The organism is Aurantimonas marianensis, from assembly GCF_024195285.1.
Lineage (GTDB): Bacteria > Pseudomonadota > Alphaproteobacteria > Rhizobiales > Rhizobiaceae > Aurantimonas > Aurantimonas marianensis.
The window spans coordinates 56,597-101,339 of the sequence record NZ_JALHBS010000009.1 but is presented as its reverse complement, the minus strand read 5'-3'; the positions used below and the strand labels follow the sequence as shown (position 1 = coordinate 101,339).

Here is a 44,743-nt window from a genome sequence, read left to right as displayed (position 1 = left end):
CCATAGGCCGAGGTCTTGGCGTAGATCGGCTTGTTGAGATCGAGATGACGGCGAATTCCGGTCGGGGAAAGGTCCATGACGTCCCGGATCGCCGTCTCGATCCGTTCCTCGCTCACCTTGTGGCCTGTACCGTGCAGATCGACATAGATCGAAAGCGGCTGGGCGATGCCGATCGCATACGCGATCTGAATCGTGCAGCGATCGGCTAGCTTGGCGGCGACCACGTTCTTGGCGAGATAGCGCGCCGCATAGGCGGCCGAGCGATCCACCTTGGTGGTGTCCTTGCCGGAGAAGGCGCCGCCGCCGTGCGGCGCGGCGCCGCCATAGGTATCGACGATGATCTTGCGCCCGGTGAGACCGGCATCGCCGTCGGGCCCGCCGATGACGAACTTGCCGGTCGGATTGATGTACCACACGCAGTCATCGGCGATCGCCAAATCCCCGAGCGCTTGGCGGATATAGGGCTCGACCACGGCGCGAACCTTGGCCGAGTCCCAGCCTTCGTCGATATGCTGCGTGGACAGAACGATCGAGGTGACCTCGGTCGGCGTGCCCTCGACATAGCGCACGGTGATCTGGCTCTTGGCGTCGGGACCCAGCAGCGCGGCGTCGCCCTCGCCCTTCTTGCGCGCCGTCGCCAGAAGCTCCAGAATCTTATGGGCGTAGTAGATCGGCGCCGGCATCAACTCGGGCGTCTCGCGGCAGGCATAGCCGAACATGATGCCCTGATCGCCGGCACCCTCGTTTTGGGCATTCGCCCCCTCGATATGCTTGACGTCCGAGGCCTTGTCGACGCCTTGCGCGATGTCGGCCGACTGCGAATGGAGCAGAACGTCGATCTTCGCGGTCTTCCAGTGAAAGCCGTCCTGGGCATAGCCGATGTCGCGGATGGCCCGGCGAGCGGCGGACTTGAAGCGGGACGGATTGATGACGGCCTTGCCGTGCTTGTCGGTCTTCATCAGACTAGGCGGTAGCCGCACTTCACCGGCAATCACGACGCGATTGGTCGTGGCGAGCGTCTCGCAGGCGATGCGGACCGACCAGGGATCAACCCCGGTCTTCTTGGCTTCCCGATAGACGAGATCGACGATTTCGTCGGAAATCCGGTCGCAAACCTTGTCTGGATGGCCTTCCGAAACGCTCTCGCTGGTGAAGACAAATTCCGAACGCGCCATTTCTACCCCTCTTCAATGCCGGGAAACGCCCGCCTCAACCCCGCAGCCGTTCAATAGCGCGGCGGTTCGACGGGACGAAAAGCTGCGTGGCGCGAGATCGGGCGCCCGACGCATATATTGCGCGGTGCGGTGTGAGGCACCGAGGTTGGAAGGTCAAGTGCGACGGGCCCCTCGGCAGCGATTTACTCGCCGCGCGGCTTCTCGTCGGGTTCCGCGGCGTCGGCGAGGGTCCGCACGAGTTCGATGATGCGGCGCCGGACCTTGGGATCCGTGATCTTGACGAAGGCGCGGTTCAACTGCAGTCCCTCGGACGACGAAAGGAAGTCGACCACGTAGTCGGCGCCGGCCGGCTCCTGAAGCCCGTTCTTTCCGGGCGAACTGCCTGGAACATCCTCAAAGAAGAAGGCGACCGGGACGTTCAGGACCTCGGATATGCGTTGCAGCCGGCTCGCCCCGATACGATTGGAGCCTTTCTCGTACTTCTGAATCTGCTGAAAGGTGATGCCGAGGCTCTCGCCCAGTTTCTCCTGGCTCATTCCGAGCATGGTGCGGCGCAAACGCACGCGCGAGCCGACATGGGTATCGACCGGATTCGGCTTCTTCTTGTTCTCGATCATCGGATCGGCCTTTTCGTCTCTGCGCATTACCAGGCACTCATCCGTTCGGCCTGGCCCCCCTCCCAGTCACTCCCAAAAAAGATTTGGCCGACTAGGCAATTGTCACAATTAATTGCTTGCACAGGGGGTAGGCGGTGCATGTCGGCGGAGTCAATCAATCCTCGCGCGCATCCTTAATCGGGATACCACTGCGGCCATCCATGTTACTAAAAATGCAAGCCAAAATGGCAGGCTTCCAAAGCGAGCGAAAAGCGTCGCGGCGCCGGCGCGCGGCAATCCGACCTCGATCGTGCCGGTCGAGCCGAGCGCCAGGCCGCCGATTTGCCGGCCGTAGGCATCGTTGACGACGGAGATTCCCGTGTTCGCGCTCCGCACGAGCGGCAGCCCGACAGCCACCGACGTCAGTTCAGCGAGACGCAGATGCTGATAGGGTCCCGGCGTCGCGCCATACCAGGCGTCATTGGTATCGTTGACGAGGAAGCCAGGCCGCGTTTCTGCAGTCCCCACATCGATCTCACCCGGGAAGATGATCTCGTAGCAGATCAGCGGCAGAAACGACGGCGCGCCGTCGAGCGAAACCTTGGCTCGCGCGGCTCCGGCGGAAAAACCGCCGGGCATCTCGGCCAGTTGCGTCAGGCCGAAGCCTTCGAGAAATTCCTGGAACGGAAGATATTCGCCAAAAGGCACGAGATGGGTCTTGTCGCGCGCGGCGACGATCTCGCCCTCGTCGTCGATCACATAGACGGAATTGTAGACCCGCGATGTCTCAATGTCCGGCCCTTCGATTCGGGCGGCGCCGGCGATCAGCGTCTCGTTCGGCTGCAGCGTCTCGGCGATGCGGGCGATTGCATCGGGTCGCTCGGTCAGGAGAAACGGAAACGAGGATTCGGGCCAGACGACCAGGGTCTGGGGCGGCGGCGACATGGCCCCGGTTGTCGGCGCCGTCGTATCGGGCGATAGCGCGATGGTCGCGCCGGGGATCGCGGCGGTGTCGTTCCGCGCTTCGGTCAGACTGATATGCCGCTCGAAGATCGTCTCGGCCTGGTTCACCGCCCATTTCTGCGATTGTTCGATGTTCGGCTGAACCACCCGCAGCCGCACGTTCTCGACGAACTCGGTCGGATGCGTCTGAAGCCGCCAGAGACCGAATCCCAGATGGAAGGTCAGAAGCGCCGCGGCAACGACCAGCACCGGACCGCGTCCGCGTCGATCAATGAGGATGGCCGGGCTGGAAAACACGATGACGGCAAGCAGCGTGAGGCCGTGGACGCCGATAAGGCTGGACGTCTGCATCAGCAGCGGCGCCGGCGCGGCCATCACGCCGATCTCGTTCCAGGGAAAGCCGGTGAAGAGAATCGCCCGCAGATATTCAAACAGCGCGAAGGCGCCCGCCAGGGCGAAAATGCGCAGGGCGCTGTCGCTCCAGACAAGCCGGGCGAGCGCGGCCGCCAGACCATAATAGATCGCCAGTATGGCGGGCAGCCCTAGAACCGCGAGCGGGATGAAGACGGCAAAGGCCGCCGCATCGACCAACATGGCCGCCCCCAGCCACCACAAACCGGCAACGAAGTATCCGAAGCCGAATAGCCAGCCGGTGACAAAGGCCGGCGCCATGCGACGGATCAGCGAGCGGCCGGGATCGACGACCACGCCGTCGAGCAGCCACACGAGCAACGGAAAGCCGACAAAGCCGACCGCCGGAAAGTTGTATGGCGGAAGGGCGAATGTACACAGGGCGCCGGCCGCGATGGTCAGGACGACACGGCGCCAGCCTTCCAGGAGGAGGACCCAACCGGCCAACCGCTCCAGAAGGCTCGCATCGTGCTCGCGCCGGTCAGGTTGAGCCATAACGGTCAAATTTTCCCCCAGATGCAACCCGCGGATCCAGATCCCGCCTGCCTCAGTCAGGCCCGTCGGCGAAACTTCGCCTTCGCGCCTCCGCTTGTCGTCCCTCAGACGACGGAACCGTGGCCTCCTCAAGGCGCATCGACGAGCCCTTCAACGATGCGCCGACGCTTTTCCCCCTGCTGGAAGCGCACGATCCGCACCCGGCGCACGCGGCGCGGGTCGGCGTCCAAGACCTGGAACTCGAAGCCCGGAACCGCCTGGACGACCTCGCCCCTGGCCGGAATTCGCCCGAGTTCGGAGAACAACAAACCGCCGATCGTGTCGGCTTCGTCCTCATATTCGCTGATGTCGAAATCCTCGCCGACCAGCTTCTTGACCTCGTCGAGATCGGCCTTGGCATCGGCGTAATAGATGCCGTCGCCACTTTCGGTGATCATGGCGGCTTCGTCGTCGTGCTCGTCCTCGATATTGCCGACGACCATCTCGATGATGTCTTCCAGCGAGACAAGCCCGTCGGTGCCGCCATACTCGTCTATGACCAGCGCCATCTGCGTGCGCAGCGCCTGCATCCGGGCCATCAGGTCCGAGGCGAGCATGGAGGGCGGAACGAACAGCACCTTGCGGATGATGCCGAGATCGGCGACGCGCCGGGCCAGATTGATCTGCCGCAGATCGAGCCCCGACCGGGGCTTTCTGGCCGACTGGCCATCGCCGCCGTTGGATTTGGCGGGACGGGCAACGCGGGTGATGTGGCCGACGACGTCGCGGATGTGGATCATTCCGCGCGGATCGTCGAGGCTCTCGCCATAAACCGGCATGCGCGAGTGGCCGCTTGCCTCGAATTGCTTCATCAATTCGCCCAGCGTGGTGGTGATCTCGACCGCCTGGATGTCGGCCCGAGGGACCATGACGTCCTCGACCCGGACCTCCCGCAGCCGCAGAATGTTGTTCAGCATGGCGCGTTCTTCGGGAGAGAAGGCGCCTTCGCCGTGCCCTGGCTCGAGCAGCGCCTGGGTCAGATCCTCGCGCATCAGATTGGGCATGCGCGGTCGCAGCCGGTGGACAAGACCGCCGATGAATCCCCGGTCGTTTCTGGGTTTTCCGTTACGCCGACTTCGATCGTCGCCGGCGCCTCTCTCGCCGCCATCATCGGTGGCGCCTACCGCGTCGTGGTCGTTCGGACCCGTCGCGTGTGTCTGAATGTTCATCGTGTCACTCTTCGTTCAGTCGGATATCATAACCGGCTTTGGGGAATTTTCGAGGCATTCGCGGTAAGGGTCCGAAATGCCTCGGCTTCCGCTTCGTCGATGTGATCGAAGCCCATGAGATGCAGAAAGCCATGCACCAGAAGGTGGCGAAAATGGTCGGCGAGGCTCTTGCCTTCGGTGCGGGCCTCCCGCCGCACGGTCTGAAAGGCCAGCAGGAGATCGCCGCACAGCGGCCCCGGACGATCGCCGGGCGCAAGATCGGCCATCGGGAACGACAGGATGTTGGTCGCGCGGTCCTTGCCGCGCCATTCGGCGTTGACCCCGCGCACGGTGGCGTCGTCGGCCAGCGTCACGGCGATCTCGCTTCGCAGATCCTCCGGCAGGCCGACCCGCCTCGCCGCCGCGGCGAAAACGCCGCGCGCCATCGCCGAGACATCGCCAAGCCCCGCCGCCTCCCACTCCGTCGTCTCGATCGACAGGGCGACCGTGAGCCCCTGATACGGAACCGATCCCGGTTTTCCCGATCGCACTATCTGTCCAGCGGGCTAGCCGACGCACGATGGCGCACCGCATCCTCCTCGTAAGCCTCGACGATCGCCTGAACCAGCGGATGGCGCACCACGTCCTTCGCCTCGAAACGAACCGTGACCGCGCTCGGCACCTTTTCCAGCACCCGCAACGCCTCGATCAGCCCGGATTTCTGGCCAGGCGGCAGATCCACCTGGCTTGGATCGCCCGTCACCACCATGCGGGCATTCTCGCCCAGACGGGTCAGGAACATCTTCATCTGCATCGTGGTGGTGTTCTGCGCCTCGTCGAGAATGACCGCGGCATGGGAAAGGGTGCGGCCGCGCATGAAGGCCAGCGGCGCGATCTCGATCGCGCCGGCGGCCAGAGCGCGTTCCACCTTCTCGGCCGGGATCATGTCGTAGAGCGCGTCGTAAAGCGGGCGCAGATACGGATCGACCTTCTCCTTCATGTCGCCCGGCAGGAAGCCAAGCCGCTCGCCGGCCTCGACGGCCGGCCGCGACAGGATGATCCGCTCGACCTGGCCCCGTTCGAGAAGCTGCGCCGCGTGGGCAACGGCGAGATAGGTCTTGCCGGTGCCGGCCGGGCCGACGCCGAACACCAGTTCGGCCCGCTCCAGGGCGCGCATATAGGCATCCTGCGTCGGCGTCCTGGCGTGGATCGTGCGGCGGCGGGTCGAAATCTGCGCGAGCGACATGCGCCCCTTTTTCTCGAGCGTCGGCAAATAAAGCTGGTCATCCTGGGCGATCGCCATGCGAATCGCGCCCTCGACGTCGTTCCTGCCAATCTCGTGGCCGCCCTGAAGACGCTCGTAGAGATAATCCAGCGAACGGCGGGCCTGCTCGCTGGCAAGCTGATCGCCGCGAATCTCTATCTTGTTGCCGCGGGCCCGCGCGTCGATGCCCAGCTTCTGCTCGATCAGGGCAAGATTCTCGTCGAACTGGCCGAAGAGCGAGTTCGCCAACCGGTTGTCCTCATAGGTCAACACGATATGCGCCATATCCGATGCGCCGGAAGCGGGCGCGGTTCCGCGTTCGGCCCTCACGCGACGTTCCTCGTATCGCCTGCCCGAACGGCCCCGGAGCCCTCGGCAAGCAGGGAATTCGGCAGCGTCGCCGCAATGCGCACCGTCACCAGATCGCCGATCTCGCCGACATCGGCCGCGGCGACCACCGGTTGCAGGAAGGGCGAGCGCCCGACCCGCTGATGGGCGTAGCGGCCCGGCTTTTCGACCAGGATCTCGACGTCCCGGCCGACGAGGCTTTCGGCAAAGGCCGTCTGCTGCTCGCGCAACAGCGCCTGCAACCGCTGCAGCCGCTCCGATTTCACCGTCTCCTCGACGTGGCCATCCATGTCGGCGCCGGGTGTGCCGGGACGCGGAGAATATTTGAACGAGAAGGCCGAGGCGTAGCCGACCTTTTCAACGAGGCGCATCGTCGCCTCGAAATCGGCGTCGCTCTCGCCGGGAAAACCGACGATGAAGTCGCCGGACAGGGCGATGTCCGGCCGGGCGGCGCGAATCCGGTCGAGCAGCGCCAGGTAGTCCGCGGCCGTATGGCGGCGATTCATCGCCTTCAGGATGCGGTCCGAGCCGGATTGAACCGGCAAATGCAGGTAGGGCATCAGGGCGGACAGATCGCGATGGGCGGCGATCAGGTCGTCATCCATGTCGCGCGGATGCGACGTCGTGTAGCGAAGCCGCCCGATGCCTGGAATCTCGGCCAGCGCGCGCAAAAGACCACCGAGGCCGAGCGGCCGGCCGGCCACGTCCTGGCCGGACCAGGCGTTGACGTTCTGGCCGAGCAGCGTCACCGCGCGCACACCGGCATCGGCCAGCCGACGCGCCTCGTCCATGATCGGGCCGAAGGCGCGGGAGACTTCGGCGCCACGGGTGTAGGGCACCACGCAGAAAGTGCAGAACTTGTCGCAACCCTCCTGCACGGTCAAGAAGGCCGTTACACCCCGGGCGCGGATCTGCGGCGCCTCGGCGCCCGGCAGATGCGCGAATTTGTCCTCGACGGCGTAATCGGTGTCGACCACCTTGTCGCCCTTCGCCACGCGAGCGAGCGCATCGGGCAGGCGGTGATAGGTCTGCGGGCCGATCACCAGGTCGACCACCGGCGCCCGGTCGATGATCTCGCGGCCCTCGGCCTGCGCGACGCAGCCGGTCACGCCGACCCGCAGTTCCTCGCCCCGCGAGGCCTTGTCGGCCTTCAACAGGCGAATGCGGCCCAACTCGGAATAAATCTTCTCCGCCGCCTTTTCGCGGATGTGACAGGTGTTCAGGAGGACCAGATCGGCGTCCTCCATCGTCTCCGTCGGCCGATAGCCGTCCTTCGCCAGCGCGTCGCCCATGCGCTGGGAATCGTAGACGTTCATCTGACAGCCATAGGTCTTGATGAAGACTTTGCGGGTATTATCCCGCGCCGTCGCCGGCTCGCGTCTTTCGATCGTTTCAGTCATGCGCCCTTCTGGTCGGACCGAGCCTGCCGGCCTGGCGCCGACAAGGATGAATTAGACCCATATATCGACAGCATCATGACGCGGCGCAAGCGCGGGATCATCTTCGCGCAGCCAGGAGCGATCTTTTGCGCCGGTTCTGTGGCCACGAAGGCTCGCCGCGAGCATTTTCCGGACGCTGGCCTGGGCGGTGCGCGCCACCACCTTGCGATCGGACGACTCGCCGAAGGCGATCGGCGTGCCGAACGAAACCTCGACCCGAACGGCGCCTTCCTTGAGAAAGGCCAGAAGATGCGGCCCCAGCTCGACGGCGCCCGGCCAGGCGGCCAGGGGGCGGAAGTAGCGGCCGAGCGGCACGCCGTTGGCGTGGGTATAGGCGATCGCCACCGGCTGCACGGTGACCGCATGCGCCTTGTAGGCGTGGAGCGCCGACTGGGCGGCGCCGAACAGCGCGGTCTTGAACGGCAGCACCTCGTTGCCGTCCGATGTCGTGCCTTCGGCAAACAGCACCATGACATCGCCCGCCGTCAGCCGTTCGGCGATGGCTTTGGCCTGGACCCCGGTGCGCCGGCGCGCGTCCCGCTCCACGAAGATGGTCCGCTGGAGCCGGGCGAGCAGGCCGAAGGCCGGCCAGTCCCGGACCTCCGCCTTGGCGATGAAGGACAGCGGCGCGATCTTGCCGAGCACCATGATGTCGGCCCAGGATTGGTGATTGGCCACGAGAAGCAGAGGATGGGCCCGGCTCGGCTGTCCGACGAGTTTGACCTCAATGCCGGCGACAGTGCAGGCGATCCGATGCCAGACGACGGGAAGCCGACGCGCCAAGGTCCAACCGCGCGCGATCGCCAGGCTCTGGAGCGGCCATAACACGAGGGTGAGCGCGGTGAGGGTCGCGGCGACGAAGCCGACGCGCAGCCACCCGATCATCGCTCGCCGCCCGACGGCGCGGTCATCATCCTGTACGCCATGGCGCCGCCGTCGCTATCTCAGCGTCCGCTTGAGCATCAACGCGCTGGTCGTCCGGCCGTCCGGCTGGCGATAGTAGGCGGGCCGGCGACCAACCTCCTCGAAACGCAACCGGCGGTAGAGCTTCAATGCCGGAGCGTTCTCCTCGTCGACCGCGAGGAACAGAGACGCCGCGCCCTCGGCGTAAAGCTGCTGCAGCAGCTGGTCCATCAACAGACGGCCCACGCCATGGTTGCGCGCGTGCTTGGCCACGGCGATGGTCAGGATCTCGGCCTCGCCGTCGATGTTGCGGGCGAGCACGAAGCCCAGTGGCGGCGCGGACGGATGACCGACATGCCGCGCGACGATGCCGATGCCGCCCTTCTGGCTGACGAGGGAGGCGAGCTCGTCGCCGGACCAGGGATGATCGAAGGCTTCGCTGTGAAGATCGGCGGCCGCGTCGATGTCGGTATCGTCGAGCGGCGCGGCGGCGATTTCCTGTCCGCTCAGCCAATTGTCGAGAAACGAGACCGTCCAGGTCCAGGGCAAAAACCAGTACATCGGCCCGCTTTCCTCTCTGACCGCTATTTCCGCTCTGTCACCGTCGCTATCGACCGGATGAGATCGGCCGATCCGAAGCTTCACTCGACACAGCCTATCACAGCAAGAGTTGCGGAGTGCTTTCGCTCCCAAAGGCGACACCCGCCGTCGCGGACGCGGGTTTGGCGTCGGCGGCGCGCAGATAGAGCGGGCGCGGCGGCACGCCCGGCTCGCGCCCTGCCGCAAGCCGTGCCAGTGCAGCGATATCGACGCGTGCCTCATCCGTCAGGACTTCGCTGGCCCGCGGGTGGAGAACCGCCTTGGCGATGGCCGCGCCGGTGCCGACGAGCCCGATCGTCCGATCCCCCGCAAAACCGGCGACGAAGGCCCGGAGCGCCTGCGGCGGCAATGCCCGCGGCGCTTCGAGCAGTGCCCCATCGGCGCTGAAGAGCGCCGCATAGACCTCGCCGCGCTGGGCATCGAGGACGGACAGGATCGGCTTGCCGCAACCGACATGGGGCGCCGCCAGTGCTTCCAGCGTGGTCACGCCGATCGCTGGAACGCCGAGCGCCAGCGCGAGACCGCGCGCCGCCGATACGCCGACCCTCAGTCCGGTGAAGGAGCCGGGTCCGACCGTGACCGCGAGCTTGGCAATGTCCTCGTAGCCAGTCGACGCGCTTTCGAGAACCGCGTCGACGACCCCCATCAGCCGTTCCGCGTGGCCCTTGCCGATCTCCGGTTCGGCCCGCCCGACGATTACGCCGGAGCGCAGATCAAGGAGCCCCGCCGAACAGCGCTCGAAAGCGGTGTCGATGGCCAACAGCACAGATGTCATCGGCGCGCGCGGGCGCTTTCGGCGTCGGAAACGGGCCGGCGACGGGGAGGCGACTGTCGATTCCGCGGCATCAGGCGGCCTCGACCGCCTCCACCGCTTCGACCTCGGGCACGAAATGACGCAACAGGTTCTGGATGCCGTGCTTCAGCGTCGCGGTCGAGGACGGACAGCCGGCACAGGCGCCGCGCATGTTGAGATACACCGTGCCGTCACGATAGCCGCGAAAGGTGATGTCGCCGCCGTCCTGGGCCACCGCCGGGCGAACCCGCGTTTCCAGCAGTTCCTTGATGGTCGCGACGGTGTTCGAATCGCTTTCCTCGAAGAACTCTTCCCCGTCCGGCATCGCTTCGCCGGCGGCCATGTCCGCCATGACCGGCTCGTTCGACATGAAGTGCTCCATCAGCCCGGCGAGAATCGCCGGCTTCAGGTGCTGCCAGTCGGGCCCGTCCTTGGTGACGGTGACGAAATCATAGCCGAAGAAGACGCTGGTCACGCCGGAAATCGCCATCAATCGGGTCGCCAGCGGCGAACGCCCGGCATCCTCCTTCGAGCGGAACTCGACGGTGCCGTTCTCGATGACGACGCGGCCCGGCAGGAACTTCAGCGTCGCCGGATTCGGTGTCACTTCGGTCTGGATGAACATGTCATGCCCCTTTCGCGGCGTCGGCGCCGCGGCAATCTTTGGAATTGTTCTAAACTTACAGCAGCGCAGCGCTCGCCGCAACAAGACGCGACCTCAAGATAAGGCGCCGTGGCGGTCCTCAACAGAGGCTGGCGATATCTTCGTCGGTCAAGGTCGCCGGCACGATCGTGACCGGGATCGGGAACGCCGCACCCTTGCCGGCTACCGAGGAAACCAGCGGCCCCGGCCCCTCGGAAGCCTCGCCGGCCGCCAGGACGAGAATCGCGATCTCGCGATCGGCCTCGATCAGGGCATGGATCTCCTCGGTCATCGTGCCCTCCCGCACCACCGTCTCGGCCTCGATCCCGACCGTCTCGCGCAGTTCGTCGGCAACCTTGGCCAGCCGCGTCGCTGCCTCCTCGCTCGCCTCGGCGCGCATGATCTTCTCGACCCCGAGCCAGTGCTGGAAGTCGCCCGGCTCGATGACGTAGAGCAGCACCGCGCCGCCGCCGCTCGCCTTGGCGCGATACGCGGCATAGGCGGCCGCGCGCCCGCATTCGGGCGTTTCGTCGATGATGGCGAGGAACTTGCGTTTGCCGCCGGCGTCCCGACCGATGCGTTTCGATACCATGGCGGCAAGATGGCAGCGCCGGGACCGGACGGCAAGGCGGAGGCGGTGGACGGCGTGTCGAGCGTATCAGAGCGACGCCGGATCACCGGGAGAAAATGTCAGTTCGCGTCCGGTCTCGGCGGCCAGTGGCGGCTTTGATTGAGGACCCTTAGAACGGTCAGTGTCGTATCGGTCGCACGATAGACGATGAGATAGGGGGTTTTCAGAACCAGCTTCTGAGACGCGTTCGGCAGGCGACTCCGCCGGCCAATCGGCCGATCGCAAAGGAGCGTGACAGCCGCCAATAAGCGCTGCTCCATCAGCTCGGCATAAGCCGGATCGACATTCGCGGAATATTCAATGATAGCGTCGTAGTCGCTCCGGGCCTCCGGCGACCAGGAAACCCTCCTCAACTCGCCTTTTTCCGCTTCGAGGCTTCGATGATGGCCCGACCTCGGGCGACCACCTCCTCATGCGGCACAAGGTTGCCCGCGTCGGCGCTCTTCACGGCCGCTTTCAAGGCGCCGATCTCGGCCATCTCGCGTTCGAAGTAATCCTCGATCATCAAAGCCGCATAGACGGCCGGGCTATGCCCGGATTCCGCCGCGAGCGCGGCAAGCTTGCTGGCGGCCTTGCCCTCGAGCGTCACCGTCAGCTTTTCGTCGGCCATGACCGGCTCCCGCAATTCCCGTTCCCTTCACTATAGGCCGGCGGGATTGGAAGCGCGAGAGATCGTCAGCCCGCGGATCAATCGCGCAGAAAGCCGACGATGTCCTTGACGTCCTTCATCGTCGCGTCGGCGATGGCGCCGGCGCGCTCGGCGCCATCCTTCAGCACAGCGTCGATATGCGACGGATCGGCGAGATAACGGCGCATCTCGGCGCTGATCGGCGCGAGGATGCCGACGGCGAGATCGGCCAGCGCCGGCTTGAACTCGGAAAACTGCCGGCCGCCATATTCGGCCAGAACATCGGCCTTCGGCCGCTCGGCGAGCGCCGCGAAGATGCCGACCAGATTGTCCGCCTCGGGCCGCTCCTTCAGGCCATCCAACTCGGAGGGCAACGCGTCGGGATCGGTCTTGGCCTTGCGGATCTTCCTGGCGATGGCGTCGGCGTCGTCGGTCAGATTGATGCGCGACAGATCGGACGGGTCCGACTTCGACATCTTCTTGGCCCCGTCCTTGAGGCTCATGATCCGGGTCGCCGGTCCCTCGATCAGCGGCTCGGTGATCGGGAAATAGCCCTCTGTGCTTTCCTCGCCCGCGGTGATCGGCACAGCGAGGCCGGCGGCTTCGATGCGTTCGGCAAAGTCGAAGTTGAACTTCGCGGCGATGTCGCGGGTCAGTTCCAGATGCTGCTTCTGGTCGTCGCCGACCGGCACATGGGTCGCGCGATACAGCAGGATGTCGGCCGCCATCAGACTCGGATAGGCTAACAGGCCGAGCGAGGCGTTCTCGCGGTCCTTGCCGGCCTTTTCCTTGAACTGTGTCATCCGGTTCATCCAGCCGATGCGAGCGACGCAGTTGAAGATCCAGGCGAGCTCCGCATGGCCGGAAACACGGCTCTGGTTGAAGACGATGTGTTTTTTCGGGTCGATCCCGGCGGCGAGGAAGGCCGCGGTGATCGAGCGGATCTGGCCCGGCAAATCGTCCTGGACGAGCTGCGCGGTGATCGCGTGCAGATCGACGACGCAATAGAGGCAGGCGTGACTTTCCTGCAGGGCAACGAATTTCCTGATCGCGCCGAGATAATTGCCGAGATGCAGATTGCCGGTCGGCTGCACGCCGGAGAAGACGCGTGGGGTGATGTCGCTCATGGTCGGCGGCTCCAAGGGATCGCGGCGGTGTCGGAAATCGGAGGCGTTATGGCGGAGAGGCTCGCCGCGATCAAGCGCCGGGTGGTTCGAGCATCGCCATCGGGAAGGTCACCCCTGCGGCTTCTTGCGCTTCAGCACCGCCAGAAACAGCTTGCGGTCGGCCGCTCCGGTCGCCAGGGCCAGCGCGAAATAGACCGCCATCGCCGACGACACCAGAATCAGGATCGCGGTGATCTGGGTGGTGAGGGGCGATTGCGGCCGCAGCCAGTCGCCGAGTTCGAACATTTCCAGGACGAGGACGGCGCCCATCAACAGCGACGAGAGCACCACCAGCGCCGAACGCTTCACCAGTTCGCGGTCGATTTCCCACAGGCCCCTTCGATAAAGCCCCGCGAACAGCAGTCCGGCATTCAGCCAGCCGGCAAGGGTCGTGGCCAGCGCGATGCCGCGTTCAGCGATCAGCCAGAACAGGCCGAGCGACAGGACGATGTTGGCGCCGGCCGAGATCAGCGTCGCGTACATCGGCGTCCGCGTGTCCTCGCGGGCGAAATAGCCGGGCGTAAACACCTTGGCCATGACGAAGGCCGGCAGGCCGAGGGCATAAAGCCCGAGAACCGCTGCCACCGCCGGTGTGGCCGTCGGCTCGAAGGCGCCGCGCTCATAGAGCACCCGGATGATCGGTTCGGGAATGATGAACAGGGCAACGGCGGCCGGGAGCGTCAGGAACAGGGCGAATTCCAGGCTGCGGTTCTGGGTGTGCTGGGCTTCCCGCAGCCGGCCGCCCTTGAGCGCCCGCGCCAGCTCCGGCAGGAGGACGACGCCGATGGCGATGCCGACCATGCCGAGCGGCAATTGATAGGGCCGGTCGGCATATTGCAGGGTGGAAACAGCGCCCGGCTTGAACGAGGCAATCGCCTGGCCGACGAAAAGATTGATCTGGGTGATGCCGCCGATCAGCGCGGCGGGTCCGGCAAGCACCAGCAGCCGCTTCAGCCGCTTGGTCCAGCGCGGCCATTGCAGCGCGACGCTGAAGCCGGCCATGCGCATGGCGACGACCACCATGGCGAGCTGGGCGAAGCCGGCGATCAGGACTCCCCAGCTCATCAAGAAGCCGATCGTCGTCTTGTCGGCGCCGTCCCACAGCGCCCAGCCAAGGACGCCGATCAGGATGAAATTCAGAAGCGTCGGCGCCACCGCCGCCGCAAAGAAGCGGCGAAAGGCGTTGAGGATGCCGGACACCATCGCCATCAGCGACATGCAGGCGAGATAGGGAAACATGATGCGCGAGAAGGTGACGGTGATGTCGTAGCGCGCGGCACAGGAGATCACGTTGCCGCCGGCCGCCGGATCATCGACGCAGACCGCAAGGCCCGGCGCGATGATCGTCTTGACCAGGAAGGGCATGAAGATCATCGCCAGGACGGTCAGCGCCACGAGGATCGTGAACAGCGTCGAGAACACTTCGCTGGCGAAGCGTTTCGCGCCGTCCTCGCCCTCTTCCTCCAGCGAACGCGCGAACAGCGGGATGAAGGCGGCGTTGAAGGCGCCCTCGGCGAACAGCCGGCGAAACAGATTGGGGAAGCGGAAGGCGAGATTGAACGCATCCGCCACCGGCCCGACCCCGAGCGCGGAGGCCATCATCATCTCGCGGCCAAAGCCGAAAATGCGGGAGATGAGCGTCGCGCCGCCGACCGTAGCAAACTTGGAAAGGAGGCTCATCGATGCGGTATGCCGAAAGCGCGAGGGGATGACATGACGACGGATGAGGACATTTCGCCCTCGGCGCTTTCCAGAACCCGCGTCAGGCGCGCCTCGATGCGCTCGATCCGCGTCTCGCTGGTGATTTTGGTGCCGATCAGATCGGTCACATAGAAGACATCGACGACCTTTTCGCCATAGGTCGAGATATGGGCCGAGCGAATGTCGAGATTGAGATCGGAAATCGCGCCGGTGACGTCCGAAAGGAGCCCGGGACGATCCAGCCCCTCGACCTCGATCACGCTGAGTTGGTTCGAGAGGTCGTTGTCGACGCTGACCCGCGGCTTGACCGGGAACAGAGACACCTTGCGCAGGGGCTTGCGGTGCGCAAGCAGGTTGGCCGGCATCTCGCGACCCTGCAACAGCTTGGCGATGTTGTCGCAGATCCGCTGCGCGCGGCGGATTTCGTCCTCGTCGGCCGCGAACTCCCGGTTGAGCACCATCACATCCAGCGCGCGGCCGTCGGACATCGTAAAGATCTGCGCGTCGGCGATGTTGGCTCCCGCCCCGGCACAGGCGCCCGCCAGCAGCGACAACAGCCGCGGATGATCGGGCGCCAGCACCATGATCTCGGTCACCTCGTGGAACTTGTCGGTCCGCACGCTGGTGGAGAGGGGCTGCTCGGCCCTGGCGGTCCGGATGAACTCGGCGTGGCGGACCTGGTCCTCGATCGGGGCGGTCAGGAAATAATTGGGATAGTGCAGATCGAGATAGGTCTCCCGTTCGGGCGCCGGCCATGCCGCCAGCCGCTCGGCCAGCGCCGCGCGCGCCCGCTTGATCCGTTCGCCGCGCGACGATTGGGTGAAACCGCCGGTCAGGGTCGGTTCGGTCTCCATGTAAAGGGTGCGCAAGAGCTGGCCCTTCCAGCCGTTCCAGACGCCCGGTCCGACCGCGCGGATGTCGCAGACGGTGAGCACGGTCAACAGCTTCAGCCGGTCGAGCGTGCGCACCCGCTCGGCGAAATCGAGGATCGTCTTGCGGTCGTTGAGATCGCGCTGCTGCGCGGTCATCGACATCACCAGGTGATCCTCGATCAACCAGGCGACGAGCTCAGTCTCGCGCTCGTCGAGGCCGAGACGCGGGCACAACTGGCGGGCGATCCTCGCGCCGGCGATGGAATGATCCACCGGCCGTCCCTTGGCGACATCATGAAGAAGCAGCGCGACGTAGAGCGGCGTGCGATCCTTCAGAGCGCCGATAAAGCCAGTCGACATCGGAACCTCGTCGGCGAGATCGCCGCGCTCCAGCCGAGACAGCACCGCGATCGAGCGCAGGAGATGCTCGTCCACCGTGTAATGGTGGTACATGTTGAACTGCATCATCGCTACGATCTTGCCGAAGTCGGGGATGAACCGCCCGAGCACGCCGACCTCGTTCATGCGGCGCAGATGCAGTTCGGGATCCGTCGGGTCGGTGAGGACGTCGAGAAACAGGCTGTTGGCCTCACTGTTGTTCCGCAGGTCCGAGTTGACGAGACGGATCGACCGGCGGATCAGCTTGAGCGCGTCGGGATGGTATTCCAGCTTGTGCAGTGCCGCGAGCCGGAAAATCCGGATCAGATTCACCGGATCGTCGCGGAAGACGTCCGGCCCGGCGACGTTGATGCGGTTGTTGTCGACATGGAAGGCGAGCGTGCCGGGGATCTTCCTGGCCCGGTTGCGAAGGGTGCGCACGAAGCCCCTGAGGCCTGGCGCGGTCTTGGCTTGCTGCTCCTCGAGCGCCGCGCAGAATATGCGCGTCAGATCGCCGACGTCCTTGGCGATCAGGAAGTAGTGCTTCATGAAGCGCTCGACATCCTTCAACCCCGGATGGGCATTGTAACCGAGGCGCGCGGCGATCTCCGGCTGCAGGTCGAAGGAGAGACGCTCCTCCGCCTTGCCGGTGACGAAATGCATGTGACAGCGTACCGCCCAGAGGAAATCCTCGGCCTTATGGAACAGCCGCGCCTCGCGCCGCGAGAATACCCCGGCCTCGACGAGCGCTTCGGTCGAGTTCACCCGGTAGTGATATTTGGCGATCCAGAACAGGGTGTTGAGATCGCGCAGGCCACCCTTGCCCTCCTTGACGTTCGGCTCGACCAGATAGCGGGTGTTGCCTGTCTTGGCGTGACGGACGGAGCGCTCGCCAAGCTTTGCGGCGATGAATTCCTCGCCGGTCCCCTCGACGACTTCGGCCTCGAAACGCCGGCCGAGCTCGATCAGCAGATCCTCGGCGCCGGCGATCAGCCAGCGTTCCAGAATCGAGGTCCGGATGGTGAAGTCGGAAAGGGCGAGGCGAATGCATTCGTCGACCGTGCGGGTGGCGTGGCCGACCTTGAAGCCCATATCCCACAACAGATAGAGCAGATATTCGGCGACCTGCTCGCCGAGCGCGGTCTGCTTGTAGGGTAACAGAAACAACAGATCGATGTCGGACCCTGGAGCCAGCGTGCCGCGTCCGTAACCGCCGACCGCCAGGATCGCCATCCGCTCGCCGGAGGACAGATTCGCCGAGGGAAACACATGGCGCAGGGCGAAGTCATGGATCTCCCGGATCACCGCGTCCTGCAACGAGGCGAGCCGCTGGGCGCACAGGAGGCCGCCGCCATCCTCGAACAGCATCGCCTCGATACGCGTCCGACCGTGGCGGACGGCGTCCTTCAGCAGCGCCAGAACCTCTGCCCGCGCGGCCGTCGAAGCACCACCGGAGGAGTCTCTTTCCGCGATCGCCGCAAGCCCCGATCGCAGCATCGCGACATCGAGGATGCCGTCCAGCGGCACCTGTTCGCCGGTCTCGACAAATAGCGGCGGGCTCGACTGGGCAGGGCTGGCCTCGAGCATGGTCATATGCGGTCCTGCTGCTTATTCGCTTCGGCCGCGAAGCCTATAACCCATTCGCGGACCCCTTGCGAGAAAACTCGCCATGGCTTCCGCCCACGCGTGCGCGTCACGTTGCCGATGCATCGACCTTGACCGAAAAAAGGGGCCATCGGCGGAGGCGGATGACGCTTTGCCCGGAAGCCGCACGAGAGCGCGGCCGTCGCCTCCGCCGGGTCAGCGGCGAACCCGCCGGGGCTCGAACGCGTCCACCCAACCGTCCTGCCCCGCCAAGCGGGATGGTCCGCCGCTTGTCATCGCGACGCGCGGAGGAGCGCCGTCAGCGAATAGAGCGCTTCGAGCGCCTCGCGCGGCGACAGGCTGTCGGGATCAAGCGCGGCGAGCGCATCGCGAAGTTTATCGTGAGCTTCGGGGGCCGGCGTTTCGACACGCTGTGCGACGGCCGAAAACAGCGGCAGATCATCGACGAAGGCGGTCCGCTTCTCGCCCTGTTCGCCGCGTTCGAGTTCGGCCAGCACCTGCCGGGCGCGCTCGACGGCCTTGGCGGGCAGGCCGGCCAGCTTGGCCACCTGAATGCCGTAGGACCGATCGGCCACGCCGGCCGTGACCTCGTGCAGGAAGACGACCTCACCCTCCCACTCCTTTACCCGCATGGTCGCGTTGCGCATCCGGGTCAGCCGCGCCGCGAGCGCCGTCATTTCGTGGAAGTGGGTGGCGAACAGCGCCCGGCAGTGATTGACCTCGTGCAGAGGCTCGACCGCGGCGAACGCGATCGACAGGCCGTCATAGGTCGCCGTGCCCCGGCCGATCTCGTCCAGAATGACCAGAGCCCGTTCGCCGGCCTGATTGAGGATCGCGGCGGTTTCGACCATCTCGACCATGAAGGTCGAGCGGCCCTCGGCGTGGTCGTCCGAGGCGCCGACCCGGCTGAACAGCCGGTCGACGACGCCGAGATGGGCGCGCGTCGCCGGTACGCAGGAGCCGATCTGGGCCAGAACCGCGATCAGGGCATTCTGGCGCAGAAAGGTGGATTTGCCCCCCATGTTCGGGCCGGTGAGCAGCCAGATCGCGCCGAAGCCGTCCCGACTTGCGCCTGGCGGCGACAGGTCGCAGTCATTGGAAACGAACGGCTCGCCCGAACCCGCCTTCAGCGCCGCTTCGACCACGGGATGGCGGCCGCCCTCGACGGTGAAGGCAAGGCTGTCGTCGACATGCGGCGGCGTCCATTCCTCGGCGACGGCGAGTTCGGCCAGAGCGGTCGAGACATCGAGCACCGCCAGCGCCTCGGCGCCGCGCCGCAGCGCCTCCGCCGCCTCACCGACGGCGGCGACGAGGCGCTCGAAGGCCTCCAACTCGATCCTGAGCGCTTCGGTCGCGGCGCCGGCGATCCTTGTTTCCAGCTCGCCGAGTTCGCTCGTGGTGAACCGCATCGCCGAGGCCAGGGTCTGGCGATGGATGAAACGCGTCTCGCCGTCCTCGCCGGCCAGTGCCTTGGCCTGCGCCTCGCCGACCTCGACGAAATAGCCAAGTACGTTGTTGTGCTTGATCCTCAGATTGCGCACCCCGGTCTCGGCGGCGTAGCGGCCCTGCAACTCGGCGATCACCCGGCGCGAATTCTCGCGCAGCGCCCGTGCCGCGTCCAAAGCCGGTATCGCGCCGTCGCGCACGAAGCCGCCGTCGCGCTTGATGAGCGGCACCTGGTCGGCGAGCGTCTCCGACAACGCTTGGTGCAACGAGCGCGGTAGCGCGGCGAGCGCCGCGACGGCATCGCGCAATTCATCCGGTAGTTCGGTATCGGCGGCCGCCGCGACGGCGAAACCGGCCTCCAACCCGTCGCGGATCGCCGCGAGGGCGCGCGGACCGCCACGGCCGAGCGAAAGCCGCGACAGCGCGCGCTCGGTGTCCGGCAGACCGGTGAGAGCCGCGCGCAAGCGCTGGCGGTTCGGCATATCCGCGACGAAAGCGCCGACCGACGCCTGCCGGGCCCGGATTGCCGCCGGATCGGTCAGCGGGGCCGCGAGCCGGCCGGCCAGAAGCCGGGCGCCCGCGCCGGTCACGGTCCGGTCGATGGTCGACAAAAGGCTGCCCTGCCGCTTGCCCGACATCGTCCGGGTCAATTCCAGCGAGGCGCGGGTCGCCGGATCGATCTGCATGAGCGAGCCCGCAACCACCCGCTCGGGCCGCTGCAGGGCCGGGCGTGCCGCCATCTGGGTCTTGCCGAGATAGGCGATCAATGCCGCGGCGGCGGCGAGTTCGACGCGCGAGAAACCGCCGAAACCGGCCAGCGTCGCCACACCGAAGAAACGGCAGACCCTTTCCTCGGCCGTGGCGCCGTCGAACAGCGCCTGCGGCTCGGGCCGCGCGGCGCGGCCATAGCGGCGCAGCAGCGGCTGCAGCGTCTCGTCATGGAACACCGGCTCGGCGACGACGATTTCGCTTGGCTCGACCGCCGCGATATCGGTGGCCAGACGGTCGATGTCGGATTCGACAAGGCGAAAGCTGCCGGTCGACAGATCGGTCCAGGCGAGAGCAAAGGCCGCATTGCGGCCGGCCCCCCCCAACCGTGCCAGCGCCATCAGATGGTTCGGACGCCCTGGCTCCAGCAGCGCCTCCTCGGTGATCGTCCCCGGCGTCACCAGACGAACGACGTCGCGCTTCACCACCGATTTCGCGCCGCGCTTGCGCGCCTCGGCGGGATCCTCGACCTGCTCACAGACCGCGACCCGATGGCCGAAGGCGATCAGCTTCTGCAGATACTCGTCCGCCGAGACCACCGGCACGCCGGCCATCGGAATATCCTCGCCGAGATGCTTGCCCCGCTTGGTCAGCGTGATGCCGAGGGTCCGCGAGGCTTCCGCCGCATCGTCGAAGAACAGCTCGTAGAAATCGCCCATGCGATAGAACAGCAGGCAGTCCGGATTGGCCGCCTTGATCTCGATATACTGCGCCATCATCGGCGTCGGGGCGGCGTCCTTGTCGGCCGTCATTGCGCGGATCGGTCTCTTTCGTTCAAACTGGGCGGCCGGTCGCCCGGTATGCGGACGAACGCGGCCAACCATACAAGCTCCCCTCCGCTTAGCTTTGCGGCTACCGCGATGGAAGGGGAGACGAAGACAATAAACAGGGGGAAAGCATGGATCAGCGCACGACAGGGCAACGAAGGCCGTCCGTTTCGGACGATGAGGCACTGAGTTTCCATTCCTCGGGGCGGCCTGGAAAGCTGGAGGTCAACGCCACCAAGCCGATGGCGACCCAGCGCGACCTGTCGCTCGCCTATTCGCCCGGCGTCGCCGTGCCGGTGCGCGCCATCGCGAACGATCCGGACAAGGCATTCGACTACACGGCGCGCGGCAACATGGTCGCCGTCATCTCCAACGGCACGGCGATCCTCGGCCTCGGCAATCTCGGCGCGCTGGCCTCCAAGCCGGTGATGGAGGGCAAGGCGGTGCTGTTCAAGCGCTTCGCCGACGTCGATTCCATCGACCTGGAGATCGACACCGAAAATGTCGATGACTTCGTCAATTGCGTGCGGCTGCTCGGCCCCTCCTTCGGCGGCATCAATCTGGAAGACATCAAGGCACCCGACTGCTTCGTCATCGAGGAGCGGCTGCGCGCGGCGATGGACATTCCCGTGTTTCACGACGACCAGCACGGCACGGCGATCATCGCCATCGCGGGCCTGATCAACGCGCTGCACCTCACCGGCCGCGATCTCGCCTCCACCAAGCTGGTCGTCAACGGCGCGGGCGCCGCCTCGATCGCCTGTATCGACCTGATGAAGGCGATGGGCTTTTCGGCGGAGAACATCATCGTCTGCGACACACGCGGCGTCATCCATCGCGGCCGCGAGGCCGGCATGAACCAGTGGAAGTCCGCCCACGCTGTCGACACCGACCGGCGGACCCTGGCGGATGCCATGGATGGGGCCGATGTCGTCTTCGGCCTGTCGGCCAAGGGCGCGTTCACGCCCGAGATGATTGCGTCAATGGCGCCGAATCCGATCATCTTCGCCATGGCCAATCCCGATCCGGAGATCACGCCCGAGGAAGTGGCGGAGATCCGCGCCGACGCGATCATGGCGACCGGGCGCTCGGACTATCCCAACCAGGTCAACAACGTCCTCGGCTTTCCCTATATCTTCCGCGGCGCGCTCGACGTGCGCGCGACGACGATCAACGAGGCGATGAAGGCCGCCGCCGCCGAGGCGCTCGCCGCCCTCGCCCGCGAGGACGTGCCCGATGACGTGGTCGCGGCCTATCGCGGCCAGCGGCCGCAATTCGGACCGAACTACATCATCCCGGTCCCGTTCGATCCGCGGCTGATCTCGGCGATCCCGCGGGCGGTGGCAAAGGCGGCGATGGAGACCGGCGTCGCGCGACGGGCAATCACCGATTTCGACGCCTATGACAGGGAACTGCGCTCGCGGCGCGACCCCATCGCCTCGACACTGCAGCGCATCTTCGACGGCGTGCGCCGCGAGCCCAAGCGGATGGTCTTCGCCGAGGGCGAGGAGCCGCAGGTGATGCGGGCGGCCGTTGCCTATGTGAACCAGAATCTGGGCACCGCCATCCTGCTGGGCCGCGACGCGGAGATGCGCGAGACCGCGAGGGAGGCCGGCATCGATCTCGACAGGCCGGGCCTCGAGCTGGTCAATGCGCGGCTTTCCGACCGGGTCGACGATTACACCGAGCTGCTCTACTCGCGCCTCCAGCGAAAAGGCTATCTGCACCGCGACTGCGTCCGGATGATGCGCAACGACCGCAATCTCTTCGCCAGCGCCATGGTCGCCATGGGCGATGCCGACGCCATGGTCTCGGGCGTCACGCGCAACTACCAGACGGTGCTGCAGGATGTCGGCCGGGTGCTCGACGTCAAGCCGGGGCACACGATGATCGGCGTCTCGGTCGTCCTGTGCCGCGGGCGCACGGTGCTGGTCGCCGACACGGCCGTGCACGACATGCCGAACGCCCAGGAACTCGCCGACATCGCGATCGAGGCGGCGGCGATGGCCCGCAAGCTCGGCTATGAGCCGCGCGTCGCGATGCTCGCCTACTCCACCTTCGGCAATCCGCCGGGCGAGCGGGCGCAAAAGGTGCAGGAGGCGGTCCGCATCCTCGACGGGCTGGAAGTCGATTTCGAATATGACGGCGAAATGAACGCCGACGTCGCGCTCAATGCGGAAATCATGGAGCAATACCCGTTCTGCCGGCTTTCCGGCCCCGCCAACGTCCTGGTGATGCCGGCCTTCCATTCCGCCTCGATCGCCACGAAGATGCTGCAGGAACTGGGCGGCTCGACGGTCGTCGGTCCGCTGCTGGTCGGGCTGGAAAAGCCGGTGCAGATCGTCGCGCTCGGCGCCAAGGATTCCGACCTCGTCAACAGGGCGGCGATCGCCGCCTATGACGCCATCGGGTGAGCCGCGGACGACGCGGACGACGCGAGGCTGTTGTCGCCGGGGCCGCGAAGAACCATGTGAGTGTCGTCAGCTTCCGTTCATCGATGCTGTGTCAAGGATAACGGCGTGCCTCCCGGCCGAGGCGGCCCATCGTACGAGAAAGTGTCCCATGCTGAGAACCGCCCTGATCGTCGCACTATCGACATTCGCGCTGACCATGGCGGCGTCCGCCCAGGGCGCCGACGAGAAGGTCATCGTCCTGCAGTACGCTGCCGACAACCCGTCCGACAACGCGCAATTGCCGACGGTGCCGCAACTCGGCGATTCCGTTCCGGATACGGTGGCGCTGCAACAGGTTCCGGGCAATTCGAACCTGGTCTATTTCTACTACGATGGCGAACCGGTGCTGGTCGATCTGAAGACCCGGAGCATCGTGCGGATCGGCCAGTAACAAGGCCGGCGGGAGCAGGGACGGGAAGCCGTCCGAGAGCCGCCGCGGAGCCGTCACCTCAACGCGTCTGTCCGCTCAGGCGGCGAAGCGGCCGGCGTCGGCGCCATAATGGCCGATATAGCGCGGATTGATGTTGGCCCGCGGCAGTACCACGAGAACGTCCGTCGTGCCGAACTGATGGTCGACGACCGCGCCTTCGCCGATATAGCCACCAAGCCGCAAATAGCCTTTGAGCAGCGGCGGCAGCGCCGCAAGCGCCCGGCGCGCGTCGACATCGCGGGGCGGGTCCGGAGGGAAGATCCCCCGCTCCTCCCTGGCGCGCACGCGCCACTCCGCCGGCGCCGGCGCGTTCTGTCGCAAGAAGGCCAGCGGCACGGCCAGCGCCTCTGGATCGGTTCCCGCCAGCGACGCACAGCCGAACAAGACGTCGATGTCGTGGCGGAGCACATAGCTCCATATACCCTGCCAGAGCAGTTCGACGGTGCGCTTGCCGCGATAGTCCTTGAGGACGCAGGAGCGTCCGAGCTCCAAAAACCGCGTACCCTGGTGACGGGCGAGCATTGGTGCGATGTCGAATTCCTGGGCGGTATAGAAGCCGCCGGCGAGCGCGGCCATCTCGCCGCGCAGCAGCCGGTAGGTTCCGACGATGCGATTGTCGATCGGGCCGCCGTGGCTGTGATCGAGAACCAGAAGGTGGTCGCAATAGCGATCGAAGCCGTCCCGGTCCCGCCTGGTCATCTTTTGCAGCGTCGAGGGCTGGGCGCTCATTTCCTCGTAGAAAACGTGATAGCGCAGCTCCTGCGAAGCGCGTACCTCGGCGGGTCGGCGCGCCAGGCGGACTTCGAGCTGGCCGATCCGCCCGAGCACTGGCGACATCGGGTTGAATCGCCGGGCCAGGTGGCGCAGCTTCGCCGGTACCGCTGGCGGACCGACGACGGCCGAAGGCCTCGTCCCCGCCGCGTCGATCCGCTGCGCCTGCCTCGTGTCCTGTCCGATCATCGCGCCCTCCGTCCGGCCAGCCCCGCACCGCCGTGCCTTAGCGATCTCCGGCGAAGAATTTGTGACCGACCCGCGACCACTATCGCGCAAGTGCCACAAACGGACAACGTCCTGGACTATGGTTGGTTCAGGTCATGTCGACGACGACGCGACCGCGGATTTTGCCGTCGACGATGTCCCTGGCGGCGTCGAGGATACCATCGAAGGTGATCTCGGTTGCGATCGACCGTAACTTCTCGGGCTCAAGGTCCTGCGCAAGCCGGCGCCATGCCTCCAGCCGCCGGGGTTTCGGCGCCATCACCGAATCGATGCCGAACAGCGACACCCCACGCAGAATGAACGGGGCGACCGAAGCCGGAAGGTCCATGCCCTGGGCGAGCCCGCAACAGGCGACGGCGCCGCCATAGGAGGTCGCGGCGAGGACGTTCGCCAAGGTGTGGCTGCCGACCGCGTCCACTCCCGCCGCCCAGCGCTCCTTGGCCAGCGGCTTGCCGGGCTCGGAGAGTTCGGCGCGATCGATGATTTCGGCGGCGCCGAGATCGGTCAGCCAGCCGGCTTCATCCGGCCGGCCGGTGGAGGCAATGACATGCCAGCCGAGCTTCGACAGGATCGCCGTCGCGACCGAGCCGACGCCGCCGGAAGCGCCGGTCACGATCACCGGCCCCCGATCAGGCCCGATGCCCGCCTTTTCCAGCGCCAGCACGCACAGCATCGCCGTGTAGCCGGCGGTGCCGATCGCCATGGCGTCCTTCGGCGAAAAGCGCTCGGGCAGCGGCACCAGCCAGTCGCCGTTCAGCCGGGCGCGGCCGGCATAGGCGCCGTAATGGGTCTCGCCGACGCCCCAGCCATTCAGGACGACCTTGTCGCCCGTCTTCCAGTCGGCGTGGGTCGAGCGGATCACCGTCCCCGCCAGATCGATACCCGGGATCAACGGCCAGCGGCGCACGACCGGCGCCTTGCCGGTGATGGCGAGGCCATCCTTGTAATTGACCGTCGTCGCCTCGACGGCGACGTCGACGTCACCGTCCATCAGATCGTCCGGCGCCATCACCACGACATCCACCGACTGCTTCTTCTGCTCGTCCCGCGATACCAGGATCGCCCGAAACGTCTCGCTCATTGCATTACTCCCCTTCTGACATTCGACTGAGGGCGGGAACCGGCGAGATCAATCCCGGGTTTCGCCGACCTCGGCGACCCTTCCACGGCGGGGCGCCAGGATGAACTCCTCGACGAGGATCACGACGGCGCCCACGGTGATGAAGGCGTCGGCCAGGTTGAAGACGGCGAAATCCCAGACCGGCGTATGAAAGTAGATGTAGTCGACGACATAGCCGAGACGGACACGATCGATGAGGTTGCCAATCGCGCCGCCGACGATGATCGCCAGACCGAGATGAAGGAGCCGCCGTTCGGCCGGCGTTTTCACCCAGAGTTAAAGGACGATCACGAGAACGAACGCGGACAGAAGCGACAGCCCGACATCGCCGAACCCGGCGAACATCGAAAAGGCGATACCGGTGTTGCGGGCATGATAGAGCGCAAGGAAAGGCAGCCCCTCGATCGCCTCGCCAAGAGCCATCTTGGCGACGACGAGCGCCTTGATCGCCTGATCGGCGATAACCGCGACTGCGACCAGAAGGACGTTGAAACCGATAAACGGGCGGATCACAGGCTGAGCGCTCCCCGGCGCACTTCGAACAGCATTACGCCGGTGGCGACGGCGAGATTCAAACTGTCGGCGCGTCCCGCCTGCGGTATCCGTACCAGGACGTCGCAGGCATGTGTGAGCCGGTCGGTCAGGCCGGCCTGCTCGTTGCCCATCAACAGTACCGTCGCCCCGGCACCGTAATCGGGTTTGCGATAGTCGATCGCCCCCTCCATGTGGGTTCCCGCGACCAGGCCCTTGAAGCGCTTGCGCCATTCGAGGAATTCGGCCTCGCTCGCCCGCGCCAGCGGTACCGAGAAGATCGAGCCCATCGTCGCGCGGACGGTTTCGAGCGAGAACGGGTCGACCGTGTCGCCGATCAGCACGATGCCGGAGGCTCCGGCCGCGTCGGCGGTGCGCAGCACGGTGCCGAGATTGCCCGGATCGCGGACCCGGTCCAGCGCCACCACAACGTTGGTGCCGCTCAGATCCAGCCGCGCGAGCGGCACCAGCCGGCGGCGGAAGACACCGACCGCGTTCTGGGGGTTGTCGCGACGGGTGATGGCTTCCAGCACCTTGGCGCTTGCCTCGACGAGGTCGGCGCCGAGCGACACGGTACGCGCCGCCGTTTTCGCCAACAGTTCCTGGCCGATCTCGGCCTTGGCGACGATCAGGGTCTGGATTTCCCAGCCGGCGTCGAGCGCGTCGATCACCAGCTTCAGCCCTTCGGCGAGGAACAGACCGGTCTCGTCACGGTGCCGCTTTTGCGCCAGCGCACGAATATCCTTGATGATCGGGTTGGAGATGCTGGACACCTCCTTGACCCGGCCGGGCGCACGCGTCGGCGCGAATCCAGGCCGGCGGTCGGCGCCCGAGGCCGGCGGAGAACGATCAGACATGGTCGGCGCTCCAGCGCGAAAAAAGGGACGTCGACAGAAGGCGCGGCTCGTCGCCGGCTTCGCGGATGACGAGTTCGCCCGATTGCAAGGTTCCGCCGAGCCCGCGCAAGCCCTCGCCCATGAGCGCCGACAGGGCGTAGAACGAGGCACGAATCGAATAGGCGGTGAGGATCACGAACAGCGGCCGATCCGACAGGAGTTCACGGACAAGACCCAAAAGATAGGGCAGATCGTCGAAGAGCTGCCAGACCTCGCCTGTCGGACCCCGGCCGAATTTCGGCGGGTCGAGCAGGATCGCGTCATAGCGGCTGCCGCGTTTGACCTCACGCTCCACATAGCGGATCGCATCCTCGCAGATCCAGCGGATCGGACGCGCGCCGAGCCCCGCCATCTCCTGGTTCTCCCGCGCCCAGCCCACCGCCTTCTTGGAGGCATCGACATGGGAGACCGCGGCGCCGGCGCGGGCGGCGATGAGCGACGCGATGCCGGTGTAGCCGAAAAGATTGAGAACCCGCACCGGGTTGTTTGTCTTTTGGCTCGCGGCGCGGATCGCGGCCTCGGCATAAGACCAGTGCGCCGCCTGCTCGGGGAACACGCCGACATGGCGGAAGGAGGTGAACCGGCCCTGATAGGACAGTCCGTCATGGACCAGCGGCCATGTTTCGCCGAGCGGTGCATGAGGAAAGCGCCAGCGGCCGGTGCCTTCCTCGTCGACGTCGCCGGTAAACACCGCATCGGCCCACCACCACTCATCCGGCTTCAGACGCGGTTGCCAGATCGCCTGGTTTTCCGGCCGGCGAACCAGCAGCGGTCCGTAGCGCTCCAGCTTCTCGCCGCCGCCTGAATCGACCAGCGCGTAATCGCGCGTGGGCTCGACGGTGAGGATCAGCGGCCCCAGTTCAACCGGGCGCATCCCCGTTCGCTCAGGTAGCGTCAACCGCGTCGGAGGCTCGCCAGATCGGCTGCTAACCTTGAGCTGTTCGCCACCGCCTCGATGCGCGCGCTCCGACCGGTCCGCCTCGTGCTTGCGGGAAGCCGTCCGAGCCGGTTTCGTGACCGTCTTGTGGTTGGGCCGCCGCGTTCGCGCCAAGGCGAAACTCCCTGCTAGCGTGGTTCAGGGGCTCCTTACCGGTTCCATGGCGGCTTGGCAAAGCCAGCGAAAACGTGCAGCAAGTCGCGGGCAACCTATTGCGGGCGCCGGGACTCGCGCGCTCGCCGAACAGGGAGGATCAGCATGGATCTGAAAGGCGAATATCGATTGCCGGCGCCGCGTGAAAAGGTCTGGGCCGCGCTCAATGACCCGGACGTTCTTCGCGCCTGCATTCCGGGCTGCCAAAGTCTCGAAATGACGGGTGAGAACGAGATGGCGGCGACGGTCGTCACCAAGGTCGGCCCGGTCAAGGCAAAATTCGCCGGCGAAGTCCGGCTCGAGAACATCAACGCGCCGGAAAGCTATTCGATCGTCGGCGAGGGAAAGGGCGGCATTGCCGGCTTCGCCAAGGGCGGCGCCGACGTGCATCTGGCCGAGGACGGCGGAGACACCATCCTCACCTATGACGTCCAGGCCCAGGTCGGCGGCAAGATCGCCCAGCTCGGCGGGCGGTTGATCGTTTCGACCGCCAAGAAGCTCGCCGGACAGTTCTTCGACTGTTTCGCCGAGAAGGTGTCGGGCGGCGCGGCCGGGGCCGAGGGAACGACGGAATCCGTCTGAAGACGCCGGAAGCGCCTTGGTGATGAGGCGCGGAATGGCGAAAACGCAAAACACAGGGCTCGCTACGATGACGGGGCGAGCCCTTTGATCGTCTCACGCCGCGGCGTCGACAGATCCGCGGGGTTGCGATGCCGCCCGGCGTGCGCGGCGGACGGGCCTATGCGGCCCGCGAAGTAGCCAGCGCCGGCGAGGTCGAGGTGCCCTGCCCATAGGAGGCTCGGTCGCGCTCTTCCTGAATCTGGCGGAGCTTGGCCTTGTTCTCCTCGGTCTCGCGCCGCAGCTTCTCAACCTCGTATTTGCGCTTCCAGGACTTGCGCCGGTAATGCGACTGGGTCACCCAGGTGCCGATCCCGCCGAGCACGACACCGATGATCACCGACCCCATCAAGAGAACGAACAGCGGCGCCTCGAAGGCGAGCTGCGGCATCGAGCCGATCGGATCGAGCGAAACCGGGATCGACTGGCGGTTGGCGACGCTGAAGACGACTAGCAAGACCGCCAGCGGAACCAGAATGATCAGTGAGAGTATTTTCGAAAGCATGCGCCTGCGCCTCGGACTTCTATTGGCCGCAGCGCCCTATCAACGGCGGCCGCGTACCGTGTCATGGTTTGAAAATGGGCACGGAACCGGGCGCGTCAATCATCCGGCGGTCGGCGCGGTCGATGCCTGCCTCAATTGTCGTTGAGCCGCTCGCGCAGTTCCTTGCCCGCCTTAAAGAACGGAACCCATTTCTCCTCGACCTCGACCGCTTCGCCGGTGCGGGGATTGCGGCCCGAACGGGGTGGGCGATTCTTCACGGAAAACGCCCCGAAGCCGCGCAATTCGACCCGATTGGAGTCGCACAACGCCTCTGTGATTTCATCGAAGATCGCCTTGACGATCGTCTCGACGTCACGCTGATAAAGGTGGGGGTTGCGGCTGGCGATCGCCTGCACGAGTTCGGACTTGATCAAGCGATGTTCCCCTCCTGTTATGCGGACCGGTGGCTCAAACCGCCGGCCCTTCGCCGCGCCCTCTTCGACAATAGGAAATGTCAAATATTTCCACGACTTCACCGAAGCGGCGCCCGCTCATCCAAAGGCTGCCAGAGCGACACCATGCCGTCAAGGTGGCCGACCTTGCGCAAAAGCGCCGTTTCAAGCGAAGCGGCACGAGGATCGAGGCCGAAGCCCCTGAAAAGCATGGTCCTGGCCGTCGCGAACAACGACACATAGCCCTCCTCCTCAGGCTCCCGATCGACGATCTTGAGACCCTTCCTTACCCCGCGATCATCTTCCAGCCAGCGCCGCACCTCGGCTTCGCCTCCCAACGCGTCCACCAGGTTGCGCTCGAGCCCCTGGCTGCCGGTGAAGATCGAGCCGTCGGCGAGCACGCGCGCCTCGGCGAGACTCATGCCGCGCCGCTCGGCGACCAGCGCGACGAACCATTCGTAGGTATCCATGATCAGGCGGCGGATCATCGCCTTGGCCGCCTCCGGCGCCGGCGCGAAGGGCGAGGGCTCGGCCTTGAGCGGAGAGGATTTGATCGCGTTGACATCGACGCCGATGGTGTCGAGCAGCTGGGAGGCGTCGACATATTGGAAGATCACCCCGATGGAGCCGACGATGGAGGTTCGCCGGGCGACGATGTGATCGGCGCCGGAGGCGATCATGTAGCCGGCGGAGGCCGCGAGCGTTCCTACCTCCGCGGCCACCGGCTTGACCGCGGCGATCGCGCGCACCGCCTCGTAGAGAGCCTCGCCGCCGACGGTCGTCCCGCCCGGCGAATCGATCCGCAGCACGACTGCCTTCACCGCGGCTTCGTCCTTGACCTTTTCCAGAAGGTCGAGAAGTTCCTGGTCTTCGGTGATGAGGCCCTCGATCGCGACACGGGCGATCTGATCGCGCGTCGAAAACGCGGATCGGCCGCCGACGCTGGAAAAAAGGGCGATGCCCAGGACGGCGAGCGCCGCGAAAACCACTGCCGCCACCCGCCAGAAGCTCAGTTTGCGGCGCAGCCGACGGCGATCGATCAAGTCCTCGGCGGTTCCGGACATGGACGGCTCCCAGGTGTTGCGGGGTTCCCGGGAGGGTTAGCCGGAACCGCGCGTTCTGTGAAGCCACACGAATCATTCATTCCCGGGGGTCAAGAATTTAAGGCAAGTTTTTGGCTTTGACGCAAAAAGCCCGTATTGCTGTCGGATCGCCGCAAATCCGGGAAAAGGCGCGTCGTCGGCATCGACGCACCGGACCAGAACCGAGAGGACCCGATTGACGGTGGAGACGAACGCAACCGGAAGGCGCAGAGCCCGGCTGATGGCCTCGCCGGCGAGTCCGGGCGGACATGGCGGGAGCGCGCGGACCGAGCGGGAATTCGCGCGGGCGCGGCGGCACTCGCGCCTCGTGCGGGTGCTGAAGATCGGCCTGCCGGCGGTCGCCGCGCTGATCGTCGCCTTCGGCGTTGCGGTGACGTGGCTGTCGCGCAGCCTGCCGGACAATGTTTCCGTCGCCAACACGTCGATCGCCGACGGCCGGGTGGTGATGGAGTCGCCACGCATGTCGGGACTCGACAGCAACAATCGGCCCTACGATCTGCTCGCCGAGCGCGCCATCCAATCGCTCAACGGCGGCGGCGTCGATCTGGAAAAGGTGACGGCCACCGTCTCCGTCAATGACGAGACCACCGCCGATATCACGGCGGAATCGGGCAATTACGATCAAGCCACTCAGAAACTGCTCCTTCGCGACGGAATCACCGTCAAGACGACGAGCGGTATCTCGATCAATCTGGCGGCGGCCGACATCGACCTGGCCAAAGGAACCCTCAACGGCGAGGGGCCCGTCGCGATCGACACCCCGGACCAGACGGTCCGCTCGGATACGCTCACGGTGTCGGAGGGAGGCAAGCTCCTCTCCTTCGGCGGCCGCGTCAAAATGGTTCTCAACCCGGGCCAATCCTCCGATATTCAAGAACAAGCCTCGAGAAACGAGTAAGATATGCGATCGTCAATCATCGGCCGCGCAGTGCCTTTCTGTGCCGCCCTCTTCGCCAGCCTCACCCTTGCCATGCCCGTGCCGGCGCAGCAGCAAGGGCTCGGTGATAGCTTCACCGGCCTCCAGCTCAACGGCGACCAACCGATTTCCATCGAGTCGAACCAGCTCGATGTCGACGACAACAAGGCGGTCGCCACCTTTACCGGCAATGTCCAGGTGTCGCAGGGCGAGACGGAACTACGGACCGGCAAGCTCGTGGTTTCCTACACCAAGGCGCAGGACGGGACGGCCGGCGAAAGAACCGGCACCAGCGCGCTTCCGGGCGGTTCCAGCCAGATCGAGCGTCTGGAGGCGAGCGAGAAGGTCTATGTAAAGTCCGCCGATCAGGTCGCGACCGCCGACAAGGCGTCGTTCGACATGAAAAGCGAAGTGGTCGTGATGACCGGAAACGTCGTTCTTTCCCAAGGTCAGAACGTTGCCGAAGGGTGCCGCCTGACCATCCAGATGCAGACCGGCCTCGCGCGCCTCGAAAGTACCGATTGCGGCAATGGCGTCGGTGGCGGCCGGGTGCGAATGATGCTGACGCCGGACAAGTAGTGCAGCAATTGGACGAGCCATTGAGGTCGAACGCGTGAAGTTTCAAACGATCGCCGAATCCGGGACGTCGGCGCAGATTCGACGCCGCTCGCCCGCCGAGGGCGACGGAGTCTCCGGTCCCGAGGGCGAGGGTCGGGAGCGTCCCCACGACGCGGCCGGGACGCTTTATGCCGTGGGGCTCACCAAGACCTACCGGGGCCGGCGGGTCGTCGACGATGTGCGGCTCGGCGTGCGCCGAGGCGAAGCCGTTGGCCTGCTCGGTCCGAACGGTGCCGGCAAGACTACCTGCTTCTACATGATCACCGGCCTCGTTCCCGTCGACGCCGGCCGTATCGTGCTCGACGGTCACGACATCACCGGCGTCCCCATGTACCGGCGCTCACGACTGGGGATCGGTTATCTTCCGCAGGAGGCCTCGATCTTCCGCGGCCTGTCGGTCGAGGACAACATTCGCGCCGTTCTGGAGGTGGTCGAGCCCGATCGCGCGGTCCGCGAGCGCGAGCTCACGGCGCTGCTCGAGGAGTTTCACATCGATCATCTGCGCAAGCAGGCCTCGACATCGCTGTCCGGCGGCGAGCGCCGGCGCTGCGAGATCGCGCGCGCGCTGGCCTCCAAGCCGACCTTCATGCTGCTCGACGAACCCTTCGCCGGCGTCGACCCCATCGCCGTCGCGGATATCCAGGGCCTGGTCCGGCACCTGACCAAGCGGGGCATCGGCGTTCTGATCACCGATCACAACGTCCGCGAGACGCTGGGGCTGATCGACCGCGCCTATATCATGCACGCCGGCGCCGTCCTCACCCACGGCCGTCCTCAAGAGATCGTCGACAACCCCGATGTGCGCCGCTTCTATCTGGGCGACGAATTCAGCTTCTGAACCACGGCCGCGTCGCCGCAGGGCGATTGACAAAGAACGCGACGACCCGCTTTGATGAGGCGGCACGGGTTTGCCGCCGGGCCAGCTTTCGCGGGCAAGCGCCGGGCGGCGCGCGCATGGTGCCGGGACATCCGGCGACGGCGGCAACCCAGACCTAGGTGAGTGTATCGGCGTCTCATGGCTCTTTCCGCCAAACTGCACATGCGGCAGACGCAATCGCTGGTAATGACGCCCCAGCTGCTGCAATCGATTCGCCTGCTCCAATACAGCCATCTAGAACTGAAGGCCTTCGTCGAGACCGAGATGGAGCGCAATCCGTTGATCGCGGACGCCGATACGGCGGCGTCCGACGCGACCACGCCCGAGAGCGTGGACGGCCCCGCGGGCGGCACGGACGAGACTCCTGGCGCGGAGTCGGACCACGACGCCTTGTCCGGCGCGGCAAGCGATGGCGCGGCCTTCGAGAGTGGCTTTCCTGGCCGCGATGACGGCGACGACGACAGGCCGGCGCAATCCGGTCCGAGCTCGCGCGGCGAGGCACGGCCCGTTGGCGCCGATTTCAGCATCGAAAACCTGGCGGACAGTCGTCCCTCCCTTCATGCCCATGCGCGCGGTGAAGTCGCCGACGCGCTTGCGCCCGGCCTGGCGCGCAAGATCGGCGAGGCGATGGTCGAGTTTCTCGACGAGTGCGGCTATCTGCGGCTCGTCCCGGAAAGTTTCGCCGCCGATCTCGGCGTTGCGGCGGCCGTGGTCGAAGCGGCGCTCGCCATCCTGCAGCGCGAAGCGACGCCGCCGGGCCTGTTCGCCCGCGATCTCGCCGAATGCCTGACGCTGCAGTTGCAACGCAAGGGCCGGTTCGACCCGGTCATGCGGACCGTGCTCGCCCATCTCGACCTCTTGGCCCGGCGCGATTTCGCGGCGCTTCGCCGCCTCACCGGCGAGGACGAGGCGGGTCTGATTGAGATTCTCGCCGAGATCCGCAGGCTCGATCCCAAACCCGGCCACGCCTTCGACCACGAGGGATTGGAGGCCGTCATCCCCGACGTCATCGTCACCGAAGCGCCGGATGGCGGCTGGCAGGTCGAACTCAACCCGGAGGCGTTGCCGCGGGTTCTCGTCGACAATGCCTATCTGCGCACCGTACGCGGCGGCTGCCTGTCCGACGACGATCGCGCCTTCATCGGCGAATGCCAGCAATCGGCCAACTGGCTGGTGCGCTCTCTCGACCAACGGGCCAAGACGATCGTCAAGGTCGCGAGCGAGATCGTGCGCCGCCAGGACGGGTTCCTGGCTCATGGGATCAAAGGGCTGAAGCCGATGACGCTGATGGCAGTCGCCGAAGCGATCGGCATGCATGAATCGACCGTCAGCCGGGTCACCGCGTCGAAATTCGTCGCGACGCCGCGCGGCACCTTCGAGATGCGCTTCTTCTTCACCGTGGCGATCGCCTCGGCGCATGGCGGCGACCCGCATTCGGCGGAAACCGTGAAGCATCGAATCAAGGCGCTGATCGACGCGGAAAGCCACGGCAAGGTCATGTCCGACGACGACATCGCCGCGACTTTGAACAAGGAAGGGGTCGATCTGGCAAGGCGGACCGTGGCGAAATATCGCGAGGCGCTCGGCATTGCGTCGTCGATCCAGCGCCGGCGCGAGATGAACGCGCGGCGTCTGGCCTCTTGACGAAGGACGGCGGGGTGGCGCAGACCAGAACGATGCTCGGGCTTTTGCGGAAAGGGGGATGGGCCATGATCCCCGCGTTGACAGTCTTGGCGTTGATCCCTAGAAGGCGCCACTTCGTAAATTCGGTCGGGTCCGAGCGATCCGGCTCCGCGGCCGCGTGAAATTTTTGGTCCGAACGGCACCCAACGCCCGCCCGGCGCGTTCCACTCGAGCGGCACATCAGAGGCCGCAACGGTCATCTCACAGGAGCTTTCAAGCATGAGTCTTCGTGTATCGGGAAAGCATATGGACGTCGGCGAGGCGTTCCGGACGCGGATCGAAGAACGGTTGAGCGAAGCCGTCGACAAATATTTCGACGGCAATTTCTCCGGCACTGTCGTGATCTCGAAAAATGCTGCCCGCTATTCGGCCGATTGCACCTTGCACCTGGACACCGGCGTGGTCTTCCAGGCCGCCGGCGAGGCGCACGATCCCGAGTCCAGCTTCGCCGACGCCGCCGAGCGGATCGAGAAGCGTCTCAGACGATACAAGCGCCGGCTCAAAGATCACCGCTCACACGTCAACGGGCGCGACATGGCCTATTCCGTCATGGCGGCGATCCCGGATGAAGAGGACGAAATTCCCGAGGATTTTTCGCCGGCGATCATTGCCGAAACCACGCTGAAGGTCGGCACGCACTCGGTCGCTGGCGCGGTGATGGAGCTCGACCGGCAGGATGGCCCGGTGGTGGTCTTCCGCAACGCCAAATCCGGCGATCTCAACATCGTCTTCCGGCGGCCCGACGGCAATTACGGCTGGGTGGATCCATCGACCTACGCTGGCGACGCTTGAGCGCCGCGCAAGGTTCGGGGCTCAGGTTGACGCGCTCCGCAGCAAGAGGCACCTCAGCGATGGATTTCGAGACGCTTATCGAACCCGCGGCGATTCTGCCCGCCTTGCGGGCCACGTCGAAGAAGCAGGTGCTTCAGGAACTCGCCGAGAAGGCAGCGACGCTGACGGGACTGGGCGAGCGCGAGGTGTTCGAGACGATCCTGCAGCGGGAAAAGCTCGGATCAACAGGCGTCGGCAACGGCATCGCCATCCCGCATGGCAAGCTGCCGGCGCTGGATCACATCGTCGGCGTTTTCGCGCGGTTGACGCGGCCGGTCGATTTCGACGCGCTCGACGATCAGCCGGTCGACCTCGTCTTCCTGCTGCTGGCGCCGGAAGGGTCGGGGGCCGATCATCTCAAGGCCCTGTCCAAGGTCGCGCGGCTGTTGCGCAACCAGGAAACCGTGTCCAATATCCGCGACGCGCGCGACGCCAGTTCCCTTTACGCGCTGATGACCAGCGCCTCGGCACAGAACGCCGCCTGATCTCTCCACCTTCTATGAAAAGGGCGACCACGCCGGTCCGGCGTGGTCGCCCCGGTCTGTCCCGGTGGTCGGTCGCGGTCAGTGGAGACTGACCGTCTCCAACTCGTTTTCGTTGGCGCTTGCCAGGATGCTGCCGCGGTCGTCGGACACCGCCAGCGGCGTCCCGTCGGCCGAGAACAAGGCCCAGAGATTGAGCCCGGGGCGGATCGATTGCGCCGCGGGAAACCGCGCCCGCATCTCGTCCGACGTCATCTGGCGCAGATACGCGACATGGCCCTCGCCGATAGCGGCGAGATCGATCTCGCTGACTGTCGAAATCTGATGTTCGGTCATGGCACCGTCTCCTTTCAAGGCTACGCGATACTCGGTCAGTCGGCGACCGCGATCTCGATCTTCTTAACGATCCGCTCAGGCTCAGGCTTTGCCAGATCGATGAACAAAAGCCCGTTCTTCAACCGCGCTCCGATGACCCGCATACCGTCCGCGAGCAGGAAGCCCTTCTGGAACTGCCGCGCGGCAATGCCGCGATGCAGATATTCGCGCTCGGTCTCGTCGCTCTGGCGGCCACGGATCAAAAGCTGGTTTTCCTCGGTCGTGACCTCCAGCTCCTCCGGCTTGAAACCGGCGACCGCAAGGGTAATCCGGATCCGGTCGTCGCATGCCGCCCCATCCTTGCCAGGGCGGATACGTTCGATATTATAGGGCGGATACCCGTCGCCAGCCTTGACGATCCGCTCAAGGGTCTTTTCGACACTGTCGAAGCCAAGCAGCAGCGGGCTGGAAAACGGCGTGATACGGCTCATCGGTCTGCCAAGTCCTTCAAGAAGCGACTTTCTCGGACAAGGCCCTTCAGCGGCACCTTCCCCGGCTTTCACTTCTCCATATGGCGTCGCCGGTCCGGCCATTCAATCCATCGCGCGGGTGCCGCAGCTTTCACGATGCTGGCACCATTTCCTTGCCAAACGGAAAACGGCGACCCGATCCGGGCCGCCGTCGTCTCGTCCAGTCGCGCATGTCCGCCGGGTCAGGAGGCGGTGGTCGCACCCGGCTTGAAGGCCAGCGCCACGCCGTTCAGGCAGTGCCTCTTGCCGGTCGGCGGGGGTCCGTCGTCGAAGATATGGCCGAAATGGCCGCCGCAGGTGGCGCAGTGAACTTCGGTGCGCGGATATATCAGCGCGTAGTCCGTCCTGGTGCCGATAACGGACGCCGACAGCGGTTCCCAAAAGCTCGGCCAGCCGGTTCCGGAATCGTATTTCGCCGCGGACGAGTAAACCGGCGTATCGCAGCCGGCGCAGGCATAGAGGCCCGCCCGCTTGTTATCGTTGAGAGGGCTGGTGAAGGGGCGCTCGGTCGACTCCTCACGCAGCACGGCGAACTGCTCCTGCGTCAACTTGGCGCGCCACTCCTCCGGGGTCAGCGAGACCGGAAACTCCGCTTCCCGACTTTTCGCGCGCGAGCCGAAAAACAGTCCGCCGCCGATGGCCGTTGCGGCCAGCGCCGCGGTGCTCAGCAGAAAATTGCGTCTCATCATGTTGATCTCCCTGATTCGACGGCGCGGCCCGGGCAGTCTCCGCGACCCCGCGCCGGCGCTTGCCCGACCCGTCGGCGGAACGTCCCGCAACGGCCGGGTATTCCAATCGCGACAATAATAGCGCCAAAGCCCCCGCGCCATTCACGAAGGGCGCGGGGGCGATCACATCGGCAGGAGCGGATTCAGCCCGCCGTCATCCGAGCCGAACCTTATTTCGGCATCAGCACGCTATCGATGACATGCACGACGCCGTTCGCCTGCATGACGTCGGCCTGCACGACCGTCGCGCCGTTGCCGGCCTCATCGATGACGACCAGATTTTCCCCATCCATCTGCAGCGTCAGCGTGCCGCCGGAGACCGTGGTGACGTCGTGCTTGCCGCCATCGTCCTTGATCATCTGCATGGCCGCATCGGACGTCGCCGCCGCCGGGACCACATGATAGGTCAGGATCTTGGTGAGCTGATCCTTGTTTTCCGGCTTCAGCAGCGTTTCGACCGTGCCGTCGGGCAGCTTTTCGAACGCTTCGTTGGTCGGCGCGAAGACCGTGAACGGCCCGTCGCCGGCGAGCGTCTCGACCAGACCGGCAGCCTTCACGGCCGCGACCAGCGTCGTCAGATTGTCGGCCGCCGAAGCGTTTTCCGGGATGGTCTTGGCCGGATCCATCGGCGCGCCGCCGACCATCGGCATGTCCTGGGCCAAGCTCGTCGAGGTGACGCCGACGGTGCCGGCGGCAATCAGCGAAGCGATGGCGGTGGTACGGATCAGAGTCTTGATCATGGTGAAAGTCTCCCTGTTTCGTTGGTGAAACGTTCCGTCCCGACTTGGGAGGATGCAGGAGATACGGAAGCAGGCGGCAAGCGGCTTTAATTTCGCCGATCACATAATCGTCAGGAGGGGATCGGCATCAACGTCGCAGGACGAGCCACGCGGCCCGCAGGCGTTGGCGGACCCGTCGCGTCAATCGTCGACCGGGCCACGCATCCGCTTGGTCTGGGAGCGGCCCTTCTTGGCCTTGAGCCGGCGTTCGATCGAGCCTTTGGTCGGCCTGGTCTTGCGGCGCGGCGGCGGCGGCGGCTTTAGCGCCTCGCGCACGAGTTCGGCGAGCCGCTCGCGGGCGTCCTCGCGGTTGCGGTCCTGGCGGCGGAAGCGCGAGGCCGCGATGAGGACGTCGCCGTCCTTGGTGGCCCGCTGCCCGGCCAGCCGCAGCAGCCGGCGATAGGCATCGGGATGCAGCGCCGTCGACTGACTGCCGAGAAACCGCAGTTGCACCGCCGTCGAGACCTTGTTGACATTCTGGCCGCCGGGACCGCCGGCGCGGATGAATTGCTCCTCGAGATCGGCGTCCGGGATCGTCACCCGGTTGTTGATCTTTAGATCGTTCTCCCCCGCCATCTTGCCCCGTCCTTCCCCCTGCCGCCCGGCAACCCTTGCGATCAGGGTTTCGCCCGACCGCACTATAGAGCGGCTTCGGCGATCGCAACGCGCCGGCCGTCGGCCGCGCCTTCTGACAAACGAAAAGGCCCGCGGCGGGGCCGCGAGCCTTCGCTCGAACGAACGGTCTTGGCCCGGCGGGGCTACTCGGCCGCCATCGCCTGGGCCGGCGCGGCCTCGAGCACGTCGGCATCGACGTGGCTCTCGAACTTGGCGAAGTTGTTGCGGAACATCTCGACCAGCTTTCTCGCCTGCGCGTCGTAGGCCGCCGTATCGGCCCAAGTCGAGCGCGGGTCGAGGATGGCGCTGTCGACACCTTCCACCGCGACCGGCACCTGGAAGCCGAAATTGGGGTCGGCGCGGAACTCGGCGTCCTTCAGGGAGCCGTCGAGCGCCGCGGCGAGCAGCTTGCGGGTCACCTTGATCGGCATGCGATGGCCGGTGCCATAGGCGCCGCCGGTCCAGCCGGTGTTGACCAGCCAGCAATCGACGTCATGACGCCCGATCAGATCGCGCAAGAGATTGCCGTATTCCGACGGGTGGCGCGGCATGAAGGGCGCGCCGAAGCAGGTCGAGAAGGTCGCCTCGGGCTCGGTCACGCCCTTTTCCGTGCCGGCAACCTTCGCCGTGTAGCCGGACAGGAAGTGGTACATGGCCTCGGCCGGGCTCAGCCGGGCGATCGGCGGCATCACGCCGAACGCGTCGGCGGTCAGCATGATGATGTTCTTCGGATGGCCGTCGCGGCCGGTTTCGCTCGCATTGGGGATGAAGTGCAGCGGGTAGGCGGCGCGGGCGTTCTCGGTGAGCGAGCCGTCGTCGAAGTCGGGCACCCGGTCGGCATCGAGCACGACGTTCTCCAGCACCGTGCCGAAGCGGCGTGTGGTGGCGAAGATCTCGGGTTCGGCCTCGGCCGACAGGCGGATCGTCTTGGCGTAGCAGCCACCCTCGAAATTGAAAATGCCATCCTCGCCCCAGCCGTGCTCGTCGTCGCCGAGGAGGGTGCGGTGCGGATCGGCCGACAGGGTGGTCTTGCCGGTGCCGGACAGGCCGAAGAAGACCGCCGCGTCGCCGTCCGGGCCGACATTGGCAGAGCAATGCATCGGCATGACGCCGCGCTCCGGCAGGAGGAAATTGAGCGTCGAGAACACCGATTTCTTCATCTCGCCGGCGTAGGATGAGCCGCCGACCAGGACGATCTTGCGCGTCATGTCGACGGCGATCACCGTCTCGGAACGGCAGCCGTGCCGCTCCGGATCGGCCTTGAACGACGGCAGGTCGATGATCGTCATCTCCGGCACGAAGTCCTGCAGTTGTTCCGCGGTCGGACGGATCAACAGCGTACGGATGAACAGGGAGTGCCAGGCATATTCGGTGACGACGCGCACGCGGATCGCATTGGCCGGATCGGCGCCGCCGATCAAATCCTGCACGAAGAGGTCACGGCCTTTCGCCGCAGCCTTGAAGTCGTCGTAGAGCCGCTCGAAAGCCTCCGGCTCCATCGCCGCGTTGTTGTCCCACCAGACGACGGGCCCGGTGGTGTCGTCGCGGACGAGGAATCGGTCCTTCGGGGATCGCCCGGTGTGCTTGCCGGTAACGGCGGCAAAGGCGCCGTGCGCCGTCAACTGTCCCTCGCCCCGCCTGACGGCGGTCTCCACCAGTTCGGCTTCCTTGAGGTTCCAGCGCAGCGAGGACAGATCCGACAATCCTGTCGTCTCGATCCCGCTATTGGCGTTGCGCGTGCCGATCTCGTCCACAGTCATCTCCCCATGCCCCGCGGCCGCTCGTCAGCAAGCGGTCTCGCAATCCACCGGTAGATACTGCCCCCGGGCATGGCGATCAACCCGATTCATTCGAGAATGCTTAATCGAAACAGGATGTTAATCGATTTAGACTAGTAATGTTCCATTCTAATCGGTTCGATCCGCGCCACAAATCGTTTGATATGGTGGCGGATTTTTCGTCCCGGGCCGTGCGACTCGGGCGGAACGTTTCGCCTTTAGCGCCCCCCGGCTTTGTAATTTTGTCATTCCGCCACATTTAGCGCAGATGGGCGATGCCAACGCGCCATCAGCGGGAAGGTCCGGATCGGCCGGCCTTCTCCCAGAAATGAAAGCCTCCGCCGCCGGAAACGAGGCCGTCGGCAACCGGCAGATAGCTGGGCGCTTCAAACGACGGCGATGTCGTGTGGAGGGTGGAAAATGGAGAGTACCGCAATGCCTACGATCGCCCTGGTCGACGACGACAGGAATATTCTCGCGTCGGTCTCGATCGCGCTCGAGAATGAGGGCTACCGGGTAGAGACCTACACCGACGGGGCGTCCGCCCTCGAAGGCCTGCAGTCGCGCCCGCCCAATCTGGCGATCTTCGATATCAAGATGCCGCGCATGGACGGCATGGAACTGCTCCGGCGGCTGCGGCAGAAATCCGATCTGCCGGTCATCTTCCTGACCTCGAAGGACGAGGAGATCGACGAACTCTTCGGCCTGAAGATGGGCGCCGACGACTATATCCGCAAACCGTTCTCGCAGCGGCTGCTAGTCGAGCGGGTGCGGGCGTTGCTGCGGCGCGGCGCGGCGCGTGAAGGCGTCGCCAAGACCGGCGCGCCGACGCCCGAATCCTCGCTCGAGCGCGGCCAGCTCGTCATGGACCAGGAGCGGCACACCTGCACCTGGATGGGCCAGCCGGTCACGCTGACGGTGACCGAGTTCCTGATCCTGCACTCGCTCGCGCAGCGGCCGGGCGTGGTCAAGAGCCGCGATGCCCTGATGGACGCGGCCTATGACGAACAGGTCTATGTCGACGATCGCACGATCGACAGTCACATCAAGCGGCTTCGCAAGAAGTTCAAGGTGATCGACGACGATTTCGACATGATCGAGACCCTCTACGGCGTCGGTTATCGTTTCCGCGAAGCTTGAGGCGCGCATGGTCTCGTTAACCGAGCCTCAGGAGGACGGCGGCGGCGGCGATGTCGGGCCGAAGGGGCGGCGGCGCGAGGCGATCCTGCGCAAACGGCTGCGCCGGCTGCCGCTGATCCGGCGCGTGCTCTACCAGGCGCGGCGCCTGCTCGGCCATACGATCTTTTCCTCGCTGACCCGGCGCATCGTCTTCCTCAACCTCGTGGCGCTGATCGTCCTCGTCTCGGGCATCCTGTATCTCAACCAGTTCCGCGCCGGCCTCATCGATGCCCGCGTCGAAAGCCTTTTGACACAGGGCGAAATCATCGCCAGCGCCATCGCGTCCTCGGCGACGGTCGAGACCAATTCGATCACCCTCGATCCGGAGCGTCTTCTGGAACTGCAGGCCGGCGACACGCTGGCTCCCAGCACCGACATCACCGACAGCCTGGAATTCCCGATCAATCCGGAGCGCGTCGCGCCATTGCTGCGTCGGCTGATCTCGCCGACACGCACGCGGGCACGGCTCTATGATCGCGACGCCAATCTGATCCTCGATTCCCGGCATCTTTATTCGCGCGGGCAGATCCTGCGCTACGACCTGCCGCCCGTGGCCGAGGAGGAGCCGGCCTTCGTGGAGGCGGCGGTCAACTGGTTCCAGAATCTGTTCCAGCGCAGCGACCTGCCGATCTATCGCGAGACGCCGGGGGGATCGGGCGCTGCCTATCCGGAGGTCATGAACGCGCTGACCGGCGGCCCCGCCACGGTGGTTCGAGCCACGGAGAGCGCCGAACTCATCGTCTCGGTTGCGGTGCCGATCCAGCGCTTCCGCGCCGTGCTCGGGGTGCTGCTGCTATCGACCCAGGGCGGCGACATCGACAAGATCGTCCAGGCGGAGCGCATGGCGATCGTCCGGGTCTTCGCGGTCGCCGCGATCGTGACCATCGTCCTGTCCATTCTCCTCGCCTCGACCATCGCGACGCCGCTGCGGCGCCTGTCGGCCGCGGCGATCCGGGTTCGGCGCGGTGTCGACGAACGGGCGGCGATCCCCGATTTCGGCGATCGGGCCGACGAGGTCGGCAATCTGGCGACCGCCCTTCGCGACATGACCAATGCCCTCTATGCCCGAATGGACGCGATCGAATCCTTTGCCGCCGACGTATCCCACGAACTGAAGAATCCGCTGACCTCGCTCCGCAGCGCCGTGGAGACGCTGCCGCTGGCCCGCAACGAAACCTCCCGCGAGCGTCTGCTCGAGATCATCCAGCACGACGTGCGGCGGCTCGACCGACTGATCACCGACATCGCCGACGCCTCGCGCCTCGACGCCGAACTCGCCCGCCAGATCGCCCAGAAGGTCGATCTCGCCGCGCTTCTGCGCTCGGTGGTCGATGGCGCGCGCGGCAATTCGCGGACGCGCCGCGCGGTGACAATCACGTTCGAAAAGCAAAGGCTGCCCGCCTCGATGAAAGACGGCTATGTCGTCACCGGGCATGATCTGCGGCTCAGCCAGGTGTTCACCAACCTGATCGAGAACGCCCGATCCTTCGTGCCGGAGAGCAACGGCCGGATCGATGTCCTCTTGCGCCGGCGCGGCCAGCGCGTCGTCGTTACGATCGAGGACAACGGGCCGGGCATCCAGGCCGAAATCATCGACCGTATCTTCGAGCGTTTCTACACCGACCGTCCGGCGGAGGAAGACTTCGGTCAGAACTCCGGTCTTGGCCTGTCGATCAGCCGGCAGATCGTCGAGGCCCATGGCGGCACGCTCAGGGCGGAGAACATCGAGGACGAAGCCGCCCCGAACGGGGTCGCCGGCGCCCGCTTCACCGTCTCGTTGCCGGCCGAATGAGCCAGTCCGCCAATCTTCACGGCTGCGCGATCGCGATCGGCGGTCTGGGTATCCTGGTTCGCGGCCCGGCGCGCAGCGGCAAGTCGGCTCTTTGCCTTTCCGCCTTGCGGCGCGGCGCCTCACTCGGCCTTCACACCCGGCTCGTGGCCGACGACCGGGTCGTCGTGGCGCGAAGCCACGCCGGCATCGTTCTGAGCGCGCCGGCCAATCTGCGCGGACTGATCGAGGTGTCGGGAATCGGCATTTTGCGCGAGGAGACGGTGGCTTCCGCAGTCCTCGCCCTGGTCGTCGATCTGTGCGAGCCGGCGGCGATCGAGCGCCTGCCGGAGAACGGCACGATCCCGATTCTCGACGTCATCGTGCGCCATGCCCGCCTGCCCGAGCGCGATGCCGCCTTCGGCGCCGACGTCCTCGTTTCGCTTGCCATGGCGCCGCTGGTCGACGATGGGTGACGCGCTTCGAGGGTTTGCCGCGAGCGCCCGCTATCATTTGACTTGCGCATCGGCGGCAGGATGACAAGATGCGCCCGCTAATGACCGGAGGCGGATGCGCCTGCCGTCGCCTCGTCATGTGGCCGGTGATACCGGTCGCCGATCTTAAGGAGTTTGCCAGATGTCCGGCCAGGCAATCGAAGCGTTGCGCGCATGATCGGGTTGGTGCTCGTG

At 65.7% G+C, this 44,743-nt stretch carries 44 protein-coding genes and 1 pseudogene (1 of these 45 only partly in view); 13 read left to right on the top strand and 32 right to left on the bottom strand.

Annotation, left to right across the window (positions count from 1 at the left end):
- The 18 genes from metK to mutS form a co-directional block, all read right to left on the bottom strand.
- On the bottom strand, positions 1-1,175 hold a 1,175-nt coding region (gene metK / locus MJ956_RS02100; protein WP_253962819.1), incomplete at its 3' end, for a methionine adenosyltransferase.
- Between the two features lie 182 nt (positions 1,176-1,357).
- Complete coding sequence (locus MJ956_RS02095) at positions 1,358-1,792, bottom strand: helix-turn-helix domain-containing protein (protein WP_253962830.1); 435 nt, start codon at positions 1,790-1,792, stop codon at positions 1,358-1,360.
- 150 nt (positions 1,793-1,942) lie between these two features.
- A complete protein-coding gene (gene lnt / locus MJ956_RS02090) occupies positions 1,943-3,640 on the bottom strand; it encodes an apolipoprotein N-acyltransferase (protein ID WP_253962818.1) in 1,698 nt (565 codons plus the stop codon).
- 128 nt (positions 3,641-3,768) lie between these two features.
- On the bottom strand, positions 3,769-4,848 hold the full coding sequence (locus MJ956_RS02085; protein ID WP_423724782.1) for a hemolysin family protein: 1,080 nt from the start codon (positions 4,846-4,848) through the stop codon (positions 3,769-3,771).
- Positions 4,849-4,874: 26 nt separating this feature from the next.
- A complete protein-coding gene (gene ybeY, locus MJ956_RS02080) occupies positions 4,875-5,378 on the bottom strand; it encodes an rRNA maturation RNase YbeY (protein WP_253962817.1) in 504 nt (167 codons plus the stop codon).
- A complete protein-coding gene (locus MJ956_RS02075; protein ID WP_253962828.1) occupies positions 5,378-6,376 on the bottom strand; it encodes a PhoH family protein in 999 nt (332 codons plus the stop codon). The genes ybeY and MJ956_RS02075 overlap by 1 nt, the downstream gene beginning before the upstream one ends.
- A 41-nt stretch (positions 6,377-6,417) precedes the next feature.
- Positions 6,418-7,839 (bottom strand): tRNA (N6-isopentenyl adenosine(37)-C2)-methylthiotransferase MiaB, encoded by a 1,422-nt coding sequence (gene miaB, locus MJ956_RS02070; protein ID WP_253962816.1) that lies wholly within the window; start codon positions 7,837-7,839, stop codon positions 6,418-6,420.
- 51 nt (positions 7,840-7,890) lie between these two features.
- Positions 7,891-8,763, bottom strand: a complete 873-nt coding sequence (gene olsA / locus MJ956_RS02065; RefSeq protein WP_253962815.1) for a lyso-ornithine lipid O-acyltransferase — start codon at positions 8,761-8,763, stop codon at positions 7,891-7,893.
- 54 nt (positions 8,764-8,817) lie between these two features.
- A complete protein-coding gene (locus tag MJ956_RS02060; protein ID WP_253962814.1) occupies positions 8,818-9,342 on the bottom strand; it encodes a GNAT family N-acetyltransferase in 525 nt (174 codons plus the stop codon).
- A 97-nt stretch (positions 9,343-9,439) separates the two neighbouring features.
- A complete protein-coding gene (gene tsaB, locus MJ956_RS02055; protein ID WP_253962813.1) occupies positions 9,440-10,156 on the bottom strand; it encodes a tRNA (adenosine(37)-N6)-threonylcarbamoyltransferase complex dimerization subunit type 1 TsaB in 717 nt (238 codons plus the stop codon).
- Positions 10,157-10,226: 70 nt separating this feature from the next.
- Positions 10,227-10,799, bottom strand: coding sequence for a NifU family protein (locus tag MJ956_RS02050; protein WP_253962812.1), 573 nt, complete (start codon positions 10,797-10,799; stop codon positions 10,227-10,229).
- A gap of 118 nt (positions 10,800-10,917) precedes the next feature.
- Positions 10,918-11,409 (bottom strand): universal stress protein, encoded by a 492-nt coding sequence (locus tag MJ956_RS02045; protein WP_253962811.1) that lies wholly within the window; start codon positions 11,407-11,409, stop codon positions 10,918-10,920.
- 98 nt (positions 11,410-11,507) lie between these two features.
- Positions 11,508-11,801, bottom strand: coding sequence for a type II toxin-antitoxin system RelE/ParE family toxin (locus MJ956_RS18975; RefSeq protein WP_423724781.1), 294 nt, complete (start codon positions 11,799-11,801; stop codon positions 11,508-11,510).
- Entirely contained in the window at positions 11,798-12,058 is a 261-nt protein-coding gene (locus MJ956_RS02040) for a hypothetical protein (RefSeq protein ID WP_253962810.1), read from the bottom strand. The genes MJ956_RS18975 and MJ956_RS02040 overlap by 4 nt, the downstream gene beginning before the upstream one ends.
- 77 nt (positions 12,059-12,135) lie before the next feature.
- Positions 12,136-13,203, bottom strand: coding sequence for a tryptophan--tRNA ligase (trpS, locus tag MJ956_RS02035; protein ID WP_253962809.1), 1,068 nt, complete (start codon positions 13,201-13,203; stop codon positions 12,136-12,138).
- A gap of 108 nt (positions 13,204-13,311) precedes the next feature.
- Entirely contained in the window at positions 13,312-14,922 is a 1,611-nt protein-coding gene (gene murJ, locus MJ956_RS02030) for a murein biosynthesis integral membrane protein MurJ (protein ID WP_253962808.1), read from the bottom strand.
- Positions 14,919-17,780 carry a [protein-PII] uridylyltransferase gene (locus MJ956_RS02025; RefSeq protein WP_253962827.1) on the bottom strand — a complete coding sequence of 954 codons (2,862 nt, stop codon included), beginning with the start codon at positions 17,778-17,780 and terminating at the stop codon, positions 14,919-14,921. The genes murJ and MJ956_RS02025 overlap by 4 nt, the downstream gene beginning before the upstream one ends.
- Before the next feature lie 290 nt (positions 17,781-18,070).
- Complete coding sequence (mutS, locus tag MJ956_RS02020) at positions 18,071-20,764, bottom strand: DNA mismatch repair protein MutS (protein WP_253962807.1); 2,694 nt, start codon at positions 20,762-20,764, stop codon at positions 18,071-18,073.
- A 146-nt stretch (positions 20,765-20,910) separates the two neighbouring features.
- Here mutS and MJ956_RS02015 point away from each other — a divergent pair, with 146 nt between their 5' ends.
- On the top strand, positions 20,911-23,193 hold the full coding sequence (locus MJ956_RS02015) for an NADP-dependent malic enzyme (RefSeq protein ID WP_253962806.1): 2,283 nt from the start codon (positions 20,911-20,913) through the stop codon (positions 23,191-23,193).
- 148 nt (positions 23,194-23,341) lie between these two features.
- Positions 23,342-23,623, top strand: a complete 282-nt coding sequence (locus tag MJ956_RS02010) for a DUF1236 domain-containing protein (RefSeq protein ID WP_253962805.1) — start codon at positions 23,342-23,344, stop codon at positions 23,621-23,623.
- A gap of 75 nt (positions 23,624-23,698) precedes the next feature.
- On the opposite strand, the gene olsB is transcribed toward MJ956_RS02010, so the two are convergent.
- The 5 genes and pseudogenes from olsB to MJ956_RS01985 form a co-directional block, all read right to left on the bottom strand.
- Positions 23,699-24,622, bottom strand: a complete 924-nt coding sequence (gene olsB, locus MJ956_RS02005) for a l-ornithine N(alpha)-acyltransferase (protein WP_423724780.1) — start codon at positions 24,620-24,622, stop codon at positions 23,699-23,701.
- Between the two features lie 127 nt (positions 24,623-24,749).
- Positions 24,750-25,742: an acrylyl-CoA reductase (NADPH) gene (acuI, locus tag MJ956_RS02000; protein ID WP_253962804.1), complete on the bottom strand. Its 993-nt coding sequence runs from the start codon at positions 25,740-25,742 to the stop codon at positions 24,750-24,752.
- A 48-nt stretch (positions 25,743-25,790) separates the two neighbouring features.
- Positions 25,791-26,294, bottom strand: a pseudogene (lspA, locus tag MJ956_RS01995) (signal peptidase II).
- The gene (locus MJ956_RS01990) at positions 26,291-27,169 is read right to left on the bottom strand and encodes a TrmH family RNA methyltransferase (protein ID WP_253962803.1); all 879 of its coding nucleotides are present in this window, start codon (positions 27,167-27,169) and stop codon (positions 26,291-26,293) included. The pseudogene lspA and the gene MJ956_RS01990 overlap by 4 nt, the downstream one beginning before the upstream one ends.
- Complete coding sequence (locus MJ956_RS01985) at positions 27,162-28,259, bottom strand: class I SAM-dependent methyltransferase (protein ID WP_253962802.1); 1,098 nt, start codon at positions 28,257-28,259, stop codon at positions 27,162-27,164. Before MJ956_RS01985 ends, MJ956_RS01990 begins: the two co-directional genes overlap by 8 nt.
- Before the next feature lie 144 nt (positions 28,260-28,403).
- On the opposite strand from MJ956_RS01985, the gene MJ956_RS01980 reads away from it, so the two are divergent.
- The gene (locus MJ956_RS01980) at positions 28,404-28,880 is read left to right on the top strand and encodes an SRPBCC family protein (protein ID WP_253962801.1); all 477 of its coding nucleotides are present in this window, start codon (positions 28,404-28,406) and stop codon (positions 28,878-28,880) included.
- Positions 28,881-29,037: 157 nt separating this feature from the next.
- Here the strand turns inward: MJ956_RS01980 and MJ956_RS01975 are convergent, their stop codons facing one another.
- The 3 genes from MJ956_RS01975 to sppA form a co-directional block, all read right to left on the bottom strand.
- Entirely contained in the window at positions 29,038-29,421 is a 384-nt protein-coding gene (locus MJ956_RS01975) for a lipopolysaccharide assembly protein LapA domain-containing protein (RefSeq protein ID WP_253962800.1), read from the bottom strand.
- Between the two features lie 131 nt (positions 29,422-29,552).
- The gene (locus tag MJ956_RS01970) at positions 29,553-29,834 is read right to left on the bottom strand and encodes an integration host factor subunit beta (RefSeq protein ID WP_253962799.1); all 282 of its coding nucleotides are present in this window, start codon (positions 29,832-29,834) and stop codon (positions 29,553-29,555) included.
- Between the two features lie 98 nt (positions 29,835-29,932).
- Positions 29,933-30,916: a signal peptide peptidase SppA gene (sppA, locus tag MJ956_RS01965; RefSeq protein WP_253962798.1), complete on the bottom strand. Its 984-nt coding sequence runs from the start codon at positions 30,914-30,916 to the stop codon at positions 29,933-29,935.
- 259 nt (positions 30,917-31,175) lie between these two features.
- Here sppA and lptC point away from each other — a divergent pair, with 259 nt between their 5' ends.
- From lptC to ptsN, 6 genes are all read left to right on the top strand, one after another.
- Positions 31,176-31,853 (top strand): LPS export ABC transporter periplasmic protein LptC, encoded by a 678-nt coding sequence (gene lptC / locus MJ956_RS01960; protein ID WP_253962797.1) that lies wholly within the window; start codon positions 31,176-31,178, stop codon positions 31,851-31,853.
- Between the two features lie 3 nt (positions 31,854-31,856).
- Positions 31,857-32,450 carry a lipopolysaccharide transport periplasmic protein LptA gene (gene lptA / locus MJ956_RS01955; RefSeq protein ID WP_253962796.1) on the top strand — a complete coding sequence of 198 codons (594 nt, stop codon included), beginning with the start codon at positions 31,857-31,859 and terminating at the stop codon, positions 32,448-32,450.
- A 172-nt stretch (positions 32,451-32,622) separates the two neighbouring features.
- The gene (lptB, locus tag MJ956_RS01950) at positions 32,623-33,327 is read left to right on the top strand and encodes an LPS export ABC transporter ATP-binding protein (protein ID WP_253962825.1); all 705 of its coding nucleotides are present in this window, start codon (positions 32,623-32,625) and stop codon (positions 33,325-33,327) included.
- 177 nt (positions 33,328-33,504) lie between these two features.
- A complete protein-coding gene (rpoN, locus tag MJ956_RS01945) occupies positions 33,505-35,010 on the top strand; it encodes an RNA polymerase factor sigma-54 (RefSeq protein ID WP_253962795.1) in 1,506 nt (501 codons plus the stop codon).
- 258 nt (positions 35,011-35,268) lie between these two features.
- The gene (gene hpf, locus MJ956_RS01940) at positions 35,269-35,841 is read left to right on the top strand and encodes a ribosome hibernation-promoting factor, HPF/YfiA family (protein ID WP_253962794.1); all 573 of its coding nucleotides are present in this window, start codon (positions 35,269-35,271) and stop codon (positions 35,839-35,841) included.
- 59 nt (positions 35,842-35,900) lie between these two features.
- Positions 35,901-36,365, top strand: coding sequence for a PTS IIA-like nitrogen regulatory protein PtsN (gene ptsN, locus MJ956_RS01935; protein ID WP_253962793.1), 465 nt, complete (start codon positions 35,901-35,903; stop codon positions 36,363-36,365).
- 78 nt (positions 36,366-36,443) lie between these two features.
- On the opposite strand, the gene MJ956_RS01930 is transcribed toward ptsN, so the two are convergent.
- The 6 genes from MJ956_RS01930 to MJ956_RS01905 form a co-directional block, all read right to left on the bottom strand.
- The gene (locus MJ956_RS01930) at positions 36,444-36,698 is read right to left on the bottom strand and encodes a BQ00720 family protein (protein ID WP_253962792.1); all 255 of its coding nucleotides are present in this window, start codon (positions 36,696-36,698) and stop codon (positions 36,444-36,446) included.
- A gap of 35 nt (positions 36,699-36,733) precedes the next feature.
- The gene (locus MJ956_RS01925; protein WP_253962791.1) at positions 36,734-37,168 is read right to left on the bottom strand and encodes an Hsp20 family protein; all 435 of its coding nucleotides are present in this window, start codon (positions 37,166-37,168) and stop codon (positions 36,734-36,736) included.
- Between the two features lie 221 nt (positions 37,169-37,389).
- Positions 37,390-37,896, bottom strand: coding sequence for a peptide-methionine (R)-S-oxide reductase MsrB (msrB, locus tag MJ956_RS01920; RefSeq protein WP_253962790.1), 507 nt, complete (start codon positions 37,894-37,896; stop codon positions 37,390-37,392).
- 209 nt (positions 37,897-38,105) lie between these two features.
- The gene (locus MJ956_RS01915; RefSeq protein ID WP_253962789.1) at positions 38,106-38,675 is read right to left on the bottom strand and encodes a fasciclin domain-containing protein; all 570 of its coding nucleotides are present in this window, start codon (positions 38,673-38,675) and stop codon (positions 38,106-38,108) included.
- Positions 38,676-38,855: 180 nt separating this feature from the next.
- Positions 38,856-39,290: an alternative ribosome rescue aminoacyl-tRNA hydrolase ArfB gene (gene arfB / locus MJ956_RS01910; protein ID WP_253962788.1), complete on the bottom strand. Its 435-nt coding sequence runs from the start codon at positions 39,288-39,290 to the stop codon at positions 38,856-38,858.
- 182 nt (positions 39,291-39,472) lie between these two features.
- Positions 39,473-41,089, bottom strand: a complete 1,617-nt coding sequence (locus MJ956_RS01905) for a phosphoenolpyruvate carboxykinase (RefSeq protein ID WP_253962787.1) — start codon at positions 41,087-41,089, stop codon at positions 39,473-39,475.
- A 453-nt stretch (positions 41,090-41,542) separates the two neighbouring features.
- Here MJ956_RS01905 and MJ956_RS01900 point away from each other — a divergent pair, with 453 nt between their 5' ends.
- From MJ956_RS01900 to MJ956_RS01885, 4 genes are all read left to right on the top strand, one after another.
- A complete protein-coding gene (locus MJ956_RS01900) occupies positions 41,543-42,247 on the top strand; it encodes a response regulator transcription factor (RefSeq protein ID WP_206453765.1) in 705 nt (234 codons plus the stop codon).
- A gap of 7 nt (positions 42,248-42,254) precedes the next feature.
- Positions 42,255-44,078, top strand: coding sequence for a sensor histidine kinase (locus MJ956_RS01895; protein WP_253962786.1), 1,824 nt, complete (start codon positions 42,255-42,257; stop codon positions 44,076-44,078).
- The gene (locus MJ956_RS01890; protein ID WP_253962785.1) at positions 44,075-44,530 is read left to right on the top strand and encodes an HPr kinase/phosphorylase; all 456 of its coding nucleotides are present in this window, start codon (positions 44,075-44,077) and stop codon (positions 44,528-44,530) included. Before MJ956_RS01895 ends, MJ956_RS01890 begins: the two co-directional genes overlap by 4 nt.
- A 192-nt stretch (positions 44,531-44,722) precedes the next feature.
- A protein-coding gene (locus MJ956_RS01885; protein ID WP_253962784.1) for a PTS sugar transporter subunit IIA crosses the window boundary here: on the top strand, positions 44,723-44,743 show its 5' portion. It continues 381 nt past the right edge of the window; only the first 21 of its 402 coding nucleotides appear in the window; it begins with the start codon at positions 44,723-44,725; its stop codon lies beyond the right edge, outside the window.

Coding starts and splice junctions, on each gene's coding strand:
- lptC (WP_253962797.1), top strand. CDS start 31,176: ATGGCCTCGCCGGCGAGTCCGGGCGGACATGGCGGGAGCGCGCGGACC.
- rpoN (WP_253962795.1), top strand. CDS start 33,505: ATGGCTCTTTCCGCCAAACTGCACATGCGGCAGACGCAATCGCTGGTA.
- trpS (WP_253962809.1), bottom strand. CDS start 13,203: ATGAGCGACATCACCCCACGCGTCTTCTCCGGCGTGCAGCCGACCGGC.
- sppA (WP_253962798.1), bottom strand. CDS start 30,916: ATGTCCGGAACCGCCGAGGACTTGATCGATCGCCGTCGGCTGCGCCGC.
- MJ956_RS01890 (WP_253962785.1), top strand. CDS start 44,075: ATGAGCCAGTCCGCCAATCTTCACGGCTGCGCGATCGCGATCGGCGGT.
- murJ (WP_253962808.1), bottom strand. CDS start 14,922: ATGAGCCTCCTTTCCAAGTTTGCTACGGTCGGCGGCGCGACGCTCATC.
- lnt (WP_253962818.1), bottom strand. CDS start 3,640: ATGGCTCAACCTGACCGGCGCGAGCACGATGCGAGCCTTCTGGAGCGG.
- MJ956_RS02040 (WP_253962810.1), bottom strand. CDS start 12,058: ATGGCCGACGAAAAGCTGACGGTGACGCTCGAGGGCAAGGCCGCCAGC.
- arfB (WP_253962788.1), bottom strand. CDS start 39,290: ATGGCGGGGGAGAACGATCTAAAGATCAACAACCGGGTGACGATCCCG.
- mutS (WP_253962807.1), bottom strand. CDS start 20,764: ATGACGGCCGACAAGGACGCCGCCCCGACGCCGATGATGGCGCAGTAT.
- miaB (WP_253962816.1), bottom strand. CDS start 7,839: ATGACTGAAACGATCGAAAGACGCGAGCCGGCGACGGCGCGGGATAAT.
- ptsN (WP_253962793.1), top strand. CDS start 35,901: ATGGATTTCGAGACGCTTATCGAACCCGCGGCGATTCTGCCCGCCTTG.
- MJ956_RS02050 (WP_253962812.1), bottom strand. CDS start 10,799: ATGTTCATCCAGACCGAAGTGACACCGAATCCGGCGACGCTGAAGTTC.
- MJ956_RS01975 (WP_253962800.1), bottom strand. CDS start 29,421: ATGCTTTCGAAAATACTCTCACTGATCATTCTGGTTCCGCTGGCGGTC.
- olsA (WP_253962815.1), bottom strand. CDS start 8,763: ATGATCGGGTGGCTGCGCGTCGGCTTCGTCGCCGCGACCCTCACCGCG.
- MJ956_RS02085 (WP_423724782.1), bottom strand. CDS start 4,848: ATGAACATTCAGACACACGCGACGGGTCCGAACGACCACGACGCGGTA.
- MJ956_RS02015 (WP_253962806.1), top strand. CDS start 20,911: ATGGATCAGCGCACGACAGGGCAACGAAGGCCGTCCGTTTCGGACGAT.
- MJ956_RS01895 (WP_253962786.1), top strand. CDS start 42,255: ATGGTCTCGTTAACCGAGCCTCAGGAGGACGGCGGCGGCGGCGATGTC.
- MJ956_RS01990 (WP_253962803.1), bottom strand. CDS start 27,169: ATGTCTGATCGTTCTCCGCCGGCCTCGGGCGCCGACCGCCGGCCTGGA.
- lptA (WP_253962796.1), top strand. CDS start 31,857: ATGCGATCGTCAATCATCGGCCGCGCAGTGCCTTTCTGTGCCGCCCTC.
- MJ956_RS02025 (WP_253962827.1), bottom strand. CDS start 17,780: ATGCTCGAGGCCAGCCCTGCCCAGTCGAGCCCGCCGCTATTTGTCGAG.
- MJ956_RS01980 (WP_253962801.1), top strand. CDS start 28,404: ATGGATCTGAAAGGCGAATATCGATTGCCGGCGCCGCGTGAAAAGGTC.
- tsaB (WP_253962813.1), bottom strand. CDS start 10,156: ATGACATCTGTGCTGTTGGCCATCGACACCGCTTTCGAGCGCTGTTCG.
- MJ956_RS02075 (WP_253962828.1), bottom strand. CDS start 6,376: ATGGCGCATATCGTGTTGACCTATGAGGACAACCGGTTGGCGAACTCG.
- MJ956_RS02045 (WP_253962811.1), bottom strand. CDS start 11,409: ATGGTATCGAAACGCATCGGTCGGGACGCCGGCGGCAAACGCAAGTTC.
- MJ956_RS02095 (WP_253962830.1), bottom strand. CDS start 1,792: ATGATCGAGAACAAGAAGAAGCCGAATCCGGTCGATACCCATGTCGGC.
- hpf (WP_253962794.1), top strand. CDS start 35,269: ATGAGTCTTCGTGTATCGGGAAAGCATATGGACGTCGGCGAGGCGTTC.
- MJ956_RS01925 (WP_253962791.1), bottom strand. CDS start 37,168: ATGAGCCGTATCACGCCGTTTTCCAGCCCGCTGCTGCTTGGCTTCGAC.
- olsB (WP_423724780.1), bottom strand. CDS start 24,622: ATGATCGGACAGGACACGAGGCAGGCGCAGCGGATCGACGCGGCGGGG.
- MJ956_RS02060 (WP_253962814.1), bottom strand. CDS start 9,342: ATGTACTGGTTTTTGCCCTGGACCTGGACGGTCTCGTTTCTCGACAAT.
- MJ956_RS01900 (WP_206453765.1), top strand. CDS start 41,543: ATGCCTACGATCGCCCTGGTCGACGACGACAGGAATATTCTCGCGTCG.
- msrB (WP_253962790.1), bottom strand. CDS start 37,896: ATGATGAGACGCAATTTTCTGCTGAGCACCGCGGCGCTGGCCGCAACG.
- MJ956_RS01905 (WP_253962787.1), bottom strand. CDS start 41,089: ATGACTGTGGACGAGATCGGCACGCGCAACGCCAATAGCGGGATCGAG.
- MJ956_RS02010 (WP_253962805.1), top strand. CDS start 23,342: ATGCTGAGAACCGCCCTGATCGTCGCACTATCGACATTCGCGCTGACC.
- MJ956_RS01915 (WP_253962789.1), bottom strand. CDS start 38,675: ATGATCAAGACTCTGATCCGTACCACCGCCATCGCTTCGCTGATTGCC.
- acuI (WP_253962804.1), bottom strand. CDS start 25,742: ATGAGCGAGACGTTTCGGGCGATCCTGGTATCGCGGGACGAGCAGAAG.
- MJ956_RS01930 (WP_253962792.1), bottom strand. CDS start 36,698: ATGACCGAACATCAGATTTCGACAGTCAGCGAGATCGATCTCGCCGCT.